Origin of the sequence: Coprococcus sp. AF21-14LB (assembly GCF_003458885.1) — a bacterium.
Lineage (GTDB): Bacteria > Bacillota > Clostridia > Lachnospirales > Lachnospiraceae > UBA9414.
The window spans coordinates 1-56,822 of sequence record NZ_QRVX01000014.1 but is presented as its reverse complement, the minus strand read 5'-3'; the positions used below and the strand labels follow the sequence as shown (position 1 = coordinate 56,822).

The following is a 56,822-nucleotide window of genomic DNA, read 5'->3' as shown; positions in this document are numbered from 1 at the left end:
AGATTTATTATTCTTTTGTTGGCAAGGTGGACTTGCCCGAATAACCGCCCGACCTATCCGACACAATGCGCAAGTGCCGGATAGGAACGGCAAAATTTTTTACACTTCTTTTACTTCTTTATCTCACTTGAGCAAAATCGAAGTAAATGTAGCATACCGCTGGTTTCTTAGATTGGACATGATGGACAAGGTTCCCCACTTTTCAACCTTCGGGAAAAACTATACCAGACGTTTCAAGGATACAGACCTTTTTGAACAGATTTTTTCCCATATTCTAATGGAGTGTTACAAATTTAAGCTGGTGGACCCGACCGAAGTCTTTGTGGATGCGACACATGTAAAGGCTCGTGCAAACAACAAAAAGATGCAAAAACGAATTGCTAATAAGGAAGCACTTTTTTATGAAGAACTTCTGAAGAAAGAAATCAACGAAGACAGGCAAGCCCACGGAAAGAAGCCGCTCAAAGAAAAAGATGATGATAAGAATGACGATGATATCACTCCATCTTCCGGAGGTGACCCGAAGGAATTCACAGATGATATTCCCAAGGACACCAAAACAATCAAAAGCAGTACCACAGACCCGGAAAGCGGATGGTTCCGTAAGGGTGAGCATAAAAATGTATTTGCATACGCAGTAGAAACAGCATGTGATAAGAATGGATGGATTCTTGGCTACACAATTAACCCAGGAAATCAGCATGACAGCAGAACTTTTAAAGGTCTTTATGACAAGATAAAAGATATCGGTATCGAAACACTGATAGCAGATGCAGGATATAAAACGCCAGCAATCGCAAAGTTACTCATAGATGATGGCATCAAACCATTACTGCCTTATAAACGTCCCATGACGAAAGAAGGCTTCTTTAAGAAATATGAGTATGCATATGATGAATACTATGATTGCTATATCTGTCCGAATAATAAGACATTAGAATACCGCACAACAAACAGAGACGGATACCGAGAATACAAAAGCTGTGGACCAACCTGTGCAACATGTCCTTACTTAGCACAGTGTACAGAAAGTAAAGATCATGTCAAAACAATTACCAGACATGTGTGGGAACCTTACATGGAAATGTGCGAAGATATCAGGCAGACTTTGGGAATGAAAGATTTGTATGCCCTCCGAAAGGAAACGATAGAAAGAATCTTTGGAACAGCAAAGGAAAACCACGGATTACGATATACGCAAATGTATGGCAAAGCCCGAATGGAAATGAAAGTCGGGCTAACTTTTGCGTGCATGAATTTAAAGAAACTGGCAAAAATCAAGCAGGAATGGGGACTTAAAGATACACTAAAATCATCTTTTTCACTTGTTTTGAACAATCTACGATTACAGAGAAGAAAAATGGCTCTAGGGTTTACGCCCTAGAGCCACTTTGTCTACAGTCTGAACAGGATTCCGAAGAATCCTGTTTTCCCTGTTCTATTAATTGCTGCTATAGTTTGGAGCTTCTTTTGTGATCTGGATATCATGCGGATGACTTTCTTTCAGAGATGCCGCTGAAATCTTCACAAACTGTCCACGCTCTTTTAATTCTTCAATCGTAGGTGTACCGCAATATCCCATACCGGAACGCAGGCCGCCCATTAACTGGAATACAGTATCTTCTACTGTTCCTTTATAAGCCACACGACCTTCTACACCTTCCGGAACAAGCTTCTTCGCGTCTGCCTGGAAATAACGATCTTTACTTCCGTTCTCCATTGCTGCGATTGATCCCATACCACGATATACTTTGTATTTTCTTCCCTGATATAATTCAAATGTTCCAGGGCTCTCATCACATCCGGCAAAAATACTTCCCATCATGCAGACATTGGCACCTGCTGCAATTGCTTTTGTCATATCTCCTGAATACTTAATACCACCATCAGCAATGATCGGAATACCATATTCTTTTGCTGCAGCGTAGCAATCCATAATTGCAGACACCTGCGGAACACCGATACCTGCAACAACACGAGTTGTACAAATAGATCCAGGTCCGATGCCGACTTTTACTGCATCTACACCGGCTTCGATCAGTGCTCTTGTTGCCTCACCTGTTGCTACATTTCCTGCGATGACCTGGAGATCCGGATAAGCTTCCTTAATCATCTTCACAGAACGGATTACATTCGCAGAATGTCCGTGTGCAGAGTCCAGTACGATCACATCTACATGTGCCTTTACCAATGCTTCTACACGCTCTAAACAATTTGCTGTAATACCAACTGCTGCTCCACAAAGCAGACGTCCCTGATCATCTTTCGCAGACAGTGGATATTTAATCTGTTTTTCAATATCTTTAATAGTAATTAAGCCTTTCAGATTAAAATCTTTATCTACAATCGGAAGTTTCTCTTTTCTTGCCTTCGCAAGAATTCTCTTTGCTTCATCCAAAGTTGTTCCTTCCAGCGCTGTAATCAGTCCTTCAGAAGTCATGGATTCTTTGATTTTCTTTGTAAAGTCTTCTTCGAATTTTAAATCACGGTTTGTAATAATTCCAACTAATTTCTTACCTTCGGTAATCGGCACACCTGAAATACGATATTTTGCCATCAGTTCATTCGCATCTGCAAGCGTATGTTCCGGTGACAGTGAAAACGGATCTGTAATAACGCCATTCTCTGATCTTTTTACTTTATCTACTTCATCTGCCTGCGCCTCAATGCTCATATTCTTATGGATAATTCCAATACCACCCTGACGAGCCATTGCAATTGCCATACGGTGTTCTGTAACAGTATCCATTCCAGCGCTCATCATTGGAATGTTCAGACAGATTTTCTTTGTTAAATTAGTGGTAACATCAACCTGGTTCGGAATTACCTCTGAATATGCCGGTACCAGAAGAACATCATCAAATGTAATACCCTCTCCGATTATTTTTCCCATGATTTAAATCCTCCTTCGTCTCTCTTTTGTGATAAATATTTAAAAAGGATATTAACAAAATTAATAATTAATGTCAATACCCTTTCCAGCTACATAATAACTTTTCTAGGTGCAATCATTCTGATTCCATCAAGAATGGTCTTATTCGGTTCAAAGATAATTCGATGCTTTTCGCCTTCACTCACAAGAATCATTTCATATTTCTTATGATCCGGACAATTAGAACTGAAATCTTTTGCTTTCAGATTTGCAAATGGTCTTAATTCCGGTGCTCCCTGCGGTGCGATTACTTCGAGATCTCTCATATTACAGGAAAATACTTTTTTTCGCTTCGTCTTAGCCATGATCTTATCAATGTCCAAATCTCCGTTCACATATAAGTATTCAAATTCAAGATTCACGCTGCGATGCACGAAATATGTTAGCGCTCCCAACGCTGCCGTAATTAACAGACCAAATGGCAAAATCAACATAGAAAGAACTGATATAATCGTAAACGCTCCACAGACAGATACTAGAAGTATGCTTGTGATCGGTGTTTTCCGTCGTATCAGCTGTTCTGTATAAAAGTCACTCATTGAAACTTCCTCCGCTGTTATTTACCGCCATGCGGTTTGATATTAGTATATCATAGATTTCTTTACAAAATCAATATAGTACGCAAATAAACCAGAAAAATCATGCATCTCTTCCCATTTGTACTTTCCGGTCATTCGTTCAGGATGAAATTGAACGCCAAAGACCGGCTCTTGTTCATGTTCCCACGCCTCAATCAGCTGACCATTCTCTGACCATGCTGTTGGACGCAGTCCTTCTCCAAGTTTGCAGATTCCTTGATGATGCGTACTATTTACTTGGACCTGTTCCCCATAAAGCTCCCCGAGAATACTATTCCTGTCACACGTGATATCATGGAGAAGATGCGGCACCATATGAAACCAGCCTTTCTGCACCGTCATATCCTGATACAGGCTGCCTCCATAATACACATTTAACAATTGAAATCCCCGACAGATTCCAAAAACCGGCTTCTCTCTTCTGCGAAATGCTCTATAAGCGCGTATTCATTGTCTGTTCTTGCCGGGTCCAATTTTACACTGGCATTCAGCTTCGCTTCTCCGAACAGTTCCGGCTCAATATCATCTCCGCCAGATAACAACAGTCCGTCACACACCTCTGCCAACTCTTCTGCATTTTGTTCTGCTGACAACACCGGTACACCGCCTGCTGCTGAAATAGCATCTCCATATGCTCTTGAAAGACGCAGTTCACGAACTGCGCCTTTCAATTTCATCTCATTTTCATTGGAAGCCGACGATATTAAGATCACTGGCTTTCTCATATTACATCATACCCATTCCCGGAGCGCCTGCTGGCATTGCCGGTGTCTCTTCTTTAATATTTGCTACAACAGATTCTGTTGTCAATAATGTAGATGCTACACTTGTTGCATTCTGAAGTGCACTTCTTGTTACTTTAGCCGGATCCAGAATACCTGCTTTTACCATATCTACATATTCTTCTTTATATGCATCAAAACCTGTTCCCGGTTCGCTTTCTCTTACTCTGTTAATAATTACAGCGCCTTCTAATCCGGCATTTGCTGCAATATGGAATAATGGAGCCTCCAGAGCTTTCAGAACAACATTTGCACCTGTTCTTTCATCTCCTGATAATGTCTCTGCCAGTTTTGAAACTTCTTTTGATGCATGGATATAAGCAGAACCGCCGCCTGCGATAATTCCTTCTTCTACTGCTGCTCTTGTTGCTGCAAGCGCATCTTCCATACGAAGTTTTGCTTCTTTCATTTCTGTTTCTGTTGCAGCTCCTACGCGGATTACAGCTACTCCACCTGCCATCTTTGCAAGTCTTTCCTGTAATTTTTCTTTATCAAATTCAGATGTTGTCTCTTCAATCTGTGCTTTCATCTGTGCGATCCGTGCGTTGATTGCTTCTTTCTCTCCGCATCCGTCTACGATCACTGTATTTTCTTTCTGTACTTTAACAGATTTTGCACGTCCAAGCTGATCAAGTGTTGTCTCTTTCAGATCAAGTCCAAGTTCATCAGAGATTACCTGACCACCTGTCAGAATTGCGATATCTTCAAGCATTGCTTTTCTTCTGTCACCATATCCCGGAGCCTTTACTGCAACTACATTAAATGTTCCGCGCAGTTTATTTACAATTAATGTTGTAAGCGCTTCACCTTCTACATCTTCTGCAATAATCAGAAGTTTTGCTCCTGACTGTACAACCTGTTCTAACAGCGGAAGGATATCCTGAATATTGGAAATCTTCTTATCTGTGATCAGGATATATGGATCTTCCAGTGTTGCTTCCATTTTCTCCATATCCGTTGCCATGTATGCAGAAATATATCCTCTGTCGAACTGCATACCTTCTACAAGATCCAGCTCTGTCTTCATTGTTTTAGATTCTTCAATTGTAATGACACCATCGTTAGAAACTTTTTCCATTGCGTCTGCAACCATCTGGCCAACTTCATCGTCAGAAGCAGAAATTGCTGCTACTCTTGCAATCTGATCTTTGCCATTTACTTTGCTGCTCATCTTTGCAATCGCTTCTACAGCTGTCTCTGTCGCTTTTTTCATTCCCTTTCTTAAAATGATCGGGTTCGCCCCTGCTGCCAGGTTCTTCATTCCTTCATGAACCATTGCCTGTGCAAGTACTGTTGCTGTTGTTGTACCATCTCCGGCTACATCGTTTGTTTTAGATGCAACTTCACGAATCAGCTGTGCACCCATATTTTCAAATGCATCTTCAAGCTCGATTTCTTTTGCAATTGTTACACCATCATTTGTAATCAGCGGAGCTCCGAAAGATTTGTCTAAAACAACATTTCTTCCTTTTGGTCCCAATGTTACTCTTACTGTATTTGCAAGCTGATTTACACCTGCTTCTAATGCTGTTCTTGCGTCTGCTCCAAATTTAATTTCCTTTGCCACGGTAAAGGCCTCCTTTTATTCTGCATTTACATTCTGTTTTTTATTTCTATACAAATTGCTGCAATAATCTGCGATTCTGCTCCTTATTGAACTACTGCAAGAATATCGCTCTGTCTTACGATAATGTACTCTTCTTTCTCAAGCTCTACTTCTGTTCCTGCATATTTGGAATAGATTACCTGATCTCCTACCTTCACTGCCATTTCAACTTCCTTACCATCAACAACGCCGCCCGGTCCTACTGCAACAACTTCAGCCTGCTGTGGCTTCTCTTTTGTCTGGCCAGGAAGTACAATCCCGGATTTTGTTGTCTCTTCTGCCTCTAACTGTTTTAATACAACTCTGTCACCTAAAGGTACTAATTTCATGTTGAATTCCTCCTTAATCTATTCTATTAGCACTCATTTAAAACGAGTGCTAAATTATTCTAGTAATAAAATAGCACTCTGTTTTCACTTTGTCAACCTAGTTTATGTTTATTTTATATTTTGCTCTCCATTTACCAGATAGACACCATTTTCGATTTTAAATTCCAGAATATTTCCTTCCTCACTGCAGTACCTCTCCCGGATACATCCGATCACTTCACAAAGCGTATCATTTTCCTCCAGCCGGCAGCGGTAAAGAGCATCTTGGGAAATTTCCGTCAGCATATCCTCCTTCAATAACAGATATATGCACTCACTTCTCTTCTCATACCGAAGCAGTTCACATTCGTATACCGTTTCATCAATTGCAGCATTTTCTCCAAAACTTCGCGCCATTATAAGTTGCGCCGGTCCTTTCTTAAACATCTTTGCACCTCCTCTGTTCCATAAATATCCTCAAACAAGAAAAGGGTGTCCTTTTCATATTACCCGGAACACCCTTCTCTTTCTTTATTTCAACTTCTTTTCACGCTTAATCTGTTCTAGTTCCTGGAAAATATAATCATTCACAACTCGAATATAGGTTCCTTTCATTCCGGAAGAACGAGACTCAATCACACCCGCACTTTCGAACTTGCGAAGCGCATTCACAATAACGGAGCGTGTAATACCGACTCTGTCTGCAATTTTGCTCGCTACAAGAATTCCCTCAGAACCACCAAGTTCATCAAAAATATGAATGATCGCTTCCAATTCTGAGAATGACAGCGTACTGATAGCAGACTGTACAATCTGCTCTTTGCGCGCCTCTTCTGCACTTTCTTCATTCACAGAACGAAGCATCTCAAGTCCGACAACGGTTGTTCCGTACTCACTCAGAATAATATCATCAATCTCATACAGCTCATTACATTTATACATAAAAAGCGTACCGAGGCGTTCTCCTGCAATATCAATCGGCGTAATGATTCCCTGATATCCTTTTGTACTCTCAGCAGAAAATCCCAGTGTTTCCAGATTCACATTCTCTTTCGTAGACAACACATTCAGAAGACGCTCATTCAGCATCTCATCAATATGTGTTCCTACTTCTTCTTCCAAAAGTTCCTCGATCACACCTACATTCTCGCAAAAGCTGACACCGAGTACCTTACCCTTTTTACTGATAACAAGTACATTTGACCGTAAGATCTCTGTCAGTACTTTACAGATATCATTAAACACTACCTTGCTGGAATTATTGTTGTGAAGTAATTTATTAATCTTTCTAGTTTTATCTAATAGTTGTACACTCATAACTGCCTCCATCTTCAATCCATAAACATATTCGTCTCACAAAATTTATGTTAGCACACAATTTATGCAATTTCAATGCAATTTGCTATTTATTTTCTTTTATTCCAACAAATCCACAATTTGAATTACTGCACACAACTTTACTTCCCTTTTCTGTCATATAGCTTCCACACTTCGGACATTTTTCAGAATATGGCTTCTGCCATGACATAAATTCACACTCCGGATTGTCTTCACAACCGTAATAACGCCGTCCTTTTTTTGTTTTCCGGACAACAACTTCTTTTCCACAGAGCGGACATGCGACTCCGATCTTCTCAAGATAAGGTTTCGTATTGCGGCATTCCGGAAATCCCGGACATGCCAGGAATTTCCCGTGAGGACCATATTTGATAACCATATTTCTTCCGCATTCTTCACAAATAACATCTGTTACTTCATCTTCAATCTTAACACTCTCCAACTCCTTTTCTGCCTGTTGGACAGCTGCATCCAGATCCGGATAGAAATTACTGATCACACTCTTCCACTCTACTTTCCCTTCTGCCACCATGTCAAGAAGCCCTTCCATATAAGCAGTAAAATTCACATCTACAATGCTCGGGAATGATTGCTTCATAATATGATTGACTACATCGCCAAGCTCTGTTAAATACAGATTTTTATTTTCTTTTGCTACATAACGTCTTGCAATAATCGTAGAAATCGTCGGCGCGTATGTACTAGGCCGTCCAATTCCCAGTTCTTCCAGAGCTTTTACAAGCGCAGCTTCTGTATAATGTGCCGGCGGCTGTGTAAAATGCTGTTTTGCATCCAACTGTTTCTTTGTCAGTTCCGAAGAAACATCCAGCGATTTCAGTAATACATTGTTCTCTGCCTTTTCTTCTCCGGATTCCACATAAACTTCCCGGAAACCTTCAAACGCTACTCTGGATGCAGATACTTGGAAACGGTATTCTCCCGCAGCAATTTTAACCGATGTTGTCTCAAATTTTGCCGGAGCCATACGGCTTGCTACGAATCGTTTCCAGATCAACTGGTACAAACGGAACTGGTCTCTTGAAAGCGATTCCTTTACCGATGCCGGCGTTCTCGTCACATCAGTCGGACGGATTGCCTCATGTGCATCCTGGATTTTCTTCCCGTCTTCTTTTTTCTTCTGTCCTTCTGTTACAAATGCTTCTCCATAAACTTCAGATACATATTTTCTTGTATTTTCATCTGCTTCTTCCGATACACGGGTAGAATCTGTACGCAGATATGTGATCAGACCAACGGTTCCATTCCCTTTCAAATCAATTCCTTCATACAGCTGCTGCGCGATCCTCATTGTTTTCTGCGTTGCAAAATTCAATACTTTCGACGCTTCCTGCTGGAGTGTACTTGTTGTAAACGGTACCGGAGGTTTCTGGCTCCGTTCTCCTTTCTTCACATCTGCCACCCGGAAGGTTTCTCCTTCCACTTCTTTTACGATGCGATCCAGCTCTTCTTTTGAACGAATGGTAATCTTCTCTTTTTCTTTGCCATAAAACTTAGCCTGAAGATGCTTTCTTTCTCCTTTTACTGCGAGTTCTGCATCCAGTGTCCAATATTCTTCCGGAATAAATGCATCTATTTCTTCTTCACGATCTGCAATGATGCGAAGAGCAACGGACTGAACACGTCCTGCACTTAATCCCCTTTTTACTTTTGCCCATAATAACGGGCTGATCCGATATCCAACGATGCGGTCCAGAGCACGTCTTGCCTGCTGTGCATCTACAAGATCCATATCAATTTCCCGCGCTTCCTTAATAGAAGCTTTCACGGCACTTTTCGTAATCTCGTTAAAACTGATTCGAAACATTTTCTTATCATCCAGCTTCAGCGCTTTTGACAAATGCCATGCAATTGCTTCTCCCTCCCGGTCAGGGTCAGTTGCAAGAAATACTTTATCTGCTTTTTTTACCTCTTTACGCAGATTTGCAAGAATATCTCCTTTTCCGCGAATAGTAATATATTTAGGTTCAAAATCATGTTCTACATCGATTCCAAGCTGGCTCTTTGGGAGATCCCTTACATGTCCGTTGGACGCTGTAACAACATAATTGCTTCCCAAAAATTTTTTGATTGTTTTCACTTTCGCCGGTGACTCTACGATCACTAGATACCGTGCCATATCATATAAACCTCCTTACGGTTTCTATATACATTTTACATAATAATTTTTTGAAATCTCTTCTGCATATCCCTGCAGTGTCAAATCTGTCAATGCTCCGATTACTGTCTGAACCGGAAGCTCTGTTTCCTCTACAATCTGCTGCAGTCCTTTCTGGCAGAAGCCGAGACAACTATACACCAAATCAAGATGACTTTCAAGCTTTATTTTGGTTTCTTTTATTTTTCCATATAAATTACGGCTTCCAAATTCCAGTTCTTCCAGCAATTCTTCCGGAGATAATAATATTCCGGCCCCTTGCTGTATGAGCTGATGACACCCTCTGCTCAGGCTACTGCTAATCGGTCCCGGAAGGCATACACATCTTTCCCCTGTTCAAGCGCCATATCTGCAGTAATCAGTGATCCACTCTTTTGACGAGCTTCCATTACAAGAACTACATCCGACAAACCACTGATAATCCTGTTGCGTGCAGGAAAATTCTGTGGAAGCGGCGGTGTACCCGGAGGGTATTCTGAAATAATCGCTCCCCCTGTATCAAGGATATCCTGATACAGTCCTATATGTTCTCTTGGGTAACAGAGATCCACACCACATCCCAATACTGCAATTGTCTTTCCTCCCGCTTTTAAAGCCCCTCGCTGTGCTGCGCCATCTATTCCAAGCGCCATTCCACTTACGAGCAGAACGCCATGCCGCGAAAGGCTGACGGCAAAGTTTTCTGCAGATTGCCGCCCATAGGCAGTACAGCTTCTGGCTCCAACTACAGCAGCCGCCGGCATTTCCTCCTCCGGGAGTTTTCCTTTTACATAAAGAAGATAGGGCGGCGCAGAAATACTTGAAAGCCGTTTTGGATATTCTTTTGTCCCCCGCCTCAGAAAATATATTTGTTTCCTGTGCAGCTCCTCCAGATTTTGATTCAGTATTTCCTTATCACAGCGTTTCTGTCCGTCCCGGATTGCTAAAATCTCTTTCTCCTTCAAACAGATTCCCAGTGTATGAAACTCTTTTGTTTTATACAGCACGGCTGCTGACGAAACTGCTGAACGGATTGCGAATTTTCTCGCAGGCGAAATTCCGGGAAGTGTTCCAAACCAATATTCATATTTCATCTCATCCCCTGCCTTCCCCAGTATTTTTTATCCAGTGTCCGGTAGCCGATAGCCTCTTTTAAATGAACAGCTCTTATCCTATTCTCTCCTTCAAGATCTGCAATTGTTCTGGCAACCTTCAATACTTTATGGTATGTTCTTGCTGTCATTCCATATGCCTGAAATGCCTGTCCCATTAATTTTTCTTCTGCGATTCCAAGATTGCAGTATCTGTTCATGTCTCCCGGCTCCAATAATGCATTCACATCATAAGCATTTTTTAGAAATCGCTGCTTTTGTATCTCTCTTGCTGCACAAATCCGCTTTCGCATTCTGGCAGAGTCCCGCTCTTTTGGCGTATACAGTTCTCCCCTCAAAGATTCGTAGGTAACTTTTGGGACTTCAATACAAATATCGATTCTGTCCAGAAATGGCTGGCTAATCTTTCCAAGATAATTCTGAATCTGGGCAGGTGTACACATACATCTGTTTAGATCCGGATAACATCCGCAAGGACAGGGATTCATGGCTCCGACAAGAATAAAATCTGCCGGATATACATAGGTACCCTGTGTTCTGATCAGCCGCACTTCCTTTGATTCTAACGGTTGCCGAAGGACTTCCAGAACTGCTTTGTCAAATTCTGCTAATTCATCCAAAAACAGAACACCTTTGTGCGCCATACTGATTTCTCCGGGCAGAGGCGTCTGTCCTCCGCCAAGCAGCGCCGGTTTGGAAGCAGTATGATGAACTTCCCGGAACGGCCTTTCTTCTATAAGCGGCTGTTCTGAAGATACCCTTCCAAGTACGCTGTAAATTTTTGTAAGCTCAATACTCTCCTCTCTTGTAAGCGGAGGCAAAATTCCCGGAATCCGCTTAGCCAGCATTGTTTTACCTGCCCCCGGCGGTCCGAGAAACAAAATATTATGTCCTCCTGCCACTGCCACCTCAATGGCGCGCTTTACTGCTTCCTGTCCCGCAATATCTGAAAAGTCCGGATAAAGTGGTCGCTGGTATAACATACATTTCTTCGCCGGAGATCTTCCAATAAGATTTTCCTCCATTACCTCCTGCAAATGCGAAAGTCCAATCACCTGAATTCCCTCAACAAGTCCCGCTTCTTCTTCATTCTCTTTCGGAACAACGCAAAGTGAAATCCCCTGTTTTTTTGCCTCATCTACAATTGGCAGAATTCCCGGTACCTTTCTGATCTCTCCATCAAGTCCAAGCTCTCCTATCCACAATAGTTCCCCTGTTTCTGCAATGGGAATCCTTATCCCCATTGCTGAAGAACTGCTATTGCCACCGGAAGATCAAATGAAGATCCTTTTTTTCGCAGATTTGCCGGCGATAAATTCACAACAATTCTTTTAGCAGGAAGCAGATACCCCGTATGGCGAATGGCAGAGCGTACCCGCTCACTTGCTTCTTTGACTTCCGATGACAGATACCCTACCATATGAAATACCGGAAGCCCATTGCTGACATCTGCTTCTGCCTGAACAAACTTTACCCTAAGTCCATGCAGTACAGCCGTTGTCACTTTACTGAACATAATTTCAGTCAGCTCCTTTCCTGATTCTATTTTTCATCTGGATGATCCGGCTGCTATAAGAACTCTCAGAAGACGTAGAATTGTCAAATTCAGAAATGTGATAAGAATCACCCGCCGGATATGAAGATATGGGTTCATATTATCATAGATTCTAATACAGTGCAATGATATCCCAAGCATTTTCCACAGAAACCAAAATGTTTTTGATGGAAAAGCACAAATCCATTTGACTTCTCATACATTGTATTAAACACGCTGCGAGGTATTGATCTTGAAAGCATTTCCACAGCCCCTCTCCCGGGAAGAAGAACAGTTCTACATGCAGAAATATACCGAAGGTGATCTGAATGCAAAACATATCTTAATCGAACGCAATCTTCGCCTTGTCGCACACATCGTAAAAAAATACCAGCACGCAGACACTGACCAGGAAGATTTCATTTCCATTGGAACAATCGGATTGATCAAGGCCGTCACAACTTTCAATCCGAAACGCAATAATCGTCTTGCTTCTTATGCTGCACGCTGTATCGAAAATGAAATCCTTATGTTCCTGCGTTCCCAAAAAAAATCTTCCAAAGAGGTCTCTCTCTACGATCCCATCGGAACAGACTGCGAAGGCAATGAAATCCAGCTCTATGATATACTGGAAACAGAAGAGATTGACGCCGAAGCACAAATCGCCTTACATGATGATATTCAACTCCTTTATACAAAAGTAGAGTCTGAACTTTCTCCCCGGGAACGACTTGTTCTTAAACTGCGTTATGGACTTTATAATGAAGAAGAGTACACGCAGCGGGAAGTAGCTTCCCAGCTTGGTATTTCCCGGTCATATGTCTCCCGGATTGAAAAAAGTGCAATTGAAAAACTGCGCAGACATTTTCAATAACACAAAAGCTGATGCCGGAAATCGAAACGGAACCATTTTCTTCCGCCTGACGATTCGCTGCATCAGCTTTTTTCTGTCCTACTGCCTTTCTAAAAATTCTCTGACATTTTCTTCTGTTATTTTAATATACGGTAAATAAGTATACTTCTCCGGATGTACTGTACCGTCACTGATTTCAACTGCAAGATGAGCCATTGCTTCCGCCTGTCCTTCTTTATCATTGTAGACTGTTCCTGCCAGTTCTCCTTCCAGAAATGCTTGAAGCCCTACATGAGTCCCATCAATCCCTAGAAAGATCGGCCATGTATTTTCTGTGTAATTTGCTCCCTTATAAGCATCGATTGCACCAAGCGCCATATCATCATTATTTGCCAGAACAAGTTCAATCTGATTCTGATATTGGCCAATCATCTGCTCCATCCGGTTCTGTGCCTGCGGGCGACTCCAATTGGCAATCTGATAACTTAATTTTTCCAGCATAATCCCCTGATTTTTCAATGTATCCACTGCATACCCGGTCCGGATAATCGCATCCTGATGCCCTGCCTCTCCTTCAAGCACGACATACTGTATTTTCCCGTCACCGTTTCTGTCAACCTTTTCATTGTTCCGGATAACCTCTGCCGCTAATTCTCCCTGCATAATGCCAGACTGCTTTGCCTCAGCTCCCACATAATAGAGACCATCCCACTGCATCAGATCTTCCGCTACCGGTTCTCTGTTAAAAAAAATGATAGGCACGTCATTATCTCTTGCTAAATCTATAATTTCTGACGGATCTGCACGGTCTACCAGATTGACACACAGCACATCACATCCCATATCAATTAATTCCTTTACCTGATCATCCTGCGTCCGCTGTGCTCCGGCAGCATCTAATACCGTTACTGTCGTCTCAGATGTTCCCGCCGCTAATTTCAGCTCCTCCCGAAAACTTGACAGCATTTCGTTCAGAAAGGTATCACTCTGATTATAGTAAGTTACTCCGACATGTATCTTCTCTGTCTGTGCTGTCTCACCTGCTTTACAGCCTGACAGGATCTGCATTCCAAACATAAGCACAGCACAAACTTCCCACACTTTTTTTTGTTTCATTTTGACACCTCTGTCTTTCTACTGACTCATTGTAAAAAGTATTTTCTGGCTCTCCTTCGTAAACAAACAGTCTCTCCGAAGAACTGTATGAGCAATATTTCTGCTTTTCATCTCAGGCCAGAACTTCTCCAATGCCTGCGCTACTTCCTTCAGACTTTGATATCCCGCATCAAACTCATCCGGAACAATAAGACATTCTACATTTCTTGTGTCCAGGTAATATACTGCCTCTGTCGAATGCCCTATTCCATATACGACTGCTCCCCAAAGCTGATTTCCCGCCGCATAGCGTCCTGCTGTTTTCACACTTCTGTCATCCAGTGCAATTACAATATCTACTTTCGGCCAGCTTGTAAGTGTACCACTGGCTTCTGTAAAGGAGCCTGCCACAGACCAGATGATTTCTCCGTTCGCTTCTTTTATTGCATCCCGAAATCCTTCGTCTCGCCTGCGAATTGTCTCCATATCCATTGTTTCGGCCAAAATTCCAATCCGTTTTCCCTGAAGATTTTCATTATAATCTTTCAGAAGTTCCTTAGCAAGATTCTGTCCCATTTCATAATTATCCGGTTCTGTTACCGCCCATTCTTTCTTTTCACTGTCTTTCGAAGAAATAGATTCCAGCAGCATGATCGGGATATTTTTTCTAACCTGTGTCACCGCCGACTCTGCTTTGGCTCCAGCTGCCGGCTGCACAATTAAGGCATCGGCTCCGTTTTTTAATTCCGTCTCAATCATCTGCCTCTGCTTTTTAGCCGTGGAACCGCTTTCCATATTTACGATCGTAACTTCCACTCCAAAATCTTCTCCGGCAGTTTTCAGTCCATACTTTGCAGATGCCCACCGGCTGTCGTCTGCATTCTGCAGGATTACGGACACTTTATTCCGCTTCTGTTCGCCTTTTCCAAGCAGCATACTTACCGCAAGCACCGCTGCCAGCAGCCCCAATATCATTTCCGTTATAATAAATCCTTTTTTCCCACTTACCATGCTCTGCTACACTTCCTCATCCATCACATCTTCCTTCCGAAACATATGACCTTTCTCAAGAATTTCCCGATTCTCCTCTGTATACGACACTGCCGGCATTCTGATTGATACAATCGTTCCCTCATCCGGCTCACTCTCTACCTTCAAACCATATTCTTTTCCAAAAAGTATCTGTATCCGGTTATTGACATTTACGAGTCCGACTCCGGAGCCGTGTTTGCTGATACGTTCGCCGTCTGTCAATATATGTTCTACTTCTTCCTCTGCCATTCCGATACCGTTGTCCTTGACGGAAAGAATAATATCCCTTCCTTTCCGCTCTCCTGCCACAACAATCTCACCGGAATCATCCATTGCTCCTACCCCATATGCAATGGCATTTTCCAAAAGCGGCTGTAAAATCAATTTCACTGTACAGTAAGAATACAGCTCTTCTGCTACAGCAAATGTTACGGAAAATGTATTTTTGTAACGGATTTTCTGAATATTCATATAACTCTGCGCATGCTGAAGCTCATCCCGGATCGTAATAACTGTACGGCCCTTTGAAAGGCTGATACGGAAGAACTTTGCCAGCTGTGTAATCATAAAAGAAGCTTCTTCGTTTCGTTCGCCTTCGATCATCCAGGTAATGGATTCCAGCGTATTATACAAAAAATGCGGGTTAATCTGGCTTTGCAGCGCTGCAAGCTCACTTTTGCGGCGCTCTGTCTGTTCCCACACAATTTCTTTCATTAAGACATCAATCTTCTCATAAAAACTCTGGATGGAATGTCCCAGATAACGAATCTCGGTAGAACCACCAATATAAATCTCCGGCTTCTTTCCGGCCTCATATTCTCTGACAGAATCACTGAGCTGTAGAATCGGCCTGGAAATTCTCACAGATACAACACGGTTAATCGTCACAAGCATCATCGCTACAAGAAGCATCAGCATGGCAACAAAATAGCGAATATCAATAATTCCATCCGTAAACGTGCTGTCCGGAAGCACCCCGACCAATTTCCAACCGGTATAACTGATTGTATTCACAATTACTTTTCGATTTTCTCCTTCGAACTTCTCCTGATAAATCCCTTCTTTATAATCTGCTACTGCCTGATGATTCTCTTTCTGGATTCCATCTCCAATCTGCATCTGTTTTGGATGATAAATAATCTCTCCATCACTGTCACAAAGATAAAAATACTGCCCTCCGCTTGATTCATTAATCTGCCGCATCATTCGGGAAATCACAGAATAGTCCATGTCTACGAGAAGCACCCCTTCCTGGGATCTGCCGTGATCTGTAATTTCAATGGCTCTGCTTAAAGAAATTACCCAATAATAGCGAAAAGAACCGTCATCAAAAAGATTCTGAACATGCGGATTGGAGAAATGCATATTTTCCTGCTTCTCTGCAGCCTGTCGATACCAGTCCTGCTTCATAACGTCCGGATCTTTTTTTTCTTCCGCCACCGGTTCCGCTGCCATCAGACGCCCATAACGATTATAAATCGCAATACTTTGCAGATTTTCATCATTCGCTGCATATAACAGATTCATTTTCTGCTGAATTTCTTTTGTCTCACTGGAAAAATCGTTTTCTTTTATTACATTATAATACAGCGTATCTGAAATCTGACGCATTTTTACAAGATAATCTTCCAGACTTTCTCCTGTCTGCTCCATGAGCGTTTTTGTACTTTGCACCATTTCCTTTCGAAATACGGTAGAAAAGCGGGAATATAGGATCAGACCGCTTACAAGCAGAAGGGAAAGAGAAATTCCGGAAAAGATTACCATGATTGTTGACTGTATTCCCCTCGGTTTTAATTTTTTTAATATTCTCGAATAATTATGTTTCACGCTCTGCATACTCCGTTCTATATTTGGAAGGAGACGTTCCAAATTGTCGTTTAAATACATAGCTGAAGTAATTCGGATCAGTATATCCAACCTTTTTCCCAATAATATAACTCTTTTCATCCGATTCTATCAGCATCTCCGCTGCCTTCTCCATGCGGTATTCTGTCAGATATCCAATGAAAGAATTTCCTGTTTCCTTCTTAAAAATTGTTGAGAAATAAGAATTGGACACACCTAGCTCCCTGCATATTAAATCCAGTGAAAGGGTTTCGTCTCCATAATGGTTTTCTACATATTCTTTTGCCTTTGCCACAAAAGACTTTGTGGAATTGCTCCGTGCATTTGTCAATTTTTCATGTAATGACAGACTGATCTGTACGAGCCATTTACGAAATGTCTCTGGCTCCATATCGAGAATCCGCCCATATAATGAACGCATATCCCCCGCAAATTCCTCCATTACAATATCATTTTGCGATGAAAACCGATATAATTCACTGACCAGTTCCATTACAACAATATAATGCTGCTGCAGCGTCCTGTTCCGCACTGCAATCTGATCCAAATACTGATCCACTGCCCCGCTGATTTCTTCCTCCGTTCCAAGCCGAATCATTTTAAATAAATGTGTAAAAACTTCTGTGTCTGTTCCAGTCTCTTTCTCACTCATTTCTCTCGGCGCAATCTCTTTCATATTGATCGCTCTGTTCGCTCCGTAAATGGCTCTGTACGATACAGCTTCTCTCGCACTGCTGTAAGACTGCGACAATTCCAGCATATTGCTGCATACAAAACCAACTCCAACTGTGACAACTGCTCCCATCATCCGCTTCACATATCGACAAAAGCGATCACACTCATCTGTCAGACGGGATACTTCCTGCTCTGTCGAAAGCTGTGCGATCAAAACTGTATTATTCAGATAAGAAAAACATTTTCCTCTCCAGACTTCTGCCAGGCGCTCCTCTGCCTGTTTCTGTACTGCCGTAAATAAGAGCAATGGATTCACGCCATCGGGGATTCGGCTGGACGACGTATGGATTACAAGACAGCAATAAAAAGGACCTTCCATCGTAATCTGATAATCTTTAAGATATTTCGGAAGCTCTTCCTGCTGAATCCTCCCCTCGATCAATGTAGAATAAAAATTCACCTGCAATAACGGCAATGATTCCAGATAATAATTCTGCAGAACTTCCACATTACGTTTTTCGCTGATTTCCTGGTCTAATTTCTGTTTTAAATGCGAAAACACATTGGTCAGTTCCGCAGAATTTACCGGCTTTAGAAGATACTCTTCCACTTCCAGATGTACAGCTTCTTTCGCATATTCAAATTCATCAAATCCTGTAAAAATCAAAAGCTTCGTTGCCGGAAATTCCTCTTTAATCCGGTGCGCCAGCTCCATTCCATCTACATAAGGCATCTTGATATCCGTCATTACCACGTCCGGCTGATATTCTTCCACCATTTCAAATGCCTTCACTCCATTATTCGCATAACCGATCACAGAAAAGCCAAGACCTTCCCAATCTATTTTTTTCATAATGACCTGAATTACCTCTTCCTCGTCATCTACAAGAAGCACTGTGTATTTTTCCATAACTGTTTCTCCATTGTTTTTAATATCTATTATTATATCAGATGTATATTGAAATAGAAATCCCGGACGAAAAAAAAGAGCCAGAAATACATCTGACTCTTCTGCCTTATATCATAATTATTTTTTCTGAACGTATTTCAGACAGTCAAGTGTTACTGCCACAAGGATAATGATACCTGAGAATACGAACTGAAGGTTTGTATCAATACCGAGGATTGTAAGAGAGTATGTAAGTGCTGTAAAGATAAATACACCAACTACTACACCTGAAATCTTACCAATACCACCAGTGAAAGATACTCCACCAACTACACAGGCTGCGATGGCATCCATCTCCCAGCCCTGTCCATAAGCTGCTGATCCTGAACCAACCATTCTCATACACTCTAACCAGGAACCAAATCCATACAGGATACCTGCAAGCATAAATGCACCAACAGTTACCCAGAATACAGAAATACCAGAAACAGCTGCCGCTTCCGGATTACCTCCGACTGCGTACAGATTCTTACCAAAGCTTGTTTTATTCCAAATGAACCATACGATTGCAATAGCTGCTACTGCCCAGAGAATGATTGTTGGGAATCCATTGACTCTAGGAATCACCATGTTTGGAATTGTCGGCTCAATTGCACCGAAAGATACACCTTTTGTTGCATAAGTAATGAGACCAAAGATTACAAGCATGTTCGCCATTGTTGAAATAAATGGATGCATTTTAAACTTAGCTGTAAAGAAACCGGCAATTGTTGTAAAGAATGTACAAAGTACAACACATACGACAAGCGCCAGAATCATTCTTGCACCGATAGACATCTTCGTAAAATCAAAAATATGTCCAAATACAGAACCTGTATTCACTCCCTGATGCATGATAATTGTTGCTGTTGTCATACCCATACCTACCATACGTCCGATGGAAAGGTCAGTACCTGCAAGAAGGATCAGACCGGCAACACCAAGTGCAAGGAACATTCGAGGAGATGCCTGCTGAAGTATGTTAAGTACGTTATTGTATGTCAGAAGCGGAGCTCCTTTGATAATCGGTGTGATGATACATAATGCAATAAAGATTAAAATAATTGCAATATACAATCCATTCTGCAATAAGAATGATCTTCTGTTGAATGTATACTTGTAGTTTTCCCATTTCTGTGCTCTTGTCTCAAGAAATGTAAACTTAGACATACGCAGTAAATCAATTAAATGGAACTTAAAATTATATGCGGCATGTCTTCTGTCTTTGATTTTCTGAAGATTTTTCTGATACTGAAGTTTCGCATCAAACAGACGGTTTTTATATACATAATTCTCGTCTTTAATCTCCTGGTGATCTTTTAATTTAGAAGCAAGTTCCTGATGTTCTTTCTCAAGTTCTGCTACTTTTAAGCGGTATTTTTCTTTTGCTGCAACTTTTTCCTGAGCACAGCTTGCTGTGACTGCCTGATAATAATCCTTATCAAAATGTGCTTTCAGATAATTTTCTGCCTCTGAAATTAATTTTGAAATCTCAGCCTTATGTTTGGATTCTACTGCTTTTGCCTGTTCCAATTCTTTGTGTGCAGCAGCAATTCTGTGTTCGCGTTCTTCTTTTGTCAGGCTCTTATCTCTTTTCATGGTATCAATGGCATTCTGCATTGCAACCACTTTATCTGTACCGTCTGCTCTGAGACCGTCAATCTTTGCCTGAATCTTACCGATATGATCCTCGATCGGCTTGCGCAGTTCTAATTCCTGCTCTGCCGTAAGAATCTTATTGTTTTCATTAGCCATAACTTCAATCTCCCTCATTTATAGGTATTTTGCACTGAGTCTTAAAAGCTCTTCCTGATTTGTCTCTTTTGTATTTACGATTCCGGAGAGGTGTCCATTGGACATGACTCCGATACGGTTAGTAATTCCGAGGATCTCCGGCATTTCAGAAGAAACAACAATAATTGTCTTACCCTGTTTTGCCATGTTAATGATCAGTTCGTAAATCTCATACTTAGCACCGACATCGATACCTCTTGTCGGCTCATCCATCATAAATACCTGTGGATCTCTCTCCAGCCATTTACCAAAGATAACCTTCTGCTGATTACCACCGGAGAGGCTGGCAATCATATCATCCGGTCCCATACACTTTGTATGCATAATCCGAATTTCATCTGCAGTTGCCTTTACCATCTTAGCTTCTGAAAGAGCAATTCCTGATTTATAATGATTCAAATTGGCAATCGTCGTATTAAACGTTAAGTCCTCTTTTAAGAACAGACCATTTGCTTTACGCTCTTCCGTAATCATTGCAAATCCGTGATCCATTGCTTCTTTTGCACTGGCAAAGTTCATCAGATGTCCATTGAAATATACTCGTCCAGCCGCTCTTGTCCGTACTCCGAAAATCGTTTCCAGAAGCTCTGTTCGACCAGCTCCCACAAGTCCATACAGACCAAAAATCTCACCTTTTCTAACATCAAATGAAATATCCTGTAAATGTGGTTCAAATTTCGTTGATAAATGCTGAATCGACAATACAACATCCTGTGGCTGATTATCTATCGGCGGGAAACGATTTTCAAGAGAACGTCCTACCATCGCAGCAATCAGCTCATTCATATTTGTCTCCTGAGTACTCTTTGTCATAACAAGATTACCATCGCGGAGAACAGATACTTCATCACAGATTTTAAAAATCTCGTCCATCTTATGAGAAATATAGATCAAAGCAATTCCCTGCTCTTTTAACATATTCATCATTTCAAACAGTTTATCAACTTCCTGGACGGTCAGGGATGATGTTGGCTCATCAAGAACGATTACTTTTGAATTATAAGAAATTGCTTTCGCAATCTCACACATCTGACGCTGTGATACAGACATATTCCGCATCGGCTGTGTCAGGTTCACTGTCATTCCAAGCTTTCTGAACAATTCAGAAGCCTCTTTTTTCATTCGTCCTTCATCAACGATTCCCAGAGAATTTACCGGATAACGTCCAAGAAATAAATTGTCAACTACATTTCGCTCCAGACACTGGTTCAGCTCCTGATGAACCATCGCAATACCATTCTCAAGGGCATCCTTCGGTCCGGAAAAACTCACTTCTTTTCCATCAAGGAAAATATTACCTTCATCTTTCTGATATGTTCCGAACAGGCACTTCATCATTGTAGATTTTCCTGCACCGTTCTCCCCCATAAGTCCCATGACTGTTCCGCGTTTTACATTCAGATTGATATGATCAAGAACACGGTTACGTCCAAAGGATTTGCTCATGCCGCATATCGATAAGATGATATCATCTTTCTTATCTGCCATTATTCTCTACTCCTGTATTCGTTAGATTTATTCTGTCCTACAAGAGGATATTAGGGAGAATCTCTTCTCCCTAATAAGTTATGTCCTCTTTATTGTTGCATCTGTGATTACTGATTCAGTAAGGATGTGTAAGAAGCTGCGTTGTCTGTCTTAACCATGTTGATTGCGAATGCATCATACTGTCCAGGGTTTCCAAGACGGTTTGTGATATTAGATTCTGTCTGGCCATCTCCACCGATGTACTCAACTTCAAGGTTAAGAAGTTTATCATAGTTCTGAAGCAATGGCTGATATGTAGAACTTAAGAAGTTGTCTGCTGCATTGTAGATGTTAAGCCATACTTTCTTAGTAGGGTTTTTCTCTTTATCAAGCTGATTAGAAACCGGCTCGTAGATCTTTGTAGAATCTGTAAAGTCCTGATAGTTATCTGCTGTTACAGCTACGTTTAATGCATAGTAAGAACGTTCTTCTTCTCTGTATACATAAACATCATCTGAAAGAACATTTCCTGCTTCATCTTCTGTACCGATACCTGTGTCAATGTCTACACCATCAAGTGCGTTACGAAGAACACGAAGTGTTAAGTAAGCCTGAACGTCTGCATGCTGGCTGATTGTTCCGCCGTATCCTTCTGCGATTGCTGCAACTGCATCGCTGTTTGCATCGTATCCGAATGTCGGTACCTTATTGTCTTTTGACCATGCATTAAACATTGACATTCCCATACCATCGTTGTTAGATGCAACTACATCGATCTGATCTCCAAAAGAAGATGACCATGTTCCGATAGAGTTACCTGCTGTTGCTGCATCCCATGTAGAACCTGCAGAGTTCTTCATTTCCTGAGAAGCAAGTTCACGAACAACATATTTCTTTCCGTTTACTTCCAATTCTCCGTCTTTAACTGCTTTTGCAGATCCGTCTGTGTTTGTACCGATCGGATCACTGTTGATGTTTCCATCTTTTTCTACTGCTGTTCCAAGAGCTTTACGAACACCTCTTGTACGAGCGATAGAGTCATTGTGTCCGATATCACCGATTGCAAGTACATATCCGATTACACCATCGCCGTTACGGTCGATCTTATCAATGTTTGCTTCGATATAATCTTTAACCATTGTTCCCTGAAGCTCAGCACCCTGATTTGCATCAAATCCTACATAATATGTATCTTTATTGAAGTTCAGCGCTGTCTTGTCCAGTTCTCCTGTAGAACTGTTAGATGGCTGACGGTTAAACCATACTAATGGTTTGTCTTTGTTAGCAACTTCTGATGTTTTTGCTTCACCTTTTTTATCTCCCCCGTCAGAAGTGTCTCCGCCTGAACCACAAGCTGTAGCTGATACAGCTAATGCTGCTGCCATCATTAATAACGCAATTCTCTTTTTCATAATACATGATCTCCTTCCATTACGTTTCACGTTTTGTTGATATTGCCAGTATAATGGAATTTTTGCACAGAATACATAGAAATTTTTTCTTTTTTCATTGAATATTTTTCAAGAATGATTGTTAATATCTAATAATTTTTTATATTTTACATGGAAATTCTTGTATAAAAATATCGAATAATAGCACAAAAAAAACAGAGTTTCCGCATATACACACGAAAACTCTGTTCTTTTAACTCACTATCATATGATTATAACAGTCCTCCGATTGCAACGAATAACGGTGCAAATACTAAGGAGATGATTGTCATAAGTTTGATCAGGATATTGATAGAAGGTCCTGAAGTATCTTTGAACGGGTCACCTACTGTATCTCCAACAACACCCGCTTTATGAACTTCACTTCCCTTTCCGCCGTAATTTCCGGCTTCAATGTATTTCTTAGCATTATCCCAAGCTCCACCTGAGTTACTCAGGAAAATTGCAAGAAGAACACCTGTAACAAGTGCGCCTGCAAGAAGTCCGCCAAGTGCATCCGCACCTAACACGATACCTGTAAGGATCGGAACAACAACTGCAATGACACCTGGTTTGATCATTTCTCTTAAAGCAGCTTTTGTAGAAATATCTACACATGCTGTGTAATCCGGTTTGCCTTTTCCTTCCATGATTCCCGGAATTGTACGGAACTGTCTTCTTACTTCTTCGATCATGCTGTAAGCAGCTTTCGAAACAGAATCCATTGTCCATGCTGAGAACAGGAATGGAAGCATACCACCAACAAATAAACCGATGATAACACGCGCATTTAAAATATCAATATTCTTAAGTCCTACTGTAGATGCATATGATACAAACAGAGATAATGCTGTCAGAGCAGCAGATCCGATAGCGAATCCTTTACCCATAGCTGCTGTTGTATTACCAACTGCATCAAGCTTATCTGTAATCTGTCTTACGGAATGATCAAGACCTGACATCTCAGCGATACCGCCGGCATTGTCAGCAATCGGACCGTAAGCATCAACTGCAACTGTAATACCTGTTGTAGAAAGCATACCTACTGCTGCAAGAGCAATTCCGTATACCCCAAAGCACTGATATGCAATAAAAATACCAACACCGATGAATAAAATCGGAGCGCATGTAGACTGCATACCTACAGAAATACCACTGATGATTGTTGTTGCAGGACCTGTCTGAGACTGTTCTGCAATTCTCTTTACGAAGCGATACTCATCAGATGTGTAAACCTCTGTAATAAATCCGATCAGGATACCAACGATCAGACCGGCAATGATTGCCATAGCTGCATTGAAGTTTCCAAAGAACAGCTTACTCATTACAAGAGAAGCAATAATTACAATGATACCAGATACATATGTACCCATCTTTAATGCGGAATGTGGGTTTTTCTTCTCGTCGCCACGTACGAAGAAGCATCCGATGATTGATGCAAGTACACCGATTGCCGCCAACATCAGCGGGAAGAATGCTCCCTCTGCTTTATAGGAAAGAACACCAAGTGTTACTGCTGAAACAATCGCACCAACATAAGATTCAAACAGGTCTGCTCCCATACCCGCAACGTCACCTACGTTATCACCTACATTGTCTGCGATAACTGCCGGGTTACGCGGATCATCTTCCGGAATTCCGGATTCTACTTTACCAACAAGGTCTGCTCCAACGTCTGCTGCTTTTGTATAGATACCTCCACCTACACGGGCAAACAGCGCAATTGAAGATGCACCTAAGCTGAAGCCTGACAGTACAGATACATCTCCTGTAATAACATAGATTACTGTACATCCAAATAAGCCAAGTCCAACTACACACATACCCATAACTGCACCGCCTTTAAAGGCAATTGCAAGGGCGCTAACCATACCGCCTTTTCTTGCGGCATTTGCTGTTCTAACGTTCGCACTAGTAGCTACATTCATTCCGACATAGCCGGCTGCTACTGAGAACAATGCTCCGACAACAAAGCAGATTGCTGTCACCCAGTTCTGAAGTCCCAGACCGATCAGGACAAAAAGAACGAGTACGAACACGACCAGCACACGATACTCTGCAAATAAGAATGCTTTTGCGCCTTCTTTAATTGCAGAAGAGATTTCTTTCATTCTGTCTGTTCCAACTTCCTGTTTCCCTACACTGCTTGCAAGGTAAGCTGCGAAGAGGAGTGCCAGAATTCCGACAATCGCTGCAAAATAGTTCATTACATTTCCTCCATTTCATTTCATTCATTAGTAACTTTCACACAGACTAACCGTATTAGTGTAACACATACGGTTTCAAATGTCTATATGCAGACCATATATTTTTTGTACCATAAAATTGACCAACTGTCAATGCTTTTTAGGCTTCCTCTCTGCGCAAAATGTCAAATTTTTCTGCTTTTTGGTCTAATTCAATAAAAAGTTCCTGTTTTGGATGCGGTGCGCTCTCCTGCTCCTCGCCATCCATATTCACGATTCGTTTTACAGTTGTCCGGACATTCTCTCCATTCGGCTTCATAATCTCAATCTCTTCCCCGACAGAAAATTTGTTGCGCTGCTCGATTCGGTACATCCCGTCACATTCTTCTCCTACGATCCCCAAATATGTATATTCTTTTACATAGGTATTGTTATCATAAATCTGCGCTTCTTCATCCGGTTTTCCAAAGAAAAATCCGGTAGTAAATTTTCTGTAAGTACAGTTCGAAATCTGATCTAAATACCACGGCATATTTTTGCGGTAAAGCTCCACATCTTTCTGACAGTCATCAATCGCCTTACGATATGTCCTTGCCACCGTAGCCACATAAAGCGCTGTCTTCATACGTCCTTCAATCTTAAGACTGTCAATTCCTGCCTCCAATAATTCCGGAATATGTTCGATCATACAAAGATCTTTCGAGTTAAAGATATAGGTTCCTCTCTCATTTTCGTAAACCGGAAGATATTCTCCCGGACGTTTTTCCTCTACAACAGCATATTTCCACCTGCAAGGATGTGTACAGGCACCTTGATTTGCATCCCGTCCTGTAAAATAATTGCTCAAAAGACATCTTCCGGAATAAGAAATACACATCGCACCATGGACAAACGTCTCAATCTCCAGATCTTCCGGAATGTTTGCACGAAGTTCTTTGATTTCTTCCAACGATAGTTCTCTCGCTGATACAACCCTGCTTGCTCCCTGACGATACCAGAAATTATATGTGCCGTAGTTTGTATTATTTGCCTGCGTGCTGATATGCCGTTCAATCTCCGGACACACTTCCTTTGCAATCTCAAATACCCCCGGATCTGCAATGATCAGCCCATCCGGCCGGATCTCTTTTAATTCTTCAAAATATTTCCGGACACCGTCCAAATCTTTGTTATGTGCCAGAATATTTGCTGTTACATATACCTTCACATCATGCTCATGTGCAAATGCAATTCCTTCCCGCATATCTTCCATTGAAAAGTTTTTTGCCTTTGCCCGAAGTCCAAAAGCTTCTCCGCCAATATACACTGCATCCGCGCCAAAAATAACTGCTGTCTTTAGCACTTCAAGACTGCTTGCCGGAATCAAAAGTTCAGGGTGTCTTGCCATGTTTTTCCCTCCTAAATTAAAGTTTTCTGGAGACTGCAACCCCATCCCCAAGAGGAATGATTGCCGTTTCCAGACGTTCATCGTGTTTCAATTCATATAAATATTCCCGCATCCGACTGTGGATCGTCCTGTTTCTCCGCTCTACAGCAAAACGCGATTCAATAATATCCCCATCCTGAAGCACATTATCTGATACAAGGACGCCTTCTTCCGAAAGAAGTCTTATTGCTTCCGGCATGTAATTAATGTACTGCCCTTTCGCCGCATCCATAAAAATTAAGTCATAGGGACCGGAAAGTTCTTTCATAAGCTCAAGTGCATCTCCCTCCATCAATGTGATGCAGTTTTCTTTCCCTGCACGCCGGAAATTCTCTCTCGCAATCGGAATACGCTTTTCATATTTCTCAATCGTTGTAATATGACCATTCTCCGGCATATACTCACTCATCAAAATTGCTGAAAAACCAACCGCTGTCCCTACTTCCAATATCCTTACCGGCTTTTTAATCAAAAGCAGCACTTTCAGAAAGCTCTGCATTTCTTTTCGGATAATCGGCACATAGGAAGCCAACGCTTCCTCTTCGATCTTCTCCAATATTTCACTATTTTTCCTCTCCAGCGAATGCAGATAGGAAATCATTCTTTCATCTACTATCATCGTTTCTATCCTTTGTGTTATTCTTCTAACAACAAATGAGAACGGGACAGTATTGCATGTCCCGTCTCTAAACTTCATTTATACTTCATAATGATTTATACATCCATAATGATCGGAAGGATCATTGGTTTCCTCTTTGTCCTCTTCCAGATAAAGTCATTCATCGTATCACGAATCACAAGTTTAATCCGGCTCCAGTCTGCGTGACGGTTGGAAAGACATCCCTCCAAAGCCTGCTGAAGCACCTGTCTTGCCTCTTCCATAAGACTTTCCGATTCACGCACATACACAAAACCGCGTGAAACAATATCCGGACCTGCAAGCAGCTGATTGCTGCCGCGCTCCAATGTCAATACGACGATCAAGATACCATCTTCAGCCAGATGCTGACGATCCCGAAGTACAATATTGCCTACATCGCCCACACCAAGTCCATCTACAAGAATCGCTCCTGTGTGTACCTGTCCGCTGATCTTTGCACTCTTATCGTCCAATTCTAATACATTGCCTGATTTCAGGATAAAGATATTCTCTTTGTCAATTCCAAGCGATTCAGCCAGTTTTGCGTTCGCTTTCAGATGACGATATTCGCCGTGCGCCGGAATGGCATAACGCGGTTTTACAAGAGAATAAATTAATTTCAGTTCTTCCTGGCAGGCATGCCCTGATACATGAGCATCCTGAAAGATTACATTCGCTCCCTTTTGTGAAAGTTCATTGATTACCTTTGATACAGCTTTTTCATTTCCCGGAATCGGGTTAGAACTAAAAATAACTGTATCCCCCGGCTTAATTGTCACTTTCTTGTGAATATCTGCAGCCATTCTTGACAGCGCAGCCATAGATTCTCCCTGACTTCCGGTTGTGATAAGAACTGTTTTTTCATCCGGATAATTCTTCAACTGATCAATTTCAATCAGTGTCTTATCCGGTACATTCAAATATCCTAATTCTGATGCCGTGGAAATGATATTGACCATACTTCTTCCTTCCACGACAACCTTGCGGTCATACTTATATGCAGAATTGATAATCTGTTGAACACGATCTACATTCGATGCAAATGTAGCAATAATGATACGCGTATTCCTATGCTCTGCAAAAAGTGTGTCAAATGTTTTTCCAACCGTCCGTTCTGACATCGTAAAGCCCTGACGTTCTGCATTCGTACTGTCTGACATCAACGCCAGAACACCTTTTTTCCCGATCTCCGCAAAACGCTGCAAATCAATGGCATCTCCAAACACCGGCGTATAATCTACTTTGAAATCGCCTGTGTGCACAACGATTCCAGCCGGTGAATAAATTGCCAGTGCCGATGCATCCTGAATACTGTGGTTTGTCTTAATAAATTCAATTCTGAACTGTCCCAAATTAATAGACTGTCCGTGACGAACCACCTTTCTTCTCGTACACCGCAGCAGATTATGCTCCTTTAATTTATTCTCAATAATTCCCATTGTCAGCTTGGTTGTGTAGATCGGTACATTAATTTCCTTTAATACATAAGGTAACGCACCGATATGATCCTCATGTCCATGCGTAATGACAAATCCTTTGACCTTTTCAATATTATCACGCAAATATGTGATATCCGGTATAACCAGGTCAATTCCCAACATATCATCCTCCGGGAAGGCAAGGCCGCAGTCAACAACAACAATACTGTTCTCATATTCAAATGCAGTAATGTTCATTCCGATCTGTTCCAGACCTCCGAGAGGAATGATTTTTAATTTTGAGTTGTTCTCTCGTTTCAAAAAAATGACACCTCCATATATTTTTCCGTACATTAATTTTTCTTATGTGCACACATTCATCACACTTATAAATGTTCAGCAAATAAAGAGCTGCTACAGCTCAATATCAACATCCTCAAGCAGCTCTTCGAACACTTTTGACACTGCTGACAGTTCTACCTCATCTTCTACAATTTCATAAACACTGTCCGCTTCTTCTGCCTTGCTCGTATCTCTTAAAATCAGACATTCTGCATCATCTTCCATAGAATCGGTCACAAGAATGTATGATTTTCCATTTACTTTTGTCTGTTCCAACACAAAGAAATCAACAGATTCCCCTGTTTCCCCAAATTCAAATCTAATTTTCTCCATGTATTCTCCTGCTACTGTCCGTTCTGTATACTCAGGGCATCCAGATACCCCTGTAAAATAAAAACTGCTGCGATCTTATCAATATATTTTTTACGATCCTCTCTTCGAACATTGCTCTCGATCAGAGTTCGCTCAGCGGAGGCAGTTGTAAGGCGCTCGTCCCACATCACAACCTCAAGTCCGGTACGTTTTTTTACCATCTCTGCAAATTCAAGAGATTTTTCTGCCCGTTCCCCGATATCGTTATTCATATGCTTTGGAAGTCCAACGACAACTTTCTCTACCTCATATTCTTCCGCCAGCTGCTGAATACGAGCCAGAGTCTGCCTCAGCTTATTCTCCATCTTTCGTTCAATTGTTTCAATGCCCTGTGCTGTAATTCCGAGCGGATCACTGATGGCCACACCAACAGTCTTTGAACCATAATCAAGTCCCATAATCCTCATGGCGTTATTCCCATCCCTGATGCTCAATATATGCCTTGAGCATCTCTTCTACCAGTTCGTCACGTTCTACTTTCATCACGAGACTTCTCGCACCGTTATGACTTGTAATATAAGTCGGATCTCCTGACATAATATAACCAACGATCTGATTCACCGGATTGTATCCTTTCTCTTTTAATGCACTGTAAACAATCTCAAGAATATCTTTCGCCTGAATCTGAGGACCTGTCTCTACTTTAAAAAATTGTGTATTACTTAAGTTGCTCATCTTATCACGTCCTTTAATGTACTTCCCTCTTATTCTAATATAAATAGCTGCAAAATTCAATGCACAATTTGTGAATCCACCCCAAGACATTTTCTGACAATCTGATTCTGCACATATTCTTCAGTGATAAATGCCCCGCGGATATATTCTTTTGTATGTCCTGTCCAGTATTTCTGTCCGTCTCTTATAATTTCCTCTTCCACAAGTATTTCTACTTCTTTTCCTTTCCAGAGTGCCTCATACGCTCTGCGCTGTCTCTGATCAAGTTCCAGAAGTATCTCACTGCGCTTTGCCTTCACCTGCTCCGGTATCTGGTCTTTCATTGCCGCAGCTTTCGTTCCCTGACGTCTTGAGTATTTAAAAATGTGTGTTTCATAGAAACCTACTTTCTCTACAAAAGCTCTCGACTCTTCAAATTCTTCTTCTGTTTCTCCGGGAAATCCCACAATAACGTCTGTTGTCAGCGCCGGATTAGAAAAATATTTCCGCAGAAGGATACATTTCTCATAGTATTCTGCAGAATCGTATTTTCGATTCATGCGTTTCAATACCGCATCACATCCGCTTTGTAAAGACAAATGAAAATGAGGACAAATCTTTTCGAGTCTTGATAGCCGCGCGGCAAATTCCTCTGTAATAATCCTTGGCTCCAAAGATCCAAGCCGGATTCGTTTGATTCCCTCAATCTCATGAACTGCTTCTATCAGCGAGAGCAGATTTTCCCCTTGCAAATCTACACCATAAGAACTCAAATGGATTCCTGTCAATACAATTTCCTGATATCCATGTTCCGCAAGCCTGCATACTTCTTTCAATACATCCTGTTTGCTTCTGCTTCTTACACGCCCTCTTGTAAAAGGAATGATACAGTAAGTGCAAAACTGATTACAACCATCCTGAACTTTAATATACGCCCTTGTATGTTCTACCGTTTTACTCAAGTTCAAGTTCTCATACTCTTTTGTATGGTGGATATCAACCAGATCTTTCATTACCCGGTGCTCATTTTCTTTTCTGCTCTTTGCAGAAAACTCTTCCAGGATTGCAATTAGATCCTTTTTACAGTTATTCCCAATAACAATGTCAACACAGTCGTCCGTCTTTCCCTCTTCCTCCTGTGCCTGCACATAACAGCCAGCTGCAACTACAATTGCATCCGGATTCATTTTCTTCGCCCGATGCAGCATCTGACGCGACTTACGGTCAGCCATATTTGTAACTGTGCATGTATTGATAATATAAATATCTGCGCCTTCTGCAAACGGCACAATTTCATAACCATTTGCCTCCAGAAGTTCCTGCATTGCCTCTGTTTCATAAGCATTTACTTTACATCCCAAGTTATGTAACGCAACCTTTTTCATCGTTATTTTAATTCCTTTCCACTTCGTCAGTTTGTTTCTTGACTTTTACTCCTGCTGGATTTAATATAGTAATATGCAAAACTAATCAGGAGGTAATTTCCAATGAAATCAGTAAAAATTTCTTTAAATTCTATCGACAAAGTAAAATCCTTCGTGAATGATATCACAAAATTTGATTATGATTTTGATTTAATTTCCGGCAGATATGTTATCGATGCAAAATCAATCATGGGTATCTTCAGTCTGGACCTCTCGAAACCAATCGAATTGAACATTCACGGTTCTGACGGCGAGTTAGACGATGTTCTTGCTGTACTGACTCCATACATTGTTGAATAAGATGCATGATAAGAGAATGTCCGGAGACATTCTCTTTTATTCTTTTATTCTATTTTACAACAATCACTTCTGTTGTTTCAATCGCCTCTTTCATCAGCTCATCAATCTTCTCACTCAGACGTTCCTCTGATTTGCGTATTTTCCCAATATTCGGTTTTGTTACCGGATGTTTTGCAACAAAGATCGTACAGCAATCCTCAAAAGGCAGGATAGATGTTTCATATGTGTCAATCTTCTCTGATACTTCCACAATTTCCTGTTTGTCAAAGCCAATGAGCGGTCGGTATACCGGCATCGTGCAGACATCGTTTGTTGCTGCAAGGCTTTGCATTGTCTGGCTTGCCACCTGTCCGATACTCTCTCCTGTGATCAGACCAAGACAATCATTTTCCCTTGCAAAATGCTCTGCGATCCGCATCATATAGCGCCGCATAATAATTGTCAGCTCATCATGCGGACATTTGTCATAAATATAAAGCTGGATATCTGTAAAATTCACAACATGAAGCTTGATCGGACCAGAATATCTGGACACTAATTTAGCCAGATCTATGACTTTCTGTTTTGCACGCTCACTTGTATACGGCGGCGCATGAAAATAAGTCGCCTCAAGTCCAACGCCTCGCTTTGACACCATATAACCTGCCACCGGACTGTCGATTCCTCCTGACAACAGGAGCATTGCCTTACCGTTCGTTCCAACCGGCATTCCTCCCGGTCCCGGAATGATCTCGGAATAAATATAAATTTCATCCCGCACTTCAATATTTAAAAGAACATCCGGCTTATGCACGTCTACCCGGATCTCCGGAAATGCATTTAAAATTGCCTCTCCAAGATCGCAATTAATCTCCATAGAACGTTTTGGATAGCTTTTCTTTCCTCGTCTTGATTCCACTTTAAAAGTAATCTTCTTATCCGGATACATGCGATCCATATAAGAAACAACTTCTTTTTTCAGTTCTTCAAACCCTTTGTCTTCCACATGAATGACCGGACAGATTCCAACGATTCCGAACACTCTCTGAAGACATTCAATCGCTTCATCATAGTCATAATCGCCTTCCCAGTCCACATAGATTCTCCCCTGGGCTTTACTTACTTTAAAAGTCCCCTCTACATCTCTCAATGCAAAACGGATCTGACGCATAAGCGCGTCTTCAAACAGATATCTGTTCTTTCCTTTAATACCAATCTCACCGTACTTAATTAAAAATGACTGAAATCTCATCTTCTGTATCCTTTCTCCGGCTATCGCCGCATATATCTTCTTAACATAGGTATACAATTATATAATGTCTGCAGTGTATAGTCAATTTCTTCTTTTGTTGTAAATTCTGACATACTGAAGCGAATCGTTGCGTCCAAATATTCTCTCGAAGTGCCGATGCTCTTTAATACACTGCTGATTCCCGGGTGGTTTGACGCACAGGCAGAGCCGGAAGAGACATAAATCCCATGTTCTTCCAATGTGTGCAGAAGCACTTCACTACGAATGCCTGCAAAGCCGGCACTTACAATATGAGGCGCCCCTTCACAGCTTGAAGTCCATGGATAACTGTATGCTCGATCTTCTTCAGCCCTTCCTCAAAATATGCCTTCAATTCCCGCATCTTCAACACATTCGCATCTAAATTGCGGTAAATCTCCCAAGCCGCCAGGCCAATGCCTGCAATTCCCGGAACATTTTCTGTTCCTGAACGAATATTCTTCTGCTGCTCTCCGCCAAAAATCACTGGGCGGATTTTCACTCCATCCCGGATATAAAGCACTCCTGTTCCTTTCGGTCCGTGAATTTTATGTCCACTGATTGTAAGAAGATCTATTCCGTCTTTCTTCGGATAAATATAATATTTTCCAAATCCCTGTACTGCATCCACATGAAACAGGATATTTCGGTTATAATCTTTTACAATAGAAGCAATCTCACGAATCGGCTGGCATGTTCCAATCTCATTATTGACATACATAATAGAGACAAGAATCGTCTCCTGGCATAGAGACTGCCGAAGTACATCAAGACGCACTTTCCCTTCCCGATCTACCGGAAGATAAGTAACCCGAAACCCTTCTTCCTCCTCCAGATAGCGGAGTGTATTCAAAATCGCCGGATGTTCGACAGAAGAAGTAATGATATGATTGCCGCTTCGTTTATTTGCTCTTGCCGTTCCAATCAGCGCCAGATTATCACTCTCTGTTCCTCCGGATGTAAAGAAAATCTCTTTCTCCTGTACTTTCAGAATCTTCGCAAATCTCTGCTTTGCTTCTTTCACATAATTCTCTGCGATAATTCCCTTCCGATGCATAGAAGACGGATTGCCGTAATCTTCGCACATAACCTTTCCCACAAGATCACGCACACAATCATATGCACGCGTTGTTGCCGAATTATCTAAATATACCTCCATGATTGTCTCCTTCTAATCGTCTTTCATTTTAGCATATGCCTATTCTTCCATAATGTTATTTTCCGGTTTTTTTTCCTCCAGATGATACATCAGGATTGAAAGCATCGTAAGCCCTGCCGTCTCTGTTCTAAGGATCCTTTTCCCAAGAGTAACCGGCTTTGCTTTCTTCTCACTTGCCGCCAGCACTTCGGCCTGATCAAATCCGCCTTCCGGACCGATAAAAATCCCAATAGACTGCCCCGGTCGAATCTGTTCTATGCAGTTTCTTGTATATGACATTCCTTCTGAAAGCTCATAAGGAAGCAGCACGATATCCAAATCATTTGCTTTTTGGAGTGCTTCCGCAAATGTCATAACCCGTTCTACTTTTGGCACCAGATTTCTTCCCGACTGTTTTGCTGCACTTCTGGAAATCTCATTCCAGCGTTCAACTTTTTTTGCAGCCTTCTTCGCATCCAGACGAACCACCGAACGCTTCATTTCTACCGGAATAATTTCATATACCCCTAGCTCTACTGCTTTTTGAATAATCAGTTCCATTTTATCTGCCTTTGGCAGTCCCTGAAAAAGGTAGATTCTGGACGGTAATTCATTATCTGCCGCTTCTTCTTCCAAAATAACTGCTGTTACCTCCTCTGGACTTATTTTCTGAATCGCACAAAGGTATTTGCAGTTATTTCCGTCACTGATACGAATTTCTTCACCTTCCTGCATACGAAGCACATTCTTAATATGGTTTACATCACTTCCATGAATATAGATTTTATCTTCTTCCACCTGTGCAGGTGTCACAAAAAACTGATGCATAGCTACCTCTTCGCTTTCCTTGCAACAACAGATACCCATTCGCCCTGATGATTTACTTCCAGTACTTCCAGTCCTGCTACTTTTACTGTTTCAACAACTTTTGTTTCTTTATCATCTATAATTCCGCTTGTAATATAAATACCGCCCGGTTTCAGCTGATGAAGAATGACCGGAGTAAGCGGAACAAGCACTTCCGCCAGGATATTGGCTGCCACAATATCATACTTTTCATAACCTACAGCATCCTGCACTGTTGTATCGTCAATGATATTTCCAATCATAACTTCATACTGATCTTTCCGAATTCCATTCACTTCCATATTTTCATGAGTCGCATCAATCGCACATGGATCAAGATCCGTACCAAGAGAATGTCCTGCACCAAACTTCAACGCTAACATTCCAAGAATTCCACTTCCGCATCCAACATCAAGAACTTCTGCTCCTTCTGTTACATATTTTCGAATAGCGCGAATACAAAGCTGAGTCGTCTCATGCATTCCTGTTCCAAAAGCAGTTCCCGGATCAATATGAATAATCATCTTATCTTCATCTTCCGGTTTTACCTCCTCCCAGGATGGGATAATTAATACGTCGTCTACATAGAACTGATGGAAATATTTCTTCCAGTTATTTACCCAATCCACATCTTCTGTCTGTGACTCCTCAATGCTTCCTTCTCCAATATCGATAAATGCTCTCAACTCTTCCAGTTCTCTTCTTACCGTAGCCAGAATTTCTTCTTTATCCTCTTCCTCTTCTAAATAGAAACTGATGTAAGCAATTCCGTCATCCGGTCCATTATCCGGCAAAATATCAACAAACATCTGCTCTTTTTCCATTGCTGTCAATGGTACCTTATCTTCAATCTCTATTCCTTGTATTCCGATCTCCATCAGAGTGCTGCTAATGATATCTTCCGCTTCTGTTCTTGTTTTTAATTTAAATTTATTCCACTTCATAAGAGTTCTAATCCTCCTTTTCCCTTCTCCAAGTATATCATAGGATTCCTGTATGTTCCAATAAAATCTTAATTCCCAACAGAATAAGAATAACTCCTCCTGCTATTTCAGCCTTTTTGCTGTATTTTTCTCCAAAGACATTCCCAACTTTTACACCGATCATTGATAGAATAAAGGTAACAATTCCGATAAAACTTACAGCCGGAACAATCTTTACCTGCAAAAATGCGAATGTGACGCCTACTGCAAGCGCATCAATGCTCGTGGCAATTGCAAGCCCAAACATCGTTCTCATGTCGAGACTTTCCTGTTGTACGGCATACTCTGTCTCTTCTTCACAGAAAGCTTCCCTGATCATATTTCCTCCAATCATCCCCAATAGTATAAATGCAATCCAGTGATCAATAGATGTAATGATCTCTTTAAACTGCACGCCAAGAAAATAACCGATTAGAGGCATTCCCCCCTGGAAAACACCAAACCACGCGCCTACGAGCATTGCTTTTTTCACAGTGCATTTTTTCATAGAAAGCCCTTTACATACTGCCACAGCAAACGCATCCATAGACAGTCCGACTGCAATCAGCAGTAACTCCACAATATTCACGACAACCACACTCTCCTTTTACGTTCTGTTTCTCAAACATCTATACTGCAAAAAAACCTATCCGCATGTCCTATATGCGGATAAGTTTTTCAGTTCAAATTATTATACAATTAACCTTTTACGCCGTCAAGTATTACTCCGAAAAAGATTTGATAGACATATGATATTCTGACGGAGTCATTCGCGTATATTTTTTAAACTGCAAAGAAAAATACTGATACGAAGAGTAACCAAGAATATTCGCAATCTGAGAATAATTATATTTATCCTCCCGAATCAACTTTTTCGCAGCTTCGATTTTAAGATATGCATAGTACTCCATCACACCACAGCCTTTTTTCTCATGAAAAATTTTCTGGAGATTTGATCTTCCGATCATATTCTCTTTACATATCTGTGATACTGTAAGCTTTTCTCCAAGATGCTGATCCATATACTGTGTTACCTGTCGAACAAATTCATCACTGCTGCGATGCATCATTGGATGATCTGTTCCATATAGAAGCAATGGTTCTTTTGTTGTATATCTCCGAAAAATACTGATCAACATAGACTCCAAAGAAATTTTAATAATCTGCTCACTTCCAAATGCAGCATTCGGATATCGCTCCAACTTGCAAATATACGGATTATTCAACGGAGTGTAAAATGTCTTCTTTGCCTCTGTAATAATCTGTCCAAGATAAAATCCTTCTGTAGAATTGATTGTCACAATCCGTTCCCGAAAAAAATTCATACATTCCGCATTGCATTTAAAAGAAATCACTATTAGATTCGGAGCAACTTTTCCATTTGCTTTTAACGCATGGAATTCATTGGGTTTATGAAAAATCATTTCACCCTTTTCTAATATGATATTTTTATCACCAGCCGTCACTTCAATAACACCATTGTCAACACAAAGAAGTTCCCAAAAATCGTGCGATTCTCCTTCATACACAAAATCTTTTCCATATTCGAAATAATGAATCGAAAAAATCTCTGTAATAATCAGTTCTTCTGTCAAAGTAATGCTCTCGTAAGTATTCATCATTTGCACCCCAATTATACTAACGGAATTTTCTCAAATTATGCTTCTTCTACAAAGCCTGACTAATCGCCTCATTGATTCTGTTTCTGCATGCAATCATATACGAAATACTTCTTGGATATTTACTAAATGTAACTATTTCCTCCGGACTGCTTTCAATACATTTCATAACTGCCTCTCGTCCTGCTAGTTGTTCGAGAAGTTTCATAGCTCTAAAATCATTCATAGCTTCATCCATCATCATCATTCGTATAGATTCTTCCGGTTTTCCGCCCGGTCCCGGATATACAAGGAACGAATCTCCAGACGGAAATGCTCCTCCCGCATCTGTACATTTATACGGATCAATTTCATACAGAGAATACTCTGAATTATAGAAATTATATCCCCAATGTAAAAAGCCATCTATGTTATACTTATACAGCTGTGCTCCCAGTATCCTTGTACGCTGTCCGGACTGTGCAATAAAGCGATTGGAAACATCCTGATACTGAGCAGTACAATAATAACCCCATAATTTTTCCGGACGATCTTTCAAAAATGGTTCGATGTGATTTAAAGCACAAACCGGCTGACTTACCAGTCCTTTTTGATAGAATTCATAATCGGATAATGCATCAAATATTACATAGTCTTTTAAATCCTCTGCTACCACGTTCCTTGCTGCCTGGTAAGATTCCAACTGAGACATCTGCGGTTCATCGGAAATATGAAAATAAGTTTTCTCTGCAATCCCCAATTGTTCTAATTCTTTTTTTAGCGCTGTCAAAAATTGGTGAAGAAATGCTGCATATTCTTCTCCGGATGCATCTGTATCCCAACCAAATAATTTTTGAAGTTCTCCGTCGCGGTAACCAACAACTTTTGGTGCTGCAACTGCTCCCCACTGTGAAAACAAATGTGACATTTCAAAATATTCTATTCCGCATCGTTTACAAAGTGAAACCCATCTCTCCAATCTTTCAAATTCAAAACGGTACTGTCCTTTTTCTTCTTCCCACACATCAACAAGCTGTACTGTTGGACGTTCTCCACCTACCGCAGTATCAAGCGGAGGGGTAAAAATTGGAGTTAAGATCATGTTACAATGCCGTTTTGTTGCCTCAAGCACAAATTGTTCCACAATATTCCAGTATTGTTCTGAAAAGATCGGAACTCCATAATACTGTGCAAGGCAATCTGAATGAAACCATTCTGTATGCAGCAATGACAGCTTTGGCAATGCAGCAGCAATAATTTCTATCGTCATTTCCACTTTTCCGACCAATTCTCCATCATGTATCATACGGATTTCCAGTGGATATACGCCTGCTTCCGATTCTTCCGGAATTTCAACATCCACCCAGAGACTTCTCCATTGCCCACTTACCATCGGAAATCCAAGAGCTGGAATTTCAGTCAAAAGGTCCGGATATAATCCCGGCTCCGTTACAAGATAATCATCGTCACGTTTCAGATGACACGGATATTCACACGGCACAAGCTGAACAAGCCGTACATTAGCATATTCTTTTATCGGTGAACTTATTTCTACTTTACCTCGTTCTTTTCTTTCTCCTGCCCAGTAATATGCCAGCTGAAAGGAGATTGTCTCTCCTTTCAATGCCGTCATATGCAGCATACAGCCTTCTCCTGAAGGTTCTTTGGAAGCAAACACTTTCTCCATAGCTGAAACTGTTTTAATCTTAAAATATTTCATACTGCACGATCCGCCTTTCTAACCTTTTACACCACCAAGTGCAATTCCTTCTACAAATTCCTTTTGTAAAAATGCATACAAAAGAAATGGGAACATAAATGATACCGTTGCTCCTGCAAGAATCAGTCCATAGTTTGTCTGGTACTGAGTTTTTAACAGTGACAGTGAAACTGTTAATGTATACATACTGGAATCTGTCGTAGACACCAATGGCCATAAGAAATCATTCCATGAAGTAACAAATGTGAATACAACAAGAGACACAAGAACCGGTTTAATTAACGGAAGTACAATATTTAAAAATACTCTGTATTCCGGACATCCATCAACTTTTGCTGCTTCCAGAAGTTCATCCGGTACACTGGACATAAACTGTCGAATCAGAAAAACTCCAAAAGCATTCAGAATGATTACAATCAATGCAAAATATGTATTTAACATACCCAGTTTTTTCATAATAATGAATACAGGAATCATCGTTACCTGCCCCGGAATCATTAATGTCAGCATATAAATTTTAAATAAGAATTCTTTTCCCGGAAAATTTTTCTTTTCAAAACCATATGCAGCCATCGAAGCCATTACGCAGTTAAAAAAGCAAGAGCAAATAACAACTATCATACTGTTTAATAACGCGCGTGAAAAACCGCTTTTTCCAAAGACATACTGATAATTCGAAAAATCAGTAAAATTAATATCTTTCCATGTAATCATTAACGTTGTTGATTTCGTAAATGACATAATCAGCATATACACAAAAGGCGCAACACAAATTGTTGTAAAAAGCAGAATAAAAAACAATCCAATCACTCCGGATACTGACCATGATTTCTTCTTTTTCATACTACTTCGCCTCCTTTTCCTTGAAGAATAAATTCTCAATCAAATTAATCACTAAAATAATTGCAAGGAGAAGCATCGCCATCGCACATGCATATCCCATTTTGTATTGTTTAAATGCCGCATTGTAAATTCCCATTACCAGCGTTACTGTCGAGCGTCCCGGTCCGCCTCCTGTCATTAAGTATGATAAATCAAATACCTGGAATGACCATATGATGCCAAGCGTTACTACCAGATATGTAATAGGTTTCAGCATCGGCATTGTAATCTTGAAAAACTGTTGGATTGACGTTGCTCCATCCACTTTTGCAGCTTCGTATAAATCTCTTGAAATTCCCATAATACCGGCATAATAAATTACAAGAAAGTATCCAACATTTTTCCAAATTGCTACAATACAAATACTAATCAATGCTGTTTTAGTACTTCCCAACCAATTGACAGAATCAATATGCAAGAAATTCAAAATACTATTTAAAAGTCCTCCATCTGTATTCAAAATAATTCTCCATATTGTACCTGCTGTAACTGCTGATGCAATTACCGGAATAAACATAAGGCTTCTCAGAAGCCCTCCTGTCTTTGTCTGCATTTTATAGGCAAGAAATGCCGCAAAAACAAGTGCCAGAATAGTCTGAATCGGTACAGTCATTGCAACATAAAGCAATGTGTTTTTAGCTGCGTCTGCAACATAACTATCCTGAAATACTTTCATATAATTTTCCAGCCCGACAAATTTAGGCGGTGTCATAATGTTGTAACTTGTAAAACTAAAATAACCTGACATAAAAATAGGAATTACACAGAATCCAATAATCAGAATAAAACTTGGTAAAACATATAAGATTCCCTGCAATGCTTCTCGTTTCTGTCTTTTCTTTAACACACAATCACTTCCTTTTGCTATTAATACAGTCGGGAGAGTTTTTCACTACTCTCCCGGCAACAAACTTATTTTAAATTCGTATTATAGTATTCTGTTGTTTCTTTTAAAACATCTTCAGGTGACATTGAACCAAGCATCATAGACTGTAAGTTTTTGTAAAGTGTATCATACATAGAACTTGCTCCCTTGAATACCGGAAGAGAAACGAAGTTATCTCCATAATCAGAGAATAATTCTGTATATCTTTCATCACCAGCATATGTTTCATCCTTTGTGATCGGCGGCTGCTCTGAAACTCTCTTATGGAAATCGGACATTACCTCTGCACTTGTAATATACTTCATCAGCTTTGCAGCCAGTTCTTTATTTGAACATTTTTCAAACATAACAAGAGAATCTGCTGCAACGAAAGTTTTACTTTCCTTTGGTCCCTGAATTAATGGCTGGAAATCCCAATTTACGTTTGTTGCTGTAAGCGCATTGCTTGATGCCATTACTGCCATCGCAGCTTCACCATTTTTGAATGGCTCCAATACGTCATCACATGATGTGCAGGAATCTGTAAGAATTCCATCTTTTTTCAAACTGTATAAATATTCTGTTGCTGCAAGACCTTCTGCAGAATCAATTGTCAGATTTCCTTCCTCATCTACAATTTCTCCACCGGCACCCCAGAAATACGGCCAGAAAATTTCATTTAAAGATCCGTAATGCGGATTGCCCCAGTCTTGAAGAAATGCTGTTACATCCGGTGTTTTCTCCTGAATTGTCTTACATGCTGAAACTAACTCATCCCAAGTAGATGGAATTTTATCAATTCCGGCTGCATTTAATAAATCCATATTCGCTGCAAGAATTCTAGGATTTCCGACAACTACCGGAAGCGCATATTGACCTTCAAGAATATTTCCGAGATCATAGTATAAATAATTTTCTTTTTCTTCATCCGTAAAATATTCATCAATATCTGTAAGCGCACCCATATCAATATAATCGTAGAACATTTCCATATACATATATCCTACATCCGGTCCATCATCTGATGTTGCACCTGTCAGATATTTCTCTTCATAGTTATCCCACGGAACAATCTCAACTTTCACTTCACAGTTGTTTTCTTTTTCGAATGCATCCATCTTCTCATTCCAGAAATCCATGTCTGTAATTTTCCCGTCACTTGCTGCGAAAGTCGGCATCCATAATGTCAGTTTCTCTTTTCCGCTTGACTTACCGCCCTCAGATGATTTTGAACCACATCCCCCAAGCATTACTGCCAACATTGATGCTGCTAAAATACTTGCAACTACTTTTTTTCTTTTCATACGTATTCCTCCTTTTGCATATGTACTTTGGTACATTTTACTTGTTTATGCAACTTATAGTGATATAATATAGCAAATTTGTACATATTTCTTCATATTATCGTCCGTTCCTTGCATACTTTTATCCATTTCTATCATTATTTTCCAATCAAAAAAAACTGCCTCAGCCTGTTTTATACAAAACAGCTGAAGCAGTCTCTTATTGAGCATTATATTGTTCTTTTGTATTACTTAGCACATCTGTGCAATCTTGTACAGCAACGCCTCTGTATCATTCCACCCAATACATGGATCTGTAATAGATTTCCCGTAAACCCGCTTACTGTCAATCGACTGCGTTCCCTCCACAAGATAACTTTCTATCATAACACCTTTTACAAGATGTTTCAGATCCGAATTATAATTTCTGCTGTGAAGCACTTCACTTACAATACGAATCTGTTCTCGGTGCTTTTTATTGGAATTTGAATGATTTGCATCTACAATAATTGCCGGATTTTTCAAATCCCACTTTTCATACAATTCCATCAGACGCGCCAGATCTTCGTAGTGATAGTTTGGAATACATGTACCGTATTTATCCACGCCGCCTCTTAAAATTGCATGTGCATATGGATTTCCATTTGTTGTGACATCCTGACCACGATAGATAAAATTATGTCCTTTCTGCGCTGCAAGAATGGAATTCAACATAACTGCCAGATCACCGCTTGTAGGATTTTTCATACCGATCGGAATATCCATTCCGCTGGCAGTCAGACGATGCTGCTGATTTTCCACAGAGCGGGCGCCAATCGCCTCGTATGACAGCACATCATCCAGATAACTTCTGTTTTCCGGATAGAGCATCTCATCTGCACTTGTCAGACCACTAATCTCCATCGCATGAATATGCATCTTACGAATCGCACAAATTCCCGCGAACAGATCCGGTGCCTTATCCGGCTCCGGCTGATGCAGCATTCCTTTATAGCCGCTTCCTGTTGTTCTAGGTTTATTCGTATAGATTCGTGGAATAATCATCAATTTATCAGAAAGCTTTTCATTTACCTTCGCCAGACGCTCCGTATATTCACAGACAGCATCCTCATTATCTGCAGAACAAGGCCCTACAATCACTATAAATTTTTCTGATTTTCCAGTGAAAATATTTCTGATCTCTTCATCTCGTTTTCTTTTCAGACACTTCATATTCTCCGACAACGGAAACATTTCTTTCAGTTCTGCCGGCTGCGGAAGCACTTTATTTACTCTCATTGTCATTTTCATCTACTTCTTTCTATAATAAATGGCTTCTTAATTCCTCTGCACTTTTTGCACTCAAGTAAGACGGTGCAACATCAAATACTGTTCGGCATCCGCTCTGTCCTTCCTGATTCATACGATATGCTGCTCTTGCATAGGCAACAAGCACCGCTGAAGTAAATTCCGGATTCGAATCCAGTTTTAAGCTGTATTCAATGATATGCGTATGTTCCTTCTCCCAGCCGCTCTTTCCGCTTCGGATCACAAACCCGCCGTGCGGAATCTCGCTGTGATCTCTTTTCAGCTCTTCTTCTGAAATAAAATGAACAATCGTATCATAATCTGCAAAATAATTCGGCATTGTTTTGATTGTCTCTTCAATCTTCTGAAGATCCGCCCCTTCTTCCGGCACAACAAAACATTCTCTCAGATGTTTCTCTCTCGTTGTCAGCGCCGGATTATTTCCGGAACGAACTGCTTCAAGAGCCTCTTCTTTCGGAATCGTATACTGTTTTCCATCCTTTACGCCCTCTACCCGGCGGATTGCATCTGAATGTCCCTGACTTACACCTTTTCCCCAGAAGGTATAGGCCTCTCCTTCCGGAAGGATTGCTTCTGCATACAGACGATTCAGCGAAAACATTCCCGGATCCCATCCAACAGAAATCAGACTGACCTTTCCGCCCTCTTTTGCTGCCGCATCCACAGCCTGAAAATGTTCCGGAATTTTTGCATGGGTGTCAAAACTATTGACGGTATTAAAATATTTTCCGACTTCCGGTGTCTGCACCGGAAGATCTGTTGCACTTCCTCCGCAGAGGATCATTACATCGATCTCATCTGCCATATTTTTTGCTTCATCTGTATGATAAACTTTCACGCCCTCTGTCAGAACTGTTACTGTTGCCGGATTTCTTCTTGTAAATACTGCCGCCAACTCCATATCCGGATTCTGTTTCAGCGCACACTCTACTCCTCTTCCAAGATTTCCATATCCATAAATGCCAACTCGAATACTCATTACAAGTTCCTCCTTTTCGCTCCTCATTTGGATGTTACAATCCGATATTATTTTTGCATGATTGTGTGAAAAATGCAAGATATTTTTGCTGTGACACGTCAATTGGATAAAATCCCCTCATAGTCGAAAGGCGGAATAAAACTTTCTTCAGCAGTTTCTCCCTCTTGAATAAATCCATTTTCCACACCAAGCGCAATAGCATCATCCACAACCTCATCATATTCTTCTTCTGTCAGACGGCGCGCAAGCTCCGGAAATGCTTCCTTTGCAATGACCGGTGTATACTGATTCATAATACTTATATAAATACTGTTACCATATGTCTCATACAGATAGTGAATAATCTTTTTTGAATCTGCTGTATTTCCGGGAAGTACGAGGTGACGCACAAGAACCCCCTGTTTTAAATATCCCTCTTCATCAAACCTGCATGGACCTGTCTGACGTACCATCTCCCGTATTGCATCACAGGCATATTTCCGGTAGTCTGCAGCACCGGCATATCTTTCTCCGATCTTTTCATCCCAATATTTAAAGTCCGGAAGATAAATATCAACAATGCCTTCCAGTCTCCTAATTGTTTCTTCTTTCTCATAACTTCCGGTATTATATACGATTGGAATGGAAAGGCCCTGATCCCTCGCCTTTGTCACTGCTTCTATCATTTGCGGTACAAAATGCCCTGGTGTCACAAGATTGATATTTGCCGCATGCTTTTCCTGCAATTCCAGAAAAATCTCCGCCAATCTTCCAACGCTGATCTCTGCCCCGGATCTGGAAACCGCAATCTCATGGTTCTGGCAGAATACACACTGAAGAGGACATCCTGAGAAAAACACGGTTCCCGATCCTTTCTCACCGGAAATACACGGTTCTTCCCACATATGCAGCGCCGCTCTTGCCGCTTTTATGACTGCGCTCTGACCACAAAATCCTGTCTGACCTGCACTGCGATTCACTCTGCAATTTCTTGGACAAAGCTGACACGCTTCCATCTCTTTCATCCACGTTTCCTGTTTCATCTTCATATCCCCTACCTGTTTTCAGTTGAAACCGGTATCCGATAAAAAAGCGCTTCTTTGTCCAGACCATTTTCTTTCAAAAGCTTTCTCCACTGGCGTTCTGCCGCCATCTTGTACGCTGCCCGCGGTATATTCGGCTCTGCATATAGGGTTGGACCATTTTCCAGTGAGCGGATTCCATCGCAAAGTTCTCCAATGGCTTCTTCAATCTTCTGCATAAAATAATTATGTTTCTGATCAAGACATTCCAACATGCCTCCTCCGCCCACAGCGATTCCCTGCCCCCATTTCAGATACGTTCTGGCACACCAATTTTCCATTATCTCGATAGCAGTTTTGGCTTGAATGCTTTCGTAAAATCCCCCCTGCACAACAGTATATACGGTAAATCCCGCCTGTTCTGCTTTAAAATACCGTTCCATCTCCATAAGACAGGAAAGAAAATGTGCGGGAATTCCATCTACATATAATGGAAATACAAATACAGCCGCATGACAGCGCAAAATCTTCTCCAACCCCTCCGGACTGGAAGAAGGCATTTGAATTTCTTCAATCTGCACCCCTTCCAATTCATATTTCATTTCTTCAATAATATGTTCCGAATGACTCTTTGTTCCTTTCGGACTTCCATTGATCAATGCAACTCTTAACATGGCAAACCTCCCAGATCCTGCGGATCAAATTCAATTTCCTCTACCTGTGCATTCAGATTTTTCGCATTGGCATAGACAAGACTTTTTGCAGTTTCTTTTTCCCACTCCGTAATATCTTCCCCATAGAAAAGAACACGAATCCGAAACTGATTTTCATACCTTCTCAAATGATGCATTTCTCCATCGATGATTTGAAAATCAGGAAGCAGATAAGAAAGACTCCGGTCCAATACCATTTTCACAAAAGGACTAAAACTGCCATAAACACATCTGCTGACAATCACAAGCTCCTCTGTCTGCGCGAAAAGTTCCCCCATCATTTCATATCCATCTGTTTGGACGCATTTCCCGGGTGTCCGCACCCAACATCCGAAACATCCTCTGCATGGTTTTATCTCGCTTTTCTGATAAATGACCTTTGTATTTTCATCCTGCGGCAAAAACTGATCCGCCTGTTCTTTTTTCAAATCATGTATAATTAATCTCACACAAGTTCCTCCTCTCTGTTATTCGTTCTGTCTGTTATTTTATACTTTTCTTACGCAAATACTTCCAGACGTTTCACCACTTTTTTTCGTTCATAACCGTTTAATTCATAAGTAATCTCCTGAATTACCTCCGGAATGACCGGTTCTCTGACGACAACTCCTTCCATATCGCACACAACTTCTCTTGTTTTTACATGCATAATCCGCTCAAGTTCATCAAATCCGGAAATTACCTTCCCTGCTCCGGTAAATTTACCATTTAACCGCTCTTCGCACCCATCACCCATAACAAAAAAGATACAGCCGCAAGAGGCAATTTCCTCATTTCCTGCCATTCCTACCGTATAACGGGTAAATGAAAATTCTGGACAGATTTCTTTCTCCATCACATACTGATAGCGCTGATCCATGTGCACTTCATCAAACCATGGCTGGAGAACGAAATCCGGCGCAATTCTCTGAATTTGCAACTCTTCAAAGCCCTTCTGATCAATCAATTCCAAGATACTGTTCACTGCATTTGGTGCAGACTGCGGATATAATTCTACCACAATTTCTGCATGATTCTTCATTCGAATGCAAATAGTTGGTTTTCCGGACACATTTTGTTTTTCCATTATACTTCCTCTTTTCTCGCTCTGTAATGCTTTTGATTTTCTTCTTATATTCTTTTACATACGGAATTTCTTATAAAATTCCTGTTTAAATTCCTTACCGTGAAATAACGCCAATCCTGCAAGAAACAAAAAGCTGATCCCGCTGCATACAACCGAAGGCTCTGTTACTTTAACCGCACCGAACACCAGCAAAAGAAACGGAATCATTCCAAATCCTGCCGCCTGCACAAAATAAAATAAATATTCATCCTGTTCCAGCTTCTGCAGACGCACAATGGTCAGCATCGACAATAGCACCATCAGCGTACCGCATGGAAGCACATAACTAAGCGACCAGCCGGACCAGCCGGTAAAATAATCCCACAAAATTGCCAGTACCGACACGCTGACAAGCTGCCACATACTGTTTTTCAGTAAGTTACGTCTTTTTGCATAACCGAGCATGACCATCGCCCAGATGCAGGCGCATCCTGCCACCGCAAAGATTGACCACCGAAGCGTTGGTGTCACAAGATAATTCAGCATCACACAGACAACTGCCGCTGCCATACAGGCAAAGGTAAAGAATTCGGGAAATTTTCGATTTTTTTCCGGTTTCTTTGCCGGAAAGTTTTCTTCCAGTACTTCTACACCAAGTCCCTGTTCCCGCAAAATTCTGATAAAATTCCGCTGAATATTCGTACTCATCACTTTAGAGGTAAATCCAAGCATCATCGTATCCTGAAAGGAACAGCTGCACAGCTGGAGTTTATCTGTACTTGTAAAAACCCCAAAACGTTCAATATAATTCTCATAAGCTTCCGGAAGTCTGACTGCCGACATATTCGAAAACACTGCGGTAATGCTTCGCCCTCCAAGCGTTGTTCCTGCTAACAGAAAGAGATTCTTTATTTCCAGCGGTACTGCCCTTAGAAACGGATTCTTTTCCAGACGCACAAATTCATTCATCCGTTCTGCTACCCGCTCTTTCGTAAGTTCCTTTGCAAATCGTTCTTTCACATGCAGCAGCACGTCGTCAAATGTTGTTTCTGCCGAAAACTCATATCCCGCTTCCAACCATCCAAAAAAATTCGCCATAGAGCGCGATGGGAAATAATTACGCAGATTGATCGGGATCATTAAGGTGACTGGTTTTTTCGCCTGATGCTCCGTCATCTCTTCGTGGATCGCACAGAGCAATACTGCACTCAAAAATACGGTAATTGAAACCCCTCGGCTTCTTGTATAGTTCAAAAGCTCCTGCACAGACATCCTGCATTCCATAATTTCCATTTCATCCTGTTCCAGTTTCGGCCCCGGAAGCTGGAATGCTTTTCGCTTTCTTTCCGGATTTTTTGTTTTTTTCTCAGAATAGTATTGAGAAAAACTATCTTCTTCCTGATCCCGGTTTGTCAAAAGCTGTTCTCCTGTTTCCGGAAAAGATACATCTGAATGTGCAAGCTGCAAATACTGCTGTACCAATTCTTTAAGGAATCTTGTTGCGCCCGTTCCATCAGACAATGCATGAAAAATCTCAAAATTAATCCTGTTTTCGTAATAGGAAACTTCAAATAACAGCCGTTTCTGATCCGGTACATAAATTTTGCTGCACGGCGGCTTATCTTCCTGCGTTACTTCTGCCGGAAGTTCCCTGTGTTCCAGATAAAACCAAAACAGCCCTTTTCTTAAAACTGCCAGATAAAGCGGATAGCGCTCAATCGTTCGCTCAAGCGCCTGCTGCAAAAGCTCTGCATCCACTTTTTCTTTCAGACAGCAGTAAAACCGAAACACTCTCGTATCTTTTTTCCCGGTGGCTGCCGGAAATGCGAGCGCTGCATTATCTAATTTACGCCATCTGGATCTTCTTCCTTCCCGCATACGGTTTCCTCCTCTCTCAAAAACCGATTCATATGATCAAAACTCTCCTGCACATGTAAATGTCGGATTCCAAGTGCAAAGAATCCGTGAAGTGCATCCGGTATTCGTTCCACCCGTACTGTATTTCCTGCCTCGCGAAGGCATTTTCCATAAGCTTCTCCCTCGTCCCGCAGCGGATCGAATTCTGCAGTCAGAATCAGTGTATCCGGAAGATTCCGGAAATCTTTCGCCCGAATCGGAGCGAAGTAAGGATTTTCCCTGTCCTTTTCTGTTCGCTCATAGAGCTTAATATAGGACTCCATTTTCACTCGTGTCAGAAGATAATCCTGACCATTTTCTATCACAGACCGAAACGGTGTCTGCTCTGAATAATCACTGTTCGTCGCCGGATAGATCAATATCTGTTTTCGCGGCATGAATTCTCCCAAATCCCTTGCCATCATAGAAACAGCTGCTGCAAGATTGCCCCCGGCGCTGTCTCCTACAAGGGTAATCCGGTTAGGATCTGTATGGAGTAAAAAGGAATTCGTAAACAAACTTCTTGCTGCCTCATAACAGTCAAGCAATCCGGTAGGAAATTTATATTCCGGCGCCAGACGGTATTCTACCGATACAACAATATGAGCCGTCGACTGAGACATTTGTGCACAGACACGGTCATAGTTTTCCACACATTCTGTTACCCAGCCACCGCCATGAAAAAATAACAATATCGGAAAGCGGTGCCCTTTCTCAAGCCCCATTTCCATCGCTTCCTCCGATGGAAAGTAGACTCTTACCGGTATTTCATAATTTCCGCGGCAAATGCGCTCATCCAGTTTTTTCACGAAGATCCTCATCGGGTCCAACTGCTTTAAATCTGCAAATCTTCTGGAAGATTCCACCTCAATATCTCCATAAGACAGGGCATGTAAAAGTGCTTTTACTGTTTTCTTCATGTACGCTCTCCCGTTATTTTCTTATAGATCAAGTTTCAAGTCATCTTCCAATATCCATCCCATCTTCCGCATCGGCGCAGCAAATATTAATGTCAGCACTGCCGGAAGTACAAAACAGATCAAAAGCAGCCCGATCCAATCCATTGCCGTAATCGCTGTCTTAGCGCCATTGGCGATATCCTGTACCCAGCCGGTATATACCCCAATCTGTCCTACAAGCCCGCAGGTTCCCATTCCGGAAGCTACTGCCGCTCCGTTCATTTTCATTTGAAACAAACAAGTAGAAATCGGTCCTGTAATGGCAGATGCCAGAATCGGCGGGATCCAAATTCTCGGATTCTTAACGATATTTCCCATCTGAAGCATGGAAGTCCCGATTCCCTGGGCAAATAAACCGCCCCATTTATTCTCCCGAAAGCTCATTACCGCAAATCCAATCATCTGCGCGCAGCAGCCTGCCACTGCCGCTCCTCCGGCAAGCCCGGTAAGACCAAGCGCCGCACAGATGGCAGCACTGCTGATTGGGAGTGTAAGTGCAATTCCTACAACGACAGAAACGATCATTCCCATAAAGAATGGCTGAAGTTCTGTTGCCCACATAATCGCATTTCCAACACTACTGGCTGCAGCACCAATGGCCGGCGCCCACCACATTGACAATAGCGTTCCCACAAGGATTGTCACACACGGTGTAACAATGATATCTATCTTTGTCTCTTTCGATACAGCTTTTCCAAATTCCGCTGCAAAAATCGTTACCACAAGAACTGCCAAAGGTCCGCCGGCTCCTCCAAGTGCATTCGCCGCCTCTCCCACTGCAATGAGTGAGAACAGCACAAGCGGCGGACATTTCAGCGCATAACCGATAGCTGCCGCCATAGCCGGTCCTGTTGCAGCTTTTGCATATCCTCCTACAGTAATCAGCACTTCACTTCCAATCTGTTCTCCCAGAGTAGAAATGATTGTTCCAATTAACAGGGAAGCAAATAATCCCTGTGCCATAGCGCCAAGGGCCTCAATCCCATAACGCTTAACAGAAAATACAATATCTTTCCGTTTCAAAAATGCCATCCATCGTTCCATAAGACTCTATTCCTTTCTCATTCCATTTTCTTTCTCATGTTTCTATAATAAAGAATTCCCACTGCATCTGCAAGTCCCCATCCAATAGGAATTGCCCACCAGATTCCCCAGACGCCAATCCATGTAATTGGTGCAAGCGCATACGCAAGCCCTACCCTTGTTCCGAGGGAAATGACCGTCAGTACGACTGACATAAACGGCTTTGCAATAGCCCGGTATAATCCATACAGCAGGAAAAGGCATCCGATTCCGCAATAAAATGCTCCTTCAATCCGAAGATACTCTACACCGATTTTAACAATCTCTGTCTCTGACGGATCAATAAAAATCCACATGAATGGTTTCGCCAGAATCCATACAAGAACAGAGATGACTGCACAGAACATCATAGAGATCTTTAGCGCTGTTTTCGTGCCTTTCTGAATCCGTTTTCTTTCTCCGGCTCCGTAATTCTGCGAAATAAAAATAGAATATGCATTTCCAAATTCCTGCGCCGGCATATATGCAAAGGAATCGATCTTGACTGCTGCAGCAAATGCTGCCATAACCGCAGTGCCAAACTGATTCACGAGCCCCTGCACCATTAGAATTCCAAAATTCATTACGGACTGCTGAATGCATGTAAATACCGAATACTGTCCGATTTCTTTCAGCAATCCCCAGTCTGTACAAAAATCTGTCCAATGAATTCGAAGCTGCTTCTCCCGCACAAACGTATAGAGCAATACTCCTGCTGCTGAAATTCCCTGAGCAATTACCGTCGCAAAAGCTGCTCCTTTTGGTCCCCACTGAAACCCAATTACAAATAAAAGATCCAATATGATATTACATACCGAAGCTGCCGCAAGCGAAATAAGCGGCACAACTGAATTTCCAATAGCCCGCAGCAAAAATGCAAAATAATTATACAGGAAAGTAAAGAGCATTCCAAAAAGAATCACCGAAAGATAGTCTCTGAGAATACCTCGGATTTCCCCCGGCACTTGCAAAAGTCTTATAATCTGATCAAGCCAACAGACAGATGCTGATGTAAGCACCGCCATAATCACAGCAATGACGGCAAATGACATGGCAATACTTTGTTTGAGACGCTTCATTTTCTTTCCTCCGTAGTACATAGAAAACAAAGCTCCGCATCCCATGCAAAGTCCAATGATAATCGATGTCAAAAATGTCATAAAAGCATATGCCGCTCCCACTGCTGCAAGGGCTTCTGTCCCAAGAACTTTCCCTACGATCAACGTATCTGCAATATTATAGACTTGCTGAAGCAGATTTCCCAGAATCATTGGAATAGAAAACATTATCAATTTTCGTCCAATGGGTCCACTTGTTAAATCCTGATTCATCTTATCCCCCTCATAAGTAAAAAAACCGGTTCTTCTCAGCCGGTTTTTTACAATATCTTCTATGATACATTATGCGTTCATATAAGTTTCTTTTAATTCATTCAGCTTTCTATTATAGACTGCTTTTTGCTTCTGTTGGAGAACGGTCTTTTCAATCTGTTCTTTTGCATCAGCAAATGCAATTGTCTCTGGTTCCTGATGGGATTCCACTTTGATCAGATGATATCCAAACTGTGTCTGAACCGGTCCTGCCACAACTCCCGGCTCTGCCGTAAATGCAGCGTCTTCAAATTCTTTTACCATCTGTCCTTTTCCAAACTGTCCGAGATCTCCTCCCCGGTCTTTGGATGGACAGGTAGAGTATGCTTTTGCAGCCTCTTCAAATGTTTTTGCTCCACTTTTGATTTCTTCCGCAATGCTGCTGCACTGCTCATTTGTCTCAACAAGAATATGCTTCGCCTGTACCATCTCGCCTTTTACAAACTGTTCCGGATTGCTGTCGTAGAATTCTTTTGCCTCTTCTTCTGTCACAACAATTCCTTTCAATGTTTCTTTCATAGCGAACTGAGATAACAGCTCTCTTCTCACATCTTCCATAATCATGCGAAATCCTTCTGTCTCGTCCAGCTTCATTTCTTTACCTAACGCTGCATATAAGCGCATAGATACAAGCTGATCTAAATAATATGCTCTCATCTGTGGATTCTCTGCATAAATTTTCTGATTCGGAGGCAGTTTCTGTAAAAATGCATCTAAATCTTCTTTTGTAATCGCCTCTCCTGCCACTGTTGCTAAAATTTCCTGACTCATATTTCAATCTCCTGTAGTAAACTTATTTTTCTTCTTTTTGAATTCCTTTTTCCTTTGCAAGATTCTCACCAAAGGAACATTTCGGCTTCTCAAGACTGCACTCTTTCATACAGCCTGTACAATGATCTGTATCTGTATGACTCATTTCATTTTCCTCCTTACATCTACTGTCCTATTATAGCGAACTTCCACCCATTTCACAAGCAGAACTTCATTCCTCTAAAAACACCGCAGACATTTTTTCATTATGTCTGCGGTGTAATTATTCTTTTCTGTCACTATTTCATTCTGCGCATATTGTACTGATGGTAATTCTTATATCCGGAAGAAGAACTCTTCATTTGCAAACGCATCTGATACAGCCTTGCTTCCTTCCTCTGTAATTCTGCCATTCGCTCTGCATCCGGTTCATAGACGCCTGCGCCAAACCAGAATTTTCTTCTCAGATAATCCACTCCTCGTACAGACATTACACAGATCTTCAAGTACTCGTATACGATCAACGTATAAAGTTTGTGGAGTGGTTTGGCTCTGAACTCTGCATCCATTTTAAAATACACTGCTGTCAAAATACCGATCATCACAGTACCGATTGTTAAAAAAATCATCCGCATTTCGTTCAACATAAAACCTCAACTCCTATCCACTTTTAAATTACTTTTATTGTAAACTCAAAGTTTATAATAGTCAATTATTTTTATGTATTTTATTAAATTTTCAGATTCATTTTTCTTATTTTGTTTTTAAGAGCGGTATTTTGCTTTCACAAGGCACTTTCGTCTGACATTTCCCGCATCCCATATGCGTTTTATAGGTTTCTTTTGTCTTACCAAGAAATGCCTCGCACTTCTCGTGATCCTTCCCTGCTTCCAATGAAATCGCCTTTGCCGGACACCGTCTCACACATGCCCCACATCTTGTGCAATAGTCGTAGATTCCTGTATATTCTCGTTTTCGCGGCTCAAAACTTCCGCTAACAATCAAACTTCCCAGTCTTCCGGCCATTCCTTTTTCGGTAATCAGACCTTTCGAAAGACCGAAAGTACCAAGCCCGCAAAGATATGCCACATGTCGTTCTGACCAGTTACTTGTATACGAACTGCCCTGCCACAGATCTTCCTGACCGTGCCCAGACTTTGTTACACTGTGAAATCTGCTGTCTTCTGCCGGAATGACACACTGCATTCCGTCTGCTTCCAGAAGCTCTTTGATATATCTGCAGACTGCCATGACAAATTTCTGACCTTCGATTCTGGCATGCAGCCATTCTTTTGATGGTTCCTCTTTCAAAATACCATTGCTTTTCTTTACCTGTTCTGTAAAGGGAAGAAAAAAGCTAATAACACTTTTTGCTTCGCCAAGCCATTGTCCCGGCAAGAGAAACTGCGGACCTACTGCTTCTTTCTTCTGAAATTCTGCAAACATCTTATCATCAGCTGTTCCATACCCCCATATCGGTGGTTCATACATCTTCAGTCCTATGCAGTCTGGAGCAAGCGCCTCCTCTTCTGAGACATAATTCATCGGAGATGCATTAACAAATACTTCGACTTTTCTTTCCAGCTCTTCCTTCGTCATGGGACATTCCTCCTTTATTTCATTCCTTTCGCCGAACCGTATCCTCATGGTTCTGCCATCCTGATTTTACTCATCTATGGAATTATTATAAAAGATTACAAACCATTCCACAAGCCATTTTACGCTCTGCCGGTTTGATAATTTTGAAGATTTTCATGACTTAGGCATGCATACTCTTTCAATTTCTGCTTTGCCTCCGGGCTTAATCGTTTCGGAACCTGAATCTGAACCGTCACATACTGATCACCATATTGCTCCGGGTTTGTCATAGATACAATCCCTTTGCCTTTCAGCCGGATTCTGCATCCGGACTGTGTTCCTTCTTTAATTTTACATAAAACATCCCCGTACAACGTCTGTACTCTTGCCTCGCCGCCGAAAACAGCTGTTGTAAATGGAATATTGCATACCGTATAGACATCTGCTCCTTTTCTCTCGAAATTCGGCTTTTCTCCCACCGTTACATCCAAAAGAATATCTCCTGCCTCTCCTCCATTCATTCCCGGCATTCCTTTTCCACGGAGCCGTACTGTTTTCCCACTGTCAATTCCTGCCGGAATATGCACCTGCAGTCTCTGGATCGTTCCTGTCTGCGGATTCTGAAATGAAATAACCTTTTCACATCCAAATACGGCTTCATCAAAAGTTATCTCCACCTGGGCCCTTACATCCTGCCCCTTTTTCCGGAATTTCCTTCTTGTTCCATCTGATTGAAAACCGCCTGCATGGAATCCGTGTCCAAACAAATTTTCAAACAGATCATCCATATCGCTGCCTTCAAAATGAAACTCATGAAATGTTCCATCTCCAAAACCGCCCCTGAATTCTCCATAACCATTCTGAGCGCCTCCGGTTCCTCCCCCTGGCATACTTCCATCAAATGCTGCATGTCCGAAACGATCGTACAATTTCTTTTTCTCCGGATCACTCAATACATTATACGCTTCTGTAACTTCTTTAAACTGCTGTTCCGCCTCAGGATTTCCTTCATTGGCATCCGGATGGTATTTCTTCGCCAGTTTTCTGTAAGCTTTCTTAATCTCACTGCTCTCTGCCTGTTTATTTATTCCTAAAACTTCATAATAATCTCTTTTTTGCTTCATACAAATCACCTCGAATTGCACTCCAAAATCCACTTGTTCTATATGTACTATAACACTTTTCACAAAAATGTCAACGCAACAATCGAGTAGGAGGCTAATCATTAATTGATTAGCCGACCTCTCACACCACCTAGCATACCGTTCAGTACTAGGCGGTCCTTAGTTTTCACAAACTACTAGATAATAGTCAAGCATGGATGTATAACCTAGCTTGGCTATTACTTTCTTTGAAAAGATTTGGTTCAAGACTTTCGCCATTCTCCAG

General features: G+C 41.3%; 50 protein-coding genes and 4 pseudogenes. 3 read left to right on the top strand and 51 right to left on the bottom strand.

The features are described 5' to 3' along the window. Window positions 1-127 precede the first annotated feature (127 nt). Window positions 128-1,294: pseudogene (locus tag DWX73_RS05450) on the top strand (IS1182 family transposase); the annotation flags it as partial. Window positions 1,295-1,441: 147 nt separating this feature from the next. Here the strand turns inward: DWX73_RS05450 and guaB are convergent. The 11 genes and pseudogenes from guaB to DWX73_RS05395 form a co-directional block, all read right to left on the bottom strand. Next, window positions 1,442-2,893, bottom strand: coding sequence for an IMP dehydrogenase (guaB, locus tag DWX73_RS05445; protein ID WP_118347609.1), 1,452 nt, complete (start codon window positions 2,891-2,893; stop codon window positions 1,442-1,444). 89 nt (window positions 2,894-2,982) lie between these two features. Further along, the gene (locus DWX73_RS05440; RefSeq protein ID WP_118347607.1) at window positions 2,983-3,471 is read right to left on the bottom strand and encodes a DUF6106 family protein; all 489 of its coding nucleotides are present in this window, start codon (window positions 3,469-3,471) and stop codon (window positions 2,983-2,985) included. A 42-nt stretch (window positions 3,472-3,513) separates the two neighbouring features. Then, a pseudogene (locus tag DWX73_RS05435) lies at window positions 3,514-4,187 on the bottom strand (gamma-glutamyl-gamma-aminobutyrate hydrolase family protein). A gap of 49 nt (window positions 4,188-4,236) precedes the next feature. Next, window positions 4,237-5,859: a chaperonin GroEL gene (groL, locus tag DWX73_RS05425; protein ID WP_118347601.1), complete on the bottom strand. Its 1,623-nt coding sequence runs from the start codon at window positions 5,857-5,859 to the stop codon at window positions 4,237-4,239. An 83-nt stretch (window positions 5,860-5,942) separates the two neighbouring features. After that, window positions 5,943-6,227, bottom strand: a complete 285-nt coding sequence (groES, locus tag DWX73_RS05420) for a co-chaperone GroES (protein WP_118347599.1) — start codon at window positions 6,225-6,227, stop codon at window positions 5,943-5,945. Window positions 6,228-6,335: 108 nt separating this feature from the next. Beyond that, window positions 6,336-6,653, bottom strand: a complete 318-nt coding sequence (locus DWX73_RS05415; RefSeq protein ID WP_118347597.1) for a hypothetical protein — start codon at window positions 6,651-6,653, stop codon at window positions 6,336-6,338. 84 nt (window positions 6,654-6,737) lie between these two features. Further along, window positions 6,738-7,523, bottom strand: a complete 786-nt coding sequence (gene codY, locus DWX73_RS05410) for a GTP-sensing pleiotropic transcriptional regulator CodY (RefSeq protein ID WP_118347595.1) — start codon at window positions 7,521-7,523, stop codon at window positions 6,738-6,740. An 85-nt stretch (window positions 7,524-7,608) separates the two neighbouring features. Then, on the bottom strand, window positions 7,609-9,681 hold the full coding sequence (gene topA, locus DWX73_RS05405) for a type I DNA topoisomerase (protein WP_118347593.1): 2,073 nt from the start codon (window positions 9,679-9,681) through the stop codon (window positions 7,609-7,611). Window positions 9,682-9,705: 24 nt separating this feature from the next. Then, a complete protein-coding gene (locus DWX73_RS14795; protein WP_330413494.1) occupies window positions 9,706-9,948 on the bottom strand; it encodes a hypothetical protein in 243 nt (80 codons plus the stop codon). Window positions 9,949-10,007: 59 nt separating this feature from the next. Further along, a complete protein-coding gene (gene dprA, locus DWX73_RS05400) occupies window positions 10,008-10,793 on the bottom strand; it encodes a DNA-processing protein DprA (protein ID WP_330413493.1) in 786 nt (261 codons plus the stop codon). Continuing rightward, window positions 10,790-12,330, bottom strand: a pseudogene (locus tag DWX73_RS05395) (YifB family Mg chelatase-like AAA ATPase). The gene dprA and the pseudogene DWX73_RS05395 overlap by 4 nt, the downstream one beginning before the upstream one ends. 268 nt (window positions 12,331-12,598) lie before the next feature. Here DWX73_RS05395 and sigK point away from each other — a divergent pair. Continuing rightward, a complete protein-coding gene (gene sigK, locus DWX73_RS05390; RefSeq protein WP_118347591.1) occupies window positions 12,599-13,219 on the top strand; it encodes an RNA polymerase sporulation sigma factor SigK in 621 nt (206 codons plus the stop codon). Window positions 13,220-13,297: 78 nt separating this feature from the next. On the opposite strand, the gene DWX73_RS05385 is transcribed toward sigK, so the two are convergent. The 15 genes from DWX73_RS05385 to mtaB form a co-directional block, all read right to left on the bottom strand. Then, on the bottom strand, window positions 13,298-14,314 hold the full coding sequence (locus DWX73_RS05385) for a galactose ABC transporter substrate-binding protein (RefSeq protein ID WP_118347589.1): 1,017 nt from the start codon (window positions 14,312-14,314) through the stop codon (window positions 13,298-13,300). Between the two features lie 18 nt (window positions 14,315-14,332). Then, window positions 14,333-15,304, bottom strand: coding sequence for a sugar ABC transporter substrate-binding protein (locus DWX73_RS05380; RefSeq protein WP_118347587.1), 972 nt, complete (start codon window positions 15,302-15,304; stop codon window positions 14,333-14,335). A gap of 6 nt (window positions 15,305-15,310) precedes the next feature. Then, window positions 15,311-17,164, bottom strand: coding sequence for a cache domain-containing sensor histidine kinase (locus DWX73_RS05375; protein WP_242996640.1), 1,854 nt, complete (start codon window positions 17,162-17,164; stop codon window positions 15,311-15,313). After that, window positions 17,145-18,758 carry a response regulator gene (locus DWX73_RS05370; protein WP_118347583.1) on the bottom strand — a complete coding sequence of 538 codons (1,614 nt, stop codon included), beginning with the start codon at window positions 18,756-18,758 and terminating at the stop codon, window positions 17,145-17,147. Before DWX73_RS05370 ends, DWX73_RS05375 begins: the two co-directional genes overlap by 20 nt. A 117-nt stretch (window positions 18,759-18,875) precedes the next feature. Continuing rightward, window positions 18,876-20,531 (bottom strand): galactose/methyl galactoside ABC transporter permease MglC, encoded by a 1,656-nt coding sequence (locus DWX73_RS05365; RefSeq protein ID WP_118347619.1) that lies wholly within the window; start codon window positions 20,529-20,531, stop codon window positions 18,876-18,878. Between the two features lie 18 nt (window positions 20,532-20,549). Then, entirely contained in the window at window positions 20,550-22,058 is a 1,509-nt protein-coding gene (locus DWX73_RS05360; RefSeq protein ID WP_118347580.1) for a sugar ABC transporter ATP-binding protein, read from the bottom strand. A gap of 107 nt (window positions 22,059-22,165) precedes the next feature. Further along, window positions 22,166-23,449: a substrate-binding domain-containing protein gene (locus DWX73_RS05355; RefSeq protein WP_118347578.1), complete on the bottom strand. Its 1,284-nt coding sequence runs from the start codon at window positions 23,447-23,449 to the stop codon at window positions 22,166-22,168. 251 nt (window positions 23,450-23,700) lie between these two features. After that, window positions 23,701-25,674 (bottom strand): sodium-translocating pyrophosphatase, encoded by a 1,974-nt coding sequence (locus DWX73_RS05350; RefSeq protein ID WP_118347576.1) that lies wholly within the window; start codon window positions 25,672-25,674, stop codon window positions 23,701-23,703. A gap of 139 nt (window positions 25,675-25,813) precedes the next feature. After that, a complete protein-coding gene (locus DWX73_RS05345) occupies window positions 25,814-27,040 on the bottom strand; it encodes a peptidase U32 family protein (protein ID WP_118347574.1) in 1,227 nt (408 codons plus the stop codon). Between the two features lie 16 nt (window positions 27,041-27,056). Continuing rightward, window positions 27,057-27,698, bottom strand: a complete 642-nt coding sequence (locus tag DWX73_RS05340) for an O-methyltransferase (protein ID WP_118347572.1) — start codon at window positions 27,696-27,698, stop codon at window positions 27,057-27,059. Between the two features lie 95 nt (window positions 27,699-27,793). After that, window positions 27,794-29,458, bottom strand: a complete 1,665-nt coding sequence (locus tag DWX73_RS05335; RefSeq protein WP_118347617.1) for a ribonuclease J — start codon at window positions 29,456-29,458, stop codon at window positions 27,794-27,796. Window positions 29,459-29,551: 93 nt separating this feature from the next. Beyond that, entirely contained in the window at window positions 29,552-29,812 is a 261-nt protein-coding gene (locus tag DWX73_RS05330) for a DUF1292 domain-containing protein (RefSeq protein ID WP_118347570.1), read from the bottom strand. Between the two features lie 11 nt (window positions 29,813-29,823). Then, window positions 29,824-30,258 carry a Holliday junction resolvase RuvX gene (ruvX, locus tag DWX73_RS05325; protein WP_118347569.1) on the bottom strand — a complete coding sequence of 145 codons (435 nt, stop codon included), beginning with the start codon at window positions 30,256-30,258 and terminating at the stop codon, window positions 29,824-29,826. Window positions 30,259-30,262: 4 nt separating this feature from the next. Then, the gene (locus tag DWX73_RS05320) at window positions 30,263-30,526 is read right to left on the bottom strand and encodes an IreB family regulatory phosphoprotein (RefSeq protein ID WP_118347567.1); all 264 of its coding nucleotides are present in this window, start codon (window positions 30,524-30,526) and stop codon (window positions 30,263-30,265) included. Between the two features lie 56 nt (window positions 30,527-30,582). Then, on the bottom strand, window positions 30,583-31,890 hold the full coding sequence (gene mtaB / locus DWX73_RS05315; RefSeq protein ID WP_118347565.1) for a tRNA (N(6)-L-threonylcarbamoyladenosine(37)-C(2))-methylthiotransferase MtaB: 1,308 nt from the start codon (window positions 31,888-31,890) through the stop codon (window positions 30,583-30,585). Between the two features lie 102 nt (window positions 31,891-31,992). Between mtaB and DWX73_RS05310 the strand changes: the two genes are divergently transcribed. Then, window positions 31,993-32,229, top strand: coding sequence for an HPr family phosphocarrier protein (locus tag DWX73_RS05310; RefSeq protein ID WP_118347562.1), 237 nt, complete (start codon window positions 31,993-31,995; stop codon window positions 32,227-32,229). Window positions 32,230-32,278: 49 nt separating this feature from the next. Here the strand turns inward: DWX73_RS05310 and thiI are convergent, their stop codons facing one another. The 25 genes and pseudogenes from thiI to DWX73_RS05190 all read right to left on the bottom strand — a co-directional run bounded on the left by thiI (window position 32,279) and on the right by DWX73_RS05190 (window position 56,557). Next, window positions 32,279-33,460: a tRNA uracil 4-sulfurtransferase ThiI gene (thiI, locus tag DWX73_RS05305; protein WP_118347615.1), complete on the bottom strand. Its 1,182-nt coding sequence runs from the start codon at window positions 33,458-33,460 to the stop codon at window positions 32,279-32,281. A 20-nt stretch (window positions 33,461-33,480) separates the two neighbouring features. Beyond that, window positions 33,481-34,637: pseudogene (locus DWX73_RS05300) on the bottom strand (cysteine desulfurase family protein). Between the two features lie 39 nt (window positions 34,638-34,676). Then, window positions 34,677-35,444, bottom strand: a complete 768-nt coding sequence (locus tag DWX73_RS05295; RefSeq protein ID WP_118347560.1) for a 16S rRNA (uracil(1498)-N(3))-methyltransferase — start codon at window positions 35,442-35,444, stop codon at window positions 34,677-34,679. Window positions 35,445-35,446: 2 nt separating this feature from the next. Next, window positions 35,447-36,406, bottom strand: a complete 960-nt coding sequence (gene prmA / locus DWX73_RS05290) for a 50S ribosomal protein L11 methyltransferase (protein WP_118347558.1) — start codon at window positions 36,404-36,406, stop codon at window positions 35,447-35,449. Between the two features lie 37 nt (window positions 36,407-36,443). Then, window positions 36,444-37,013, bottom strand: a complete 570-nt coding sequence (locus DWX73_RS05285) for a manganese efflux pump MntP (protein ID WP_118347556.1) — start codon at window positions 37,011-37,013, stop codon at window positions 36,444-36,446. Between the two features lie 133 nt (window positions 37,014-37,146). Further along, complete coding sequence (locus DWX73_RS05280; protein WP_242996638.1) at window positions 37,147-38,046, bottom strand: AraC family transcriptional regulator; 900 nt, start codon at window positions 38,044-38,046, stop codon at window positions 37,147-37,149. Window positions 38,047-38,092: 46 nt separating this feature from the next. Then, window positions 38,093-39,742 carry a DUF4091 domain-containing protein gene (locus DWX73_RS05275; RefSeq protein ID WP_118347552.1) on the bottom strand — a complete coding sequence of 550 codons (1,650 nt, stop codon included), beginning with the start codon at window positions 39,740-39,742 and terminating at the stop codon, window positions 38,093-38,095. 18 nt (window positions 39,743-39,760) lie between these two features. After that, window positions 39,761-40,585, bottom strand: a complete 825-nt coding sequence (locus tag DWX73_RS05270) for a carbohydrate ABC transporter permease (RefSeq protein WP_118347550.1) — start codon at window positions 40,583-40,585, stop codon at window positions 39,761-39,763. A gap of 1 nt (window position 40,586) precedes the next feature. Further along, window positions 40,587-41,471 (bottom strand): carbohydrate ABC transporter permease, encoded by an 885-nt coding sequence (locus DWX73_RS05265; RefSeq protein WP_118347548.1) that lies wholly within the window; start codon window positions 41,469-41,471, stop codon window positions 40,587-40,589. Between the two features lie 65 nt (window positions 41,472-41,536). Beyond that, the gene (locus DWX73_RS05260; protein WP_118347546.1) at window positions 41,537-42,793 is read right to left on the bottom strand and encodes an ABC transporter substrate-binding protein; all 1,257 of its coding nucleotides are present in this window, start codon (window positions 42,791-42,793) and stop codon (window positions 41,537-41,539) included. Between the two features lie 231 nt (window positions 42,794-43,024). After that, window positions 43,025-44,056, bottom strand: a complete 1,032-nt coding sequence (locus DWX73_RS05255; protein WP_118347613.1) for a 3-deoxy-7-phosphoheptulonate synthase — start codon at window positions 44,054-44,056, stop codon at window positions 43,025-43,027. A gap of 16 nt (window positions 44,057-44,072) precedes the next feature. Next, a complete protein-coding gene (locus tag DWX73_RS05250) occupies window positions 44,073-45,059 on the bottom strand; it encodes a diaminopimelate dehydrogenase (protein WP_118347544.1) in 987 nt (328 codons plus the stop codon). Window positions 45,060-45,157: 98 nt separating this feature from the next. Next, window positions 45,158-46,081 (bottom strand): radical SAM protein, encoded by a 924-nt coding sequence (locus DWX73_RS05245; RefSeq protein WP_330413488.1) that lies wholly within the window; start codon window positions 46,079-46,081, stop codon window positions 45,158-45,160. Window positions 46,082-46,092: 11 nt separating this feature from the next. Further along, window positions 46,093-46,734 (bottom strand): hypothetical protein, encoded by a 642-nt coding sequence (locus DWX73_RS05240; RefSeq protein WP_118347542.1) that lies wholly within the window; start codon window positions 46,732-46,734, stop codon window positions 46,093-46,095. Further along, a complete protein-coding gene (locus DWX73_RS05235; protein ID WP_118347540.1) occupies window positions 46,728-47,222 on the bottom strand; it encodes a flavodoxin family protein in 495 nt (164 codons plus the stop codon). Before DWX73_RS05235 ends, DWX73_RS05240 begins: the two co-directional genes overlap by 7 nt. Before the next feature lie 50 nt (window positions 47,223-47,272). Next, the gene (locus DWX73_RS05230) at window positions 47,273-47,839 is read right to left on the bottom strand and encodes a peptidylprolyl isomerase (protein ID WP_118347538.1); all 567 of its coding nucleotides are present in this window, start codon (window positions 47,837-47,839) and stop codon (window positions 47,273-47,275) included. Window positions 47,840-47,893: 54 nt separating this feature from the next. Then, window positions 47,894-49,696 carry a DUF6320 domain-containing protein gene (locus DWX73_RS05225; RefSeq protein WP_118347536.1) on the bottom strand — a complete coding sequence of 601 codons (1,803 nt, stop codon included), beginning with the start codon at window positions 49,694-49,696 and terminating at the stop codon, window positions 47,894-47,896. Beyond that, window positions 49,660-50,634 (bottom strand): alpha/beta hydrolase, encoded by a 975-nt coding sequence (locus DWX73_RS05220; RefSeq protein WP_118347534.1) that lies wholly within the window; start codon window positions 50,632-50,634, stop codon window positions 49,660-49,662. The genes DWX73_RS05225 and DWX73_RS05220 overlap by 37 nt, the downstream gene beginning before the upstream one ends. Window positions 50,635-50,655: 21 nt before the next feature. Next, window positions 50,656-51,717, bottom strand: a complete 1,062-nt coding sequence (locus tag DWX73_RS05215) for a PTS transporter subunit IIC (protein ID WP_118347532.1) — start codon at window positions 51,715-51,717, stop codon at window positions 50,656-50,658. A 17-nt stretch (window positions 51,718-51,734) separates the two neighbouring features. After that, window positions 51,735-53,066, bottom strand: a complete 1,332-nt coding sequence (locus tag DWX73_RS05210) for an MATE family efflux transporter (protein ID WP_118347530.1) — start codon at window positions 53,064-53,066, stop codon at window positions 51,735-51,737. 69 nt (window positions 53,067-53,135) lie between these two features. Further along, on the bottom strand, window positions 53,136-53,876 hold the full coding sequence (locus DWX73_RS05205) for a peptidylprolyl isomerase (protein WP_118347528.1): 741 nt from the start codon (window positions 53,874-53,876) through the stop codon (window positions 53,136-53,138). A gap of 22 nt (window positions 53,877-53,898) precedes the next feature. Then, a complete protein-coding gene (locus tag DWX73_RS14275; protein ID WP_278321071.1) occupies window positions 53,899-54,021 on the bottom strand; it encodes a hypothetical protein in 123 nt (40 codons plus the stop codon). 133 nt (window positions 54,022-54,154) lie between these two features. Then, window positions 54,155-54,502 carry a hypothetical protein gene (locus DWX73_RS05200; RefSeq protein WP_118347526.1) on the bottom strand — a complete coding sequence of 116 codons (348 nt, stop codon included), beginning with the start codon at window positions 54,500-54,502 and terminating at the stop codon, window positions 54,155-54,157. A gap of 106 nt (window positions 54,503-54,608) precedes the next feature. Next, window positions 54,609-55,454, bottom strand: coding sequence for a 4Fe-4S binding protein (locus tag DWX73_RS05195; protein ID WP_118347524.1), 846 nt, complete (start codon window positions 55,452-55,454; stop codon window positions 54,609-54,611). A gap of 119 nt (window positions 55,455-55,573) precedes the next feature. Beyond that, window positions 55,574-56,557 (bottom strand): DnaJ C-terminal domain-containing protein, encoded by a 984-nt coding sequence (locus tag DWX73_RS05190; protein WP_118347522.1) that lies wholly within the window; start codon window positions 56,555-56,557, stop codon window positions 55,574-55,576. Window positions 56,558-56,822 lie beyond the last annotated feature (265 nt).

What these genes read in the sequence shown, in the direction of transcription:
- DWX73_RS14275 (WP_278321071.1), bottom strand. Translation starts at nt 54,021, where the DNA reads ATGAGTCATACAGATACAGATCATTGTACAGGCTGTATGAAAGAGTGC.
- DWX73_RS05385 (WP_118347589.1), bottom strand. Translation starts at nt 14,314, where the DNA reads ATGAAACAAAAAAAAGTGTGGGAAGTTTGTGCTGTGCTTATGTTTGGA.
- DWX73_RS05365 (WP_118347619.1), bottom strand. Translation starts at nt 20,531, where the DNA reads ATGGCTAATGAAAACAATAAGATTCTTACGGCAGAGCAGGAATTAGAA.
- DWX73_RS05345 (WP_118347574.1), bottom strand. Translation starts at nt 27,040, where the DNA reads ATGGCAAGACACCCTGAACTTTTGATTCCGGCAAGCAGTCTTGAAGTG.
- DWX73_RS05260 (WP_118347546.1), bottom strand. Translation starts at nt 42,793, where the DNA reads ATGAAAAGAAAAAAAGTAGTTGCAAGTATTTTAGCAGCATCAATGTTG.
- DWX73_RS05375 (WP_242996640.1), bottom strand. Translation starts at nt 17,164, where the DNA reads ATGCAGAGCGTGAAACATAATTATTCGAGAATATTAAAAAAATTAAAA.
- topA (WP_118347593.1), bottom strand. Translation starts at nt 9,681, where the DNA reads ATGGCACGGTATCTAGTGATCGTAGAGTCACCGGCGAAAGTGAAAACA.
- DWX73_RS05370 (WP_118347583.1), bottom strand. Translation starts at nt 18,758, where the DNA reads ATGGAAAAATACACAGTGCTTCTTGTAGATGACGAGGAAGAGGTAATT.
- DWX73_RS05275 (WP_118347552.1), bottom strand. Translation starts at nt 39,742, where the DNA reads ATGAAATATTTTAAGATTAAAACAGTTTCAGCTATGGAGAAAGTGTTT.
- DWX73_RS05295 (WP_118347560.1), bottom strand. Translation starts at nt 35,444, where the DNA reads ATGCATCAGTTTTTTGTGACACCTGCACAGGTGGAAGAAGATAAAATC.
- DWX73_RS05190 (WP_118347522.1), bottom strand. Translation starts at nt 56,557, where the DNA reads ATGAAGCAAAAAAGAGATTATTATGAAGTTTTAGGAATAAATAAACAG.
- DWX73_RS05270 (WP_118347550.1), bottom strand. Translation starts at nt 40,585, where the DNA reads ATGAAAAAGAAGAAATCATGGTCAGTATCCGGAGTGATTGGATTGTTT.
- DWX73_RS05340 (WP_118347572.1), bottom strand. Translation starts at nt 27,698, where the DNA reads ATGATAGTAGATGAAAGAATGATTTCCTATCTGCATTCGCTGGAGAGG.
- DWX73_RS05240 (WP_118347542.1), bottom strand. Translation starts at nt 46,734, where the DNA reads ATGTTAAGAGTTGCATTGATCAATGGAAGTCCGAAAGGAACAAAGAGT.
- DWX73_RS05415 (WP_118347597.1), bottom strand. Translation starts at nt 6,653, where the DNA reads ATGTTTAAGAAAGGACCGGCGCAACTTATAATGGCGCGAAGTTTTGGA.
- DWX73_RS05195 (WP_118347524.1), bottom strand. Translation starts at nt 55,454, where the DNA reads ATGACGAAGGAAGAGCTGGAAAGAAAAGTCGAAGTATTTGTTAATGCA.
- mtaB (WP_118347565.1), bottom strand. Translation starts at nt 31,890, where the DNA reads ATGAAAAAGGTTGCGTTACATAACTTGGGATGTAAAGTAAATGCTTAT.
- guaB (WP_118347609.1), bottom strand. Translation starts at nt 2,893, where the DNA reads ATGGGAAAAATAATCGGAGAGGGTATTACATTTGATGATGTTCTTCTG.
- codY (WP_118347595.1), bottom strand. Translation starts at nt 7,523, where the DNA reads ATGAGTGTACAACTATTAGATAAAACTAGAAAGATTAATAAATTACTT.
- groES (WP_118347599.1), bottom strand. Translation starts at nt 6,227, where the DNA reads ATGAAATTAGTACCTTTAGGTGACAGAGTTGTATTAAAACAGTTAGAG.
- DWX73_RS05310 (WP_118347562.1), top strand. Translation starts at nt 31,993, where the DNA reads ATGAAATCAGTAAAAATTTCTTTAAATTCTATCGACAAAGTAAAATCC.
- DWX73_RS05380 (WP_118347587.1), bottom strand. Translation starts at nt 15,304, where the DNA reads ATGGTAAGTGGGAAAAAAGGATTTATTATAACGGAAATGATATTGGGG.
- DWX73_RS05280 (WP_242996638.1), bottom strand. Translation starts at nt 38,046, where the DNA reads ATGATGAATACTTACGAGAGCATTACTTTGACAGAAGAACTGATTATT.
- DWX73_RS05245 (WP_330413488.1), bottom strand. Translation starts at nt 46,081, where the DNA reads ATGAAACAGGAAACGTGGATGAAAGAGATGGAAGCGTGTCAGCTTTGT.
- DWX73_RS05250 (WP_118347544.1), bottom strand. Translation starts at nt 45,059, where the DNA reads ATGAGTATTCGAGTTGGCATTTATGGATATGGAAATCTTGGAAGAGGA.
- DWX73_RS05350 (WP_118347576.1), bottom strand. Translation starts at nt 25,674, where the DNA reads ATGAACTATTTTGCAGCGATTGTCGGAATTCTGGCACTCCTCTTCGCA.
- DWX73_RS05360 (WP_118347580.1), bottom strand. Translation starts at nt 22,058, where the DNA reads ATGGCAGATAAGAAAGATGATATCATCTTATCGATATGCGGCATGAGC.
- DWX73_RS05215 (WP_118347532.1), bottom strand. Translation starts at nt 51,717, where the DNA reads ATGGAACGATGGATGGCATTTTTGAAACGGAAAGATATTGTATTTTCT.
- DWX73_RS05210 (WP_118347530.1), bottom strand. Translation starts at nt 53,066, where the DNA reads ATGAATCAGGATTTAACAAGTGGACCCATTGGACGAAAATTGATAATG.
- ruvX (WP_118347569.1), bottom strand. Translation starts at nt 30,258, where the DNA reads ATGAGGATTATGGGACTTGATTATGGTTCAAAGACTGTTGGTGTGGCC.
- DWX73_RS05220 (WP_118347534.1), bottom strand. Translation starts at nt 50,634, where the DNA reads ATGAAGAAAACAGTAAAAGCACTTTTACATGCCCTGTCTTATGGAGAT.
- DWX73_RS05320 (WP_118347567.1), bottom strand. Translation starts at nt 30,526, where the DNA reads ATGAGCAACTTAAGTAATACACAATTTTTTAAAGTAGAGACAGGTCCT.
- DWX73_RS05225 (WP_118347536.1), bottom strand. Translation starts at nt 49,696, where the DNA reads ATGCGGGAAGGAAGAAGATCCAGATGGCGTAAATTAGATAATGCAGCG.
- dprA (WP_330413493.1), bottom strand. Translation starts at nt 10,793, where the DNA reads ATGAAATATGAATATTGGTTTGGAACACTTCCCGGAATTTCGCCTGCG.
- DWX73_RS05255 (WP_118347613.1), bottom strand. Translation starts at nt 44,056, where the DNA reads ATGACAATGAGAGTAAATAAAGTGCTTCCGCAGCCGGCAGAACTGAAA.
- DWX73_RS05440 (WP_118347607.1), bottom strand. Translation starts at nt 3,471, where the DNA reads ATGAGTGACTTTTATACAGAACAGCTGATACGACGGAAAACACCGATC.
- DWX73_RS05355 (WP_118347578.1), bottom strand. Translation starts at nt 23,449, where the DNA reads ATGAAAAAGAGAATTGCGTTATTAATGATGGCAGCAGCATTAGCTGTA.
- DWX73_RS05205 (WP_118347528.1), bottom strand. Translation starts at nt 53,876, where the DNA reads ATGAGTCAGGAAATTTTAGCAACAGTGGCAGGAGAGGCGATTACAAAA.
- DWX73_RS05200 (WP_118347526.1), bottom strand. Translation starts at nt 54,502, where the DNA reads ATGTTGAACGAAATGCGGATGATTTTTTTAACAATCGGTACTGTGATG.
- DWX73_RS05230 (WP_118347538.1), bottom strand. Translation starts at nt 47,839, where the DNA reads ATGGAAAAACAAAATGTGTCCGGAAAACCAACTATTTGCATTCGAATG.
- DWX73_RS05330 (WP_118347570.1), bottom strand. Translation starts at nt 29,812, where the DNA reads ATGGAGAAAATTAGATTTGAATTTGGGGAAACAGGGGAATCTGTTGAT.
- thiI (WP_118347615.1), bottom strand. Translation starts at nt 33,460, where the DNA reads ATGAGATTTCAGTCATTTTTAATTAAGTACGGTGAGATTGGTATTAAA.
- prmA (WP_118347558.1), bottom strand. Translation starts at nt 36,406, where the DNA reads ATGAAGTGGAATAAATTTAAATTAAAAACAAGAACAGAAGCGGAAGAT.